This is a genomic window from Stenotrophomonas sp. SAM-B (assembly GCF_013387485.1).
Taxonomy (GTDB): domain Bacteria; phylum Pseudomonadota; class Gammaproteobacteria; order Xanthomonadales; family Xanthomonadaceae; genus Stenotrophomonas; species Stenotrophomonas maltophilia_AA.
In genome coordinates, this window is record NZ_JABBXB010000010.1 from 1 (window position 1) to 55,540 (window position 55,540).

The following is a 55,540-nucleotide window of genomic DNA, read 5'->3' on the forward strand; positions in this document are numbered from 1 at the left end:
GATGGCGGCATACGAGCTTACATGGACGTACTTGCAGCGGGTCCCGACACCCCACCCATGCCCGCCCAAACCAGCGCAAACGCAAACCCCAGCCGTTGCTCCGCTCCAGCTCTGCAGCCCTGCAGCTTTGCAGCTCTGCAGGGCAAAAAACGGGCGCCGAAGCGCCCGTTCTTTCATCTCAGCAAAGTGCGATGAACCACCTCACCACACCTTGACCCGCTTCTCCGGCGCCAGATACAGCTTCTGGCCTTCCTTCACCTCGAAGGCCGGATACCACGCATCCAGGTTCCGCACCGTCAACGCACGGAACTGGCCCGGTGCATGCACATTGGTCAACAGCGAATTGCGCAGCGCCTGCTCACGCGCCTTGCTGCGCCACGCCTGCGCGAAGCCCAGGAAGAACCGCTGATCCGGCGTGAAGCCCTCCAGCGTCTGCCCCGGCTTGCCCTGCAGCGACAACTGATACGCATCGTAGGCCGTCGACAGACCCGCCACATCGGCGATGTTCTCGCCCAGCGTCAGACGACCATTCACCGAGACCCCCGGGAACGGACTGTAGCTGCTGAACTGCGCCGCCAGCGCATCGCCTGCCGCGTTGAACTGCTTCAGATCCTCCGCCGTCCACCAGTTCTGCAGCTTGCCCGTCTCATCGAACAGCGCACCGGCATTGTCGAACCCGTGGCTGATCTCATGGCCGATCACCGCGCCGATCGCACCGTAGTTCACCGCATCATCGGCCGCACCATCGAAGAACGGCGGCTGCAGGATCGCGGCCGGGAACACCAGGCGGTTCTCCAGCGGCACGTTCATCGCATTGATGGTCTGCGGCAGCATCGCCCACTCGCTGTGGTCGACCGGCTTGCCCAGCTTGGCGATGTTGCGGCGGTACTCAAACAGTTCCGCCCGCTCGGCATTGCCCAGCGCGTCATCGCGCTTGATCTCCAGGCCGGTGTAGTCGCGCCACTTGTCCGGGTAGCCCATGCCGACGGTCAGGCCCTCGACCTTGGCCTTGGCGCGCGCCTTGGTCTGCGGCGACATCCACTCCAGCGCATCGATGCGCTTGGCGAACGCGGCGATGATGTTCTTGGCCATCTCATCGGCGCGGGCCTTGGTGGCCGGGTCGAAATGACGCTCGACGTACAGCTTGCCGATCGCTTCGCCGACCGCATGGTTGCTGTCATCGACGGCACGCTTCCAGCGCTCGCTCTGCTGCGGCGTCCCGTTGAGCGTGGTGCCGTGGAAGGCGAAGCGCGCATCGGCGAACGACTTGGGCAGGTACGGTGCGGCGCGGTCCAGTGCGTGGAAGGCCAGGTAATCCTTCCAGACCTCCAGCGGCTCGGTGGCGACCAGGCGCGAAATGCCGGCCACGGCCTTGGGCTGCCACACGATGAAGTCCTGCTGGGCATCCAGGCCGGCGGAGGCCAGGAAGGCGCTCCAGTCCATGCCCGGCGCCTTCGCGCTCAGGTCGGCCTGCTTCCAGGCGTTGGCGCCCTTGGCGACGTCGTTGGTGGCTTCCTGCGTGGCGTGCGCCTGGGCGATCTTGGTCTCCAGCGCGACGATGCGCTGGGCCTTGGCCGCCGGATCGGCGACGCCGGCCAGCTGCAGCACCTGCGCGATGTAGGCCTGGTACTGCTTGCGGATCTCGGCCATGCGGCCGCCCTGCAGGTAGAAGTCGCGGTCCGGCAGCCCCAGGCCGCCCTGCACCAGGTACGGCGCGGTGCGGTCGGGCTGCAGCAGATCCACCGACACCCACACGCCGAACAGGCGGTCGGTGTAGAAGTTGGTGGCGTTGAGCAGGTCCACGTCGGCGCGCAGGGTGCCGCCCAGGGCGGTGGCGAGCGCGGCCTTGTCACCGATCCCGGCGATGGCGTCGAGCTCGGGCTTGACCGGGGCGGCGCCGCGCGACTCGATGCCGGTCTCGTCCATGAAGGCGGCGTAGTAATCGCCGATCAGCTTGGTTTCGCCCTCGGCCTTGGTATCGGCGGCGGCGCCCTCGAGGATCGCGCGGGTGTCGGCCAGCGTCTTTTCGGAAATGACGTTGAAGCTGCCGTAGCTGGAGCGGTCGGCCGGAATCTCGGTGTTCTTGACCCAGGTGCCATTGGCGAAGCCGAAGAAGTCATCGCCGGCGGCGAGGCTGCGGTCCATGCCGGCGGCGTCGAAGCCGAAGCTGCCCAACTGCGGCGTGGGCGCGGCCGGTTGCGCCGGGGCGGACTCGGGCGCGGCAGCGGCCGGTGCAGTGGCCTCGCGGTCGCAGGCGGCCAGGCTCAGCGACAGGCTGGCGGCAATGGCGAGCATCAGGGTGGGGCGACGCAGCTTGGACATGGGGCTTCTCAGCAACGGAAACGTCCAAGTCTAATCCCGTCCGGGGCGCCCGGTTATGCCGGCTGCGGCGGCATCGGGTACCGGATGTGCCCGTCCCCCGGATTCACCGAGGTGAACCGCCGCCGGGGTGCTTCCCGCGCCGCGCGCGCTGGTGCATGCTGGAGCGGCACGGATTCCGCGCGCGCCTGCTGGGCGCCCGCGTGGCGATCAAGGCGTCAAGAATCCCGGGCAGCGGCCGCTCAGGTTTGGGGAAACCAGGAAGCGTTTACAGATGAAGTCAGCCTGTCGTGCGCAAAAAGGGTTGCGATGCCCGCGTTGAACCGTGCCCTGGCGCGGCCGCTGCGGACCTTCGTGTGGCTCGGGATCTGCCTGGGCGTGCTGCTGGCCGCCGGGCTGGTGGCGACGCTGGTCAATGATGCCCAACGCCGGCAGGAAGCCGCGCAGCGCCAGAGCTCGGCGCTGGCGACCGGTGCCCAGCGCCTGCTGCGGCTGGAGCTGCGCAATCTGGAGCGCGCCATGCAGGGCATTTCCCGGGACGGGGCGCTGCTGTTCCAGCGCGTGCCCGCGCAGGCCCCGGACCTGCTCGATGCGGGCATCGCAGGCACCCTGCAGCGGCATGCCGAACTGCACAGCATCGTCGTGGTCGATCAGTACGGGCGCGCCCTGACCAGCGGCAGCGGCGACCTGCAGTTGCCGCTCTGGGCGGTGGATGACAACCGCGGCAGGGGCAGCCAGCTGTTCCTCGGTCCGCCGCAGGCGCTGGACAGCACGCACTGGATCCTGCCGCTGGCGTTGCCGATGGGCGGAGACCGCTGGCTGCTCGCACGGCTGCGCACCTCGGAACTGCAGTCGGTCATCGGCGGCATGGATACCGGCGAGGCCGGGGTGATTTCGATCACCGACCCACAGGGCTATGTGCTGGCGCGCAGCCCCGATCCGGTGGGCGTGGTGGGGCGCCGCTTCGGCCTGGCCAAGCGCGAGCTGCTGCGCCGCGATGCCCTGACCCCATTGGGGACGGAGACCAGCGCGGTCGATGGCGTCGAGCGCATCTCGAGCCTCAGCACGCTGGCCCAGTACCCGCTCGCGGTGTACGCCGGGTTGGGTCGGCGCGACGTGCTGGCGGCCTGGTGGCCGTATGTGCAGGCCTCGGTCGGGGTCTACCTGCTGTACTGGGCGCTGTTTGGCGCGGTCTATGTCAGCCTGCGCCGCGCCACGCGCGACCAGGACAGCCTGAGCGAGGAGCTGCGTACCGGCCATGCGGAACTGCATATGGCCCATCAGGTCGGCAAGGTCTGCACCTGGTACGTGGACGAGGATGCCTGCCTGCTGCGCTGGTCACCGCTGGCCCGCGAGATCTTCGGCATCGATATCGAGAGCCTGCCGCTCGCCGATTTCTTCGCGCGGGTGCACCACGATGATACGGCGCGCATGCAGCAGGCCTTCGACGCCGCGTTCGCCGGCAGCGGCGTGCTCGATGAAATGTTCCGCCTGGTATTGCCGGGCGGGGCGATCCGATGGGTCTCCGCGCGCGGCCAGCGGGTGGCGGTGGTGGACCGCGAGCGGCGCATGATCGGTGCGCTGACCGATGTCAGCGAGCGGGTCGATGCGCTGGCCCGCGTGCAGCAGGCCGAGCGCCAGTTCCGTCTGTTGTTCGACCGCAACCCGGCGCCGTTCTGGGTGTTCGATCCGGACACGCTGCGCTTCCTCGAGGTCAACGAAGCGGCGGTGCGCCAGTACGGCTACAGCCGCGATGAATTCCTGTCGATGAGCATCCTCGACATCCGCCCGCGCGAAGGCTGGGAGGAAATCCGCGGGGCGATCGCGCAGGCCCGCATCGGCGATGTGCAGGACGCGCAGGTGCGCCTGCACCAGCGCAAGGACGGCAGCGTCTTCGAGGTGCGTGCGCATCTGGCGCGGCTGGATTTCGATGGCCGCCAGGCCTGCCTGGTGCTGGCCGAGGACGTCAGCGAGCGGCTGGCCTATGAGCGCGACCTGGCCTACCACGCCACCCACAACCCGGCGACCGGCCTGCTCAATACGCGCGCGCTGGCCGCGCAGCTGGACGAGGAGGGCGGGGCGTACACGATCGCGTACGTGCAGTTCCGCGGCCTGCAACTGGTGTCGGACACGCTGGGCCGCGAAGTCGGCGACGTGGTGCTGCAGGCGATGGCCAAGCGCCTGGGCGGGCTCGGCGTCCGCTACGGCCTGCTGGCCTTCCAGCCGGCCGAGGATTTCATCTTCGCCATCCGCGACGACCATCAGCGCCAGACCGCGCTGGATACGCTGGTGCAGACGGTGTCCGAACCGGTGCGCGGGCAGGACTGGCTGCACCAGTTCGAGCCGCGCATCGGCGTCGCCGTGAAGTTGGACGGCGATGCCAGCACGGCCGAGCAGGTCATCGGCATGGCCGCGCAGGCCGCGCATGCGGCGCGCGACGAAGGCAATGTCATCGCGTGGTACGACACCACCGTGAGTTCCCGTCTTGCCGAACGGCTGCGCCTGGCCGGGCGCATCCACAGTGCGATCGATACCGAGTTCGAGCTGTACTACCAGCCGATCTGCCACGCCGCCGACAGCAGTCCGGCCGCCCTGGAAGCCCTGCTGCGCTGGCCGCAGGCGGACGGCAGCTTCATTCCGCCGGGCGAATTCATCCAGCTGTGCGAAGACACAGGCCTGATCCTCGCGCTCGGCCGCTGGGTGATCCGCGCCGCGGCACAGGCACAGCGGCAGCTGGTCGATGCCGGCTGGGACCTGCCGATCGCGGTGAACGTCTCGGCGGTGCAGTTCTTCAACAGCGACCTGGTCGCCGAATTCACCCGCGCCAGCCAGGAATTCGGTTTGGCCCGCGGTGCGCTGCAGGTCGAGCTAACCGAGAGCAGCCTGATGCGCAAGCCGGGCCAGGCCAAGCAGACCATGCAGCGCCTGCACGAGCAGGGCATCTGCATTTCGCTGGATGATTTCGGCACCGGGTATTCCAACATGTCCTACCTGCAGCATCTGCCGCTGGACATCCTGAAGATCGACCGCAGCTTCGTGGCGGACGTGGAAACCAATCCGCGCAATGCCTCGATCTGCCGCGCGCTGCTGTCACTGGGCCACAGCATGGGCCTGACCATCATCGCCGAAGGCGTGGAGACCCCGGGCCAGCATCAATGGCTGGCCGCGCACGGCTGCGACCAGGTGCAGGGCTATCTGCTCGGCCGGCCGATGCCGCTGGCCAAGGTGATCGCGCAGCTGGACTCGGTGGAGGCGTAACGCCGGGGGCTGCCCGGCCGCCGCCACGCGTGGTCAGCCCAGCGCTTCGACCAGGTAATCGATGAAGCTGCGGACCTTGGGCGCCAGATGGCTGCGGCTGGTGTACACCGCGTGGATGCCGATGCCGGGCACCGCCCACGCGGGCAGCACGCGTTCCAGTCGGCCGTCGGCGATGGCCTCCGCGACCAGGAAGTCCGGCTGCGCGATGATGCCCATGCCGGCGATCGCGGCCTCGCGCAGCACATCGCCATTGTTGGCGCGGATGCTGCCGTGCACCGGTACGGAGACCTCGCCACGCGGGCCGTGCAGCTGCCAGGCATCGCCACCGGCCCAGTAGCTGTAGCTCAGGCAATCGTGTGCGGACAGGTCTTCAGGCTGCTGCGGGCGGCCGTGCGCATCCAGATACGACGGCGCCGCGCACAGGCTGATCTGCACGTCGGCGAGCTTGCGCGCGATCAGGGTCGGGCTGGGCTGGCGGGTGATGCGGATCGCCACGTCGTAGCCTTCCTCGACCATGTCCACCAGGCGGTCGGACAACGACAGGTCCAGTTCCACCTCCGGGTAGCGCGCGCGATAGCCAGCCAGCAGCGGACCGAGCCGCGCGATGCCATAGCTGACCGGCGCGTTGATCCGCAGCCGTCCGGAGGGCTCCAACGCCTGGGCGCTGATGCCGGCCTCCAGCGCATCGAATTCGGCCAGCAGACGCACGCACTCGGCGTAATAGGCCGCGCCCGTGCTCGTCGGGCTCACGCGACGGGTCGTACGGTTGAGCAGGCGGGTCGACAGGCGCTTTTCCAGCGCGGCGATCTGCCGGGTGACCCCCGCCGTGGACAGGTCCAGGGCCTGCGCGGCAGCACTGAAGCCGTTGCGCTCCACCACGGCGACAAACACACGCATGGCGTCCAGAGTGTCCATTGTTTCTTTTTCCGGAATAAACAGCGTCGATGCATCGTATTTATTGGCCGATCCGTACGCAATAGTCTGAGATCCAGGAACCGCCCCGGTGGGCATCCCGCTATTGGAGTCCGTGATGTCCCGCTTGCCCTCCCTCTACATCTCCCACGGCTCGCCGATGACCGCGCTGAACCCCGGCTTGGTCGGCGAGCGCCTGGCCGCACTGGCGGCGCGCCTGCCGCGGCCGCGCGCGATCGTGATGGCCTCGGCGCACTGGCTGACCCACCAGCCGGTGGTGGGCGGGCATGCCCAGCCGCCCACGATCCACGATTTCGGGGGTTTTCCGCAGGCGCTGTTCGATCTGCAGTACCCGGCGCCGGGCGACCCCACACTGGCCCAGGAGATCGCGCAGCGGCTGACCGCGGCCGGCCTGCCGACGGCGACCGATCCGCAGCGCGGCCTCGACCACGGTGCCTGGGTGCCGCTGCGCTTCCTGTACCCGCAGGCGGAGATTCCGGTCGTGCCGCTGGCGATCCAGCCATTGCTTGGGCCGGCCCATCAGTTCGCGCTGGGCCGCGCGCTGGCGCCGCTGCGCGAACAGGGCGTGCTGTTGATCGGCTCGGGCAGCATCACCCACAACCTGCACGATTGGCGCAGCTATCAGGACGGCAAGGAAGCGCCCTATGTGCGGCCCTTCATCGAGTGGGTGGAGCAGCGCCTGCAGGCCGATGACAGTGCCGCACTCCTGGACTACCGCCGTCAGGCCCCGCACGCCGCGCAGGCGCACCCCAGCGACGAGCACCTGCAGCCGCTGCACTTCGCGATGGGCGCGGCCGGTGGCGATGTGCTCGGCGCGCAGCGTATCGATGCCGGCATCGATGCCGGTTTCCTGGCGATGGACATCTATCGCTTCGACGGCGCCGACGCGCAGCTGCTGTCCGCCGACTGAGCCCGTTGCGCCCCGCGCATTCGCGTGGCGGCGCACGTGTGGTACGTTTTTTCCTGTTTCCGGCGCCGGCTGCCCGCAGCCTCCCCCGCGCTGCTTACTGGAAAATGCATGCATACCATTGAAGTCGTCCTGGCGATGCTGGTGGCGGTGGTCGCCAGCGGCTACCTGGTCCGCGTCCTGCCGTTGTCCCTGCCGCTGCCGCTGGTGCAGATCGGGCTGGGCGCGGTCATTGCCGGGGTGTTCAACCGCGGACACGCGCTGGAGCCGGAGATGTTTTTCCTGCTGTTCCTGCCACCGCTGCTGTTCCTGGATGGCTGGCGCATCCCCAAGCAGGGCCTGTTCCGCGATAAAGGCGTGATCCTGGAGCTGGCGTTCGGGCTGGTGGTGTTCACCGTGATCGGTGCCGGCTTCCTGATTCACTGGATGATCCCGGTGATGCCGCTGGCCGTGGCCTTCGCGCTGGCGGCGATCATCTCGCCGACCGATCCGGTGGCGGTCAGTTCGATCGCCTCGCGCGCGCCGATCCCCAAGCGGCTGATGCACATCCTGGAAGGCGAGTCGCTGCTCAACGATGCCTCCGGCCTGGTCTGCTTCCGCTTCGCGGTGGCAGCCGTGATGACCGGCACCTTCTCGCTGGCGACAGCCTCGCTCACCTTCCTGTGGGTGGCGGTGGCCGGGCTGGCGATCGGTGTGGCGGTGACGCTGGGCGTGTCGACCTTCCAGCGCTGGCTGTGGCGGCGCTTCGGTGAGGAGCCCGGCGCGGCGCTGCTGGTGAATCTGCTGATCCCGTTCGCCGCCTACCTGCTGGCCGAAGAGTTCAACGCCTCGGGCATCCTCTCCGCGGTCGCCGCTGGCATCACGATGAGCTACGTGGAACTGAGCGGCCGCGTCTCGGGCAGCATGCGCGTGCAGCGTACGGCCGTGTGGAACATGCTGCAGTTCAGCTTCAACGGCATCATGTTCGTGCTGCTCGGCGAGCAGCTGCCCGGCATCGTCGAGCGCGCGATCAAGACGGTCAGCGAGAGCGGGCACCACAGTGCGTGGTGGCTGCTGGTCTACGTGGTGGTGATCAACCTGGCGCTGGTGCTGCTGCGCCTGGCCTGGGTGTGGCTGTCGCTGCGCTGGAGCCTGCTGCGCGCGCGCCACCGGGGTGAAGCACGCCCGGGCACGTCGTGGCGGATCGTGGTGGCGACCTCGCTGGCCGGTGTGCGCGGGGCGATCACCCTGGCCGGCGTGCTGACCCTGCCGCTGTTCCTGCCCGATGGCAGTGCGTTCCCGGCGCGTGATCTGGTGATCTTCCTCGCCGCGGCGGTGATCCTGATCTCGCTGGTCGGGGCCAGCATCGCGCTGCCGCGCCTGCTCAAGGGGCTGGAACTGCCGGCCGATTCGGGCGAGCGCAAGGAAGAAGACCTGGCCCGCAAGCTCGCCGCCAAGGCCGCGCTGGCCGGGGTGGAGCGTACGCGCCAGCAGCTGGTGCAGAACCAGACCACCGAGAATGTGCAGCTCTACAACGACGCCGCCTCACGGGTGAGCCTGCTGTACCAGCGCAATCTGGAGAAGGACGCCGGGCCGGATGCCGACCCGGAAAAGGTGAAGCGGATGGAGCAGGGCTATCGCCAGCTGCGCACCGCCGGGCTCACCGCCGAGCGCGAAGAGCTGTTCCGGCTGACCCGACGCGGGAAGATTTCCGATGAGATCTCGCGCAGGCTGATCCGCAACCTGGACCTGCTGGAGACGCGGCAACGCGATTGAAGCCGCACCGTGCCACGGGTAGAGCCACCCCATGGGTGGCTGCGCGGACCTGCTGGAACCCACTCGCCCGGGACGAAGGGCAGCCACCCATGGGGTGGCTCTACCCCGGCACGCGTGGGATCAGGCGTCTCCGGCAGACGTGGGATCAGGCGTCCGGCTTCTGATCCAGGAAGTAGGCCACCACGGTGCCCTTGATCTTGATCGTCATCGGGTTGCCGCGGCGGTCGCGGGCCTTGCCGGCCTGTACGCGGATCCAGCCTTCGCTGACCGAATACTCCTCGACGTTGTCGCGCTCGACATCGTTGAAGCGGATGCCTACGCCGCGCTCCAGCGCAGCGGCATCGTGGAAGGGGCTGGCCGGGTTGATCGCCAGGTGATCGGGAGGGGTATCGCTCATGGTCACAGGATGCTGACGACCACCAAGGCCGTCTTCTGGCGTACAGGATAAACCGCAGCGGGCCCCGCGCCGAATTTCGCTTCCTGCCAACGCCCTTGCACGGCAGAATGCGCCCCTGTCTCCAGGAATACCGGTCATGCCCGACAACAGCGATTATTTCGACTTCGAAGAAGAGGAACGCGATTTCGACGAGGACGATTTCGAGGCGCGGATCTGGAACCTGTTCGTGCTGATCAACCCGGGCGATGAAGAACTGGCCCTGCAGCAGTTCAACCGCTGGCGCGAGGCACTGCTGGAAAGTGGTGAAGGCATCGATGAAGACGCCGACTGGCTGCCGCCGATGATGGCCGCGATCGCCTGGCAGTCCGGCTTCGAGGTCGAGCGCAGCGATGCCGATGCGCTGATGTCGGCCGTCAACGAGCTGTCCGCGCGCTGGAACCTGCAGATCGACTGGGGTGGCGACCTGGACGATGAGGATTTCGCCGCCGAGGTGGACGCGCCGGCGCTGATGGCTACCGCCCATGACCGCCTGCGCGAGCACAACTATGCGCTGTGGAGCGTGGATACCGGCAATGACACTCTGGCCGGCTGGATGGCGCTCAACCGCGATGACGACGCGATGCTGGCGCTGTGCTCGTTGCTGGGCGTGGAAGTGCGGCCGGGCAGCGATCCGTTCTGACGGCGTGACCGCGGTCTGCGTGTGCCGACCAACGGTCGGCACCTACCGGTATTGGCTTCTCGCATTGGCGATGACCGCTTTGACCAGCGCGCGGTCCGTATGCCGTGAGATCGCCTGTGCGCCCAGGGCGATCGCCTGCAGGCGCAGCGGGGCGGGCACGTCGTAGTGCGCGCCGCTGCGGCGGTTCTGGAACGCCCGCAGCGGAATCCCGAGCTGCGCCGCCATGGCGTGCAGCTCGGGCAGGGTGTCGGCCATCAGATGCGCCCAGCGCTCGCCGCGCCAGGGGTGTACCGCATCGTCGATATAGACCGTCACCGGATCGCCGTGGCTCAGGCCTGCGGCTTGTCGTCGCTGGCGGCCGGGGCCGGCTCGGCATCTGCCGGGGCAGCGGCGGCGTCGTCGGCCACGATCTCGGCATCGTCGGCGTCGGCGTTGGCTTCGTCGTCACCTTCCACGCCTTCGAACTCGGAAACCAGCTGCGACAGGTACTCGTCGGCGGTCTTGCCTTCATCGGCGGCCAGGTCGTCGATCAGCTGCTGCAGCTGGGCCGAGTACTCCAGGTTGACCTTGCGGCCTTCCTTCTCCTGGACGTTGGAAAGGTGCTTGAGCATGGCCAGCATCGGCACCGGGTTGTCGGCGTTGCCCATGGTCTGGCCGCCGATGGCCAGCAGCCACTCGGTGCCCTGCAGGCCGATCGCGGCGACGACCTGGCCTTCTTCGTTGGTCAGCACGGCATGGTTCTGCACCGGCTGCTGGGCGTTGAGGCGGTTGATCGGACGCTTGGGCTGCTGCTTCTTGCGCTTGTCGCGCTTGGCCTTGGACTGCTTGGACATGAGAACGGTCTATCTACAAAAGGAAAGACCCATTGTAGTGCCGGCCGCTGGCCGGCTCCACGGATTCCTTGAAGGGTCCGCAGCTCCGGCCGCTGGCCGGCTCCACGGATTCCCTGAATTCCCCCCTGCAGCCCCCGCCGCCGCGCCCTTACGGCGCGACAGCCGGCGCCAGCGCCGCCTGGATATCCGCATCGGCAGCCGTAGGCGACAGCGCCACTTCCTGGCCGGCACCGGCCAGGGCGGCGGCCTCGGCGGCCTTGGTCATCACCACGATGCTGATCCGGCGGTTGATCGGGTTGTCCGGCTGGGTCCGGTCGAACAGCACCGAGGAGGACAGGCCGACCACGCGGGTCACCTTCTCTTCGGTCATCCCGCCATCCAGCAGCGCACGGCGGGCAGCGTTGGCGCGGTCGGCGCTGAGCTCCCAGTTGCTGTAGCCATGCACGGCGTTGTACGCGGTGGTGTCGGTATGCCCGGTGATGCTGATCCGGTTCGGCACGTGGTTGATGAACTGCGACAGCTCCCGCAGGATCTCGCGCGTATACGGCTTGAGCGAAGCACTGCCCATGTCGAACATTGGGCGGTTCTGCTTGTCCACGATCTGGATGCGCAGCCCTTCCGGGGTGAGGTCGAGCAGCAGCTGGTCCTTGAACGGCTCCAGCGCCTGGCTCTTGCTGATCGCTTCTTCCAGCTCCTGCTTGAGCGCTTCGAGCTGCTGCTTTTCCCGCTCGCGATCGGTCTGCGGCACCGGCTTGGTGGCCTGCTGGCTCTGGAAGGGATCGTTGCTGTTGCCGCGCGAGATGTCGGTGGCGCCCCCCAGTTTGATCATCGAGGTGCTGGCGCCGCCCGGACCGGCCATGCCGGGGGCCGGGGTGGAACTGCTGCCGGCCAGCGGGCTGGGGTTGCGGAAGTATTCGGAGATCGCCGCGCGCTCGGGCTTGGTGGTGGCGGCCATCAGCCACAGCACCAGGAAGAAGGCCATCATCGCGGTCACGAAGTCGGCATAGGCCACCTTCCAGGCACCGCCATGGTGCGCGGCGTGGCCGGCTTTCTTGACCCGGCGGACGATGACGGTGGGTTTGGTGTCGGCCATGGCGCTGCCTTACTTGACCGTCTTGAGGTGCTGTTCGAACGCGCTGAAGCCCGGACGCACGTTGGACGGCAGGGTCTTGCGGGCGAATTCGAGGGCGATCTTCGGGTTGTAGCCGCGCAGGCAGGCCAGCAGGGCGGTTTTCACCGATTCGTAGATGCGCGCGTCCTGTTCGGCGCGGGCTTCCACGGCCGAGGCCAGCGGGCCGACGAAGCCGTAGGCCAGCAGGATGCCCAGGAAGGTGCCGACCAGTGCGCCGGCGACGTGCGCGCCGACTTCGGTGATCTCGCCGCCGATCGAGCCCATGGTGATCACGATGCCGAGCACCGCAGCCACGATGCCGAAGCCCGGCAGGCCGTCGGCGACCTTGTTGAGCACCGCCGCGGGCTGCATCGCCTCGCCGTGATGCTTCTCCAGCTCCATCTCCAGCAGCGGCTCCAGCTCATGCGGCTCGATGTTGCTGCCGATCATCAGGCGCAGGCAGTCGGTGATGAAGTCGACCAGGTGATGGTCGGCCTGCACCTTGGGGTAATTGGCGAAGATGCTGCTCTCGGCCGGGCGTTCGACATGGTCTTCCAGCGCCATGAAGCCTTCGCGACGGGCCTTGTTGAGCAGTTCGTAGAGCAGGCTGAGGACGTCGATGTAGTCCTGCTGCTTGTAGCGCGGGCCCTTGAACACGCCGACGGTGGCCTGCAGGGTCTGCTTCACGGTTTTGACCGGGGTGCCGACCAGGAACGCGCCCAGCGCGGCGCCGCCGATGATCACCAGTTCATAGGGCTGCCACAGCGCGCCGAGTTTGCCGTGCGCGCCCACATAACCGCCGAGCACGCTGAGGATGACGACGAGAAGTCCAACGATGATGAGCATGGGGCCGACGCGGGAAGGGGATACCTCCATGTCGGCCCCTTCACACCTTTTCTGAAGGGGGTGTTCGACCAATGTCACACTTTTGCGCCATCGCGTGCGGGCCCAGCCTCAGGCAAGCCGCAAGCGTGCGGACCGACGAGCCGTGCTTACGCCGCCGCGCCGGCTTCAGCACCGCCGCGCTGCAGGGGATCCGGATAGGCCTGCCCGTTGGGCGTGAACGACAGCGAGACCGAGTTCAGGCAGTGGCGCTCGTGGGTCGGCGGCGGGCCATCGGGGAACACATGGCCGAGATGGCTGTCACATCGCGCGCAGACGATTTCGGTGCGGACCATGCCATGGCTGGCATCGCGGATCTCGCGGACATGGGCCGGGTCGAAGGGGGCGAAGAAGCTCGGCCAGCCGGTGCCGGAGTCGAACTTGGTGCTGGAGCGGAACAGCGGCAGGCCACACAAGCGGCAGCCGTAGACCCCGTCCTGCTTGTTGTCCAGGAAGACGCCGCAGAACGGCGCCTCCGTGCCATGGTGCAGCAGCACGCGCTGTTCATCGGCACTGAGCCCGGCGACCAAGGCCTGGCGCTGGGCGTCGGTGGGCGGGGAAAGGTCGAAAGCTGTCATAAACATTCCCTATTGATGTGGTACATAGATTGAGCTGTTGCCTCTGGAGGTACAAGCAAGGGCGTTCATGGTGCTGATACCCGTGCAGGTGCATGGTGAAGGCCTGAACCGCCGCCGGGAGACCGCCATGTACCGCCCACGTCGCCTCGTCGCTGCCCTGCTGGTGCTGCTGCCGTTGACCGCGGCCGCGCAGATCGGCCCGCCGCCCAAGCCCACCGCCACGCGACCGGTGGTCGCGCCGCAGCCGACGCCCACGCCGCTGCCCGTCCCCGTCCAACCGGCGCCGGTCGACAGCCTGTCCGGGCAGATGGCGCCGGTGAGGTCTTCGGCGCAGACCCAGCAGCAGCTGCGCACGCATCCGATCCAGAGCAAAGGTCCGTCGCAGCCTGCGCCGATGCAGGGGCCCGCCGTACAGGGCAAGGTCTACGACCGTCATGGCCGGATCATTCCCGGGGCCCGGCAGGTGAGCCCCAACCGTGTGCTCGATACCCGCACCGGCCGTTACTACGACTCCATTCCCAGCGGCGACGGCCAGCAGATCAAGCCGTAATCGGGGGCCATGGCCTGCGAGCAAGATGAATGGTTTACATCGCTGTTCCCGCAGTCATCGCCGTCAACGGAATGCCTCACCGATTTTTCGCCTGTGATTAACCGGCTCGGCGAGACCCTGTCCACGCGCCGCAACACAGCGCATCCCCGAGGTTTTTCGAGAAGAGTGCAATCATGGCTAACCAGCAGAACCGCAGTCCCGGCAAGGCGCCGCAGGAGCAGCAGGGCAGTCAGCAACAGAACCAGAAGCCCGGCCAGCAGAACCAGCAGCAGTGGGACCAGCAGAATCAGAAGGGCGGCAAGCAGCAGGACCAGAAGCATCAGGACCAGAAACAGCAGCGCTGATGCGCTTGACGCAATGAACGAAGGCGGTGCGCACATGCGCGCCGCCTTTCTGCTTTGAAGGAGCCCGCGCTCAATCCGGGATCGGCAGGGTCAGGGTTTCCTTGACCTCTTCCATCACGATGTAGCTTTTGGATTCACGTACGTGCGGCAGGGTCAGCAGCGTGCTGCCAAGCAGCTTGCGGTACGAGGCCATCTCGCTGATGCGCGCCTTGAGCAGGTAATCGAAATCGCCCGAGACCAGATGGCATTCCAGCACGTTGGGGAGCTTCAACGCCGCACGCCGGAACTCTTCGAAGATGTCACCGGACTTGTAGGCCAGGCTGATCTCCACGAACACCAGCAGGCTGGCCTTGAGGTAATGCGGATCGAGCTTGGCGTAGTAGCCGGTGATGGCGCCGTCGCGCTCGAGCCGGCGGACGCGCTCGGTGCAGGGCGTGGTCGACAGGCCGACGCGCTCGCCCAGCTCGGTGAAGGAAATCCGGCCCTCGTCCTGCAGGATGCGCAGGATCTTGCGGTCGATCTTGTCCAGTTCGCGGGCACGCGCGGCCATCGGCGTCAGCCTCTCAAGGGTGTTGGCAGGACAATACCCTGCCTAAGGCTCTAAAAACAGGCGAATTGCTTGGTTGCGGCTGACTATACTTCCTCAATTATGGTCCCGGCGTGCTCCTGCGCAGGGAATGATCGGGTTGGAGAGGTGTCATGCGCGTTCTAGTCCTTGGCAGCGGTGTGATCGGCACGACCAGTGCCTGGTACCTGCGGCAGGCCGGGTTTGAAGTCACGGTCGTCGACCGCCAGCCCGGTCCGGCGCTGGAAACCAGTTTCGCCAATGCAGGCCAGCTGTCGTTCGGCTACACCTCGCCGTGGGCGGCCCCGGGCGTGCCGCTCAAGGCGGTCAAGTGGCTGTTCTCCGAACACGCGCCGCTGGCGATCCGCCCGGGCCTGGATTGGCACCAGTACCGCTGGCTGGCGCAGATGCTGCGCAACTGCACGCACGAGCGCTACGCGATCAACAAGGCGCGCATGGTGCGCATGTCCGAGTACAGCCGCGATTGCCTCAACGAACTCCGCCGCGAGACCGGTATCGAGTTCGAAGGCCGCGACCTGGGCACCACCCAGCTGTTCCGTACCCAGCAGCAGCTGGATGCCTCCGCGCAGGACATCGAGGTGCTGGCGCAGTACGGCGTGCCCTATCAGGTGCTCGACCGCGACGGCATCATCGCCCACGAACCGGCCCTGGCCGGCGTGGCCGACAAGCTCGTCGGCGCGCTGCGCCTGCCGCGCGACCAGACCGGCGACTGCCAGCTATTCACCCGCCGCCTGGCGCAGATGTGTGTCGATGCCGGGGTCGAATTCCGCTTCGACCAGGACATCGCCGGCCTGCAGAGCGACGGCGACCGCATTACCGGTGTGCGCATCGACGGCAAGCTGGAAACCGCCGATCACTACGTGGTCGCGCTGGGCAGCTATTCGCCGTCGCTGGTCGCGCCGCTGGGCATGCAGCTGCCCGTGTACCCGCTCAAGGGTTACTCGCTGACGCTGCCGATCACCGACCCGGCGATGGCCCCGACCTCGACCATCCTGGACGAAAGCTACAAGGTGGCCGTGACCCGCTTCGACGACCGCATCCGCGTGGGTGGCATGGCCGAAGTGGGCGGGTTCGACCTGTCCCTCTCGCCGCGCCGCCGCGCCACGCTCGAGAAGGTCGTGCGCGATCTGTACCCGCACGGCGGCGATCTGTCGCGCGCCGAGTTCTGGACCGGCCTGCGCCCGGCCACGCCGGATGGCACGCCGGTGGTCGGCGCCACGCCGTATCGCAACCTGTTCCTCAATACCGGCCACGGCACCCTGGGCTGGACCATGGCGTGCGGCTCCGGCCGCTACCTTGCCGACCTGATGGATGCCCGCCAGCCGCAGATCAGCACCGAAGGCCTGGATATCTTCCGTTACACCCACCACGCCGCGTCCGTCCGTCACCGTGAGTCGAGTTCATGCGCCCAGCCCGTGCGTTGATTGATCTGGACGCGCTGCGCGGCAACTACCGGCTGGCACGCGAACTGGGGGGCGGCAAGGCCGTTGCAGTGATCAAGGCCGATGCCTACGGGCACGGTGCGGTGCGCTGCGCCCGTGCGCTGCAGGCCGAGGCCGATGCGTTCGGCGTGGCCTGCATCGAGGAAGCGCTGGAACTGCGGGCGGCCGGCATCACCGGTCCGATCCTCTTGCTGGAAGGCTTCTTCGACGCTGACGAGCTGCCGTTGATCGTCGAACACGATCTGTGGTTCGCGGTCGGCGCGCCGTGGCAGGTCGAGGCGGTCGCCGCGTTCCAGACCACCGCCACGCTTACCGTGTGGTTGAAGCTGGACAGCGGCATGCATCGCCTGGGCCTGTGGCCGGACGAGTTCCGCGCCGCGCATGCCACGCTGAGCACGCTGGCGCATGTCGGGCCGATGGTGCTGATGACCCACATGGCGCGTGCCGACGAACTGGACAGCCCGCGCACCCGCGAGCAGGCCGACGTGTTTGCCGCCGCCATCGAGGGTCTGGCCGGGCAGACCAGCCTGTGCAATTCGCCCGCGCTGCTGGGCTGGCCGGACGTGCGCAGCGACTGGGTCCGTCCGGGCCTGATGTTGTACGGGATCAACCCGATGCCCGCGCATACCGCGCTGACCCAGCGCCTGCGCCCGGTCATGACCATGCGCTCGAAAATCTTCGCGGTGCGCGATATCGCGGTGGGCGAGCCGGTCGGCTACGGCGCGCGGTTCGTCGCGCAGCGGCCGACCCGGGTCGGCGTGGTCGCCCTCGGCTATGCCGATGGTTACCCGCAGTTCGCGCCGAACGGCACGCCCGTGCGCATCGATGAGCAGCCCGGCATCGTGATCGGTCGGGTCTCGATGGACATGCTCACCGTCGACCTCACCCACCTGCCGCAGGCCGGTATCGGCAGCACGGTGACGCTGTGGGGCGATGCCCCGCGCATCGAGGCGCTGGCACCGCTGTGCGGCGTCAGTGCCTACCAGCTGCCGTGCGGCGTGAAGCGGGTCGTGCGCGAGTACCTGGGCGGCTGAGGGAGGGCTCAGGTGCTGGCGGTGGCCTGGTTGCGCAGCTCGCGCCGGATCCAGTCATCCAGCAGGCGCTTCTCGTAGCGCAGCGGATCGGTGTCGCTCTGCCGGCCGATGTTGTGCAGGTAGCCGGTGTCCTGCAGCTTGCGCTCCCCTTCGCCGATCACCTGGCCCTGCGCATCCTTGAGGGTGTAGGTCAGCGACACGCGCGGCGGATAGATGTCGCGCATCACCCGGATGTCGTTGGAGCGCGGGCCGTGCCACGGCTCGTAATCGCCGGCGCGTTTGATGTCGGTAAACGTCACGTCCAGCGTCTGGCCAGGCTGCAGCTCCTTGCCGGCGGTGGTCTGGACGTACTTGGCCAGCTGCTGCACCCAGTCGCCGCGTTCGGCTTCGAAGCGGTTGTTGCTCTGGCGGATCTCGGTGAACTGCGCCGGGTCGGTCCAGGTCACCTGGACCGGGCCATCGGCCTGGAGCGCGCGCGGGGCCTGCGGGTCGGTCACGGTACGCGGGGCGGCGGAGGCACTGCCGACGAGCAGCAGGCCAGCCAGCGCGCCGGCGATCAGGGATGTGCGGTTCATGACAACTCCTGGGTCGCGATCACAAGTGGGATCAGGTGCCCAGTGTGATCCCGATCCGGGTGGCCCACAATGCAGGCGTGTATGCTCCGCCTCTGCGGTTGGCGCCAATTCACCCAGGCCCGCCCCCGACCCTCGGCGCTTGACGCTGCGAATACGCGCGTTGGCCGATCCTGTCCTCCTCTGTTTCGCCAGTTGCCTCATTGAAGCCCTTGCCCAGCCTGCCCACTTCGACGTTGGAACGCGCCTCTTTCCTGGCTTCATCGCCGGATCCGGCCCTGTATCGCACGGTACTTGAACGCCTGAATGCGGGGTTCTGCATCATCGAAGTGATCTTCGATGACGCGGGTGTCGGCGTGGATTACCGGTTCGTCGAGGTAAACGAGGCGTTTGCCCGTAACACCGGGCTCGACAACGCCTGTGGCCAGCGGATGAGCAGCCTGCAGCCCGGGCATGAGCAGGATTGGTACCGTGTCTATGGCGAGGTGGCACTGAGCGGCCAGGCCAGGCAGTTCGAGATGGAAGCACGCGCCTTGAACCGGTGGTACTCGGTCGAGGCGGTCAGGGTGGGCGAGCCCGGCGAGCATCTGGTGGCCGTGGTGTTCTTCGACATCACCAACCGCAAGCACATCGAAGTGGAGCTGGCCGAAAGCGAGGCGCGCTTCAGTGCGCTGGCCGATGGCCTGCCGATGCCGGTCTGGGTGCTGGATGAGCGTGGCCATTCGCGCTTCGTCAACAGCGCCTTCAGTGAGTTCTTCGGCGGAGATGAGCAGCGCGTGCCGGATGATGTCTGGCGTGGGCTGGTGCATCCCGATGATGCCTCGGTGTTCGATTACGAACTGCAGGAAGCGCTGAAGTCGCAGCGCTCCATGCACGCGCTGGTCCGCGGCCGCCGCGCCGATGGCCAGTGGCGCTGGCTGGAAATGAATGCGCGTCCGCGCTTCTCGCGGATGGGCCGTTTCATCGGCCTTGCCGGCAGCAGTCCGGACGTGACCGAGCGCCGCGAGATCGAAATGGCGCGCGAGGAACTGCTGCAGTCCGAGCGTGCCGCACGCAGCGCTGCCGAAAACATGGCGCGCTTGAAGGATGAGTTCCTGGCCACGCTGTCGCACGAGCTGCGCACCCCGCTGACCACCATCCTGGGCTGGAGCGAACTGCTGCTGCAGCGCATCGACAACACCAGCCCGATGTACAAGGGACTGGGTGTGATCGCCAACAGTGCGATGGCGCAGAAACGCCTGATCTCGGACATGCTGGACCTGAGCAGCATGCTGCTGGGCAAGGTCCAGCTGGAAGTGGAGATGCTGGATCTGCGTGCGCAGCTGGAAGAAGCGATGCGCGCGCAGGAGCTGGTCGCCGAAGGCAAAGCGCTGTCGATGGAACTGGTGATGCCCGACGAGCCCTGCCTGGTGCTCGGCGATGCCACGCGCCTGCAGCAGGTGCTGTGGAACCTGCTCTCCAACGCGATCAAGTTCACCCCCGCCGAAGGGCGCGTGATTCTGACACTGGCCGCCGACGGCGGGCAGTGGTCGATCACCGTGACCGATTCCGGCGACGGTATCGCACCGGAATTCCTGCGCCATCTGTTCAGCCGCTTCCGCCAGGCCGACGGCACCACCACGCGCCGCCACGGCGGCTTGGGGCTGGGGCTGGCGATCGTGCAGCAGCTGGTCGAACTGCATGGCGGCGTGGTCGCGGCCAGCAGCGAGGGCCACGGGCAGGGGGCGAGCTTCAACGTGCGCCTGCCGCGCTATCAGCCACAGGCTGACGGTCGTCCGCTTCGCGAAGTGTTCAGTGGCCCGATCACCGAGCAGATCATCGAACCGTATCCGCTCAAGGGCCTGCACCTGCTGGCCGTGGAAGACCAGCCCGAAGTGCTGGAGTACCTGCGGCGGCTGCTGGAGGAACAGGGTGCCTCGGTCACCACGGCCTCCTCGGCCGGGGAAGCGCTGGCCCTGCTCAACGAGAACGGGCATGAGGGCATCGACGCGCTGCTGACCGACATCGGCATGCCGGGCATGGATGGCTACGGGTTGGTCCGCACGCTGCGCGACAACATGGGGGTGGAACCCGACGCGCTGCCGGCCGTGGCGGTGACCGCGCTGGCGCGTGCCGACGATCGCAAGCGCGCGCTCGCCTCGGGCTTCCAGGAACATGTGGCCAAGCCGTATTCGGTGGCCCAGCTGGTCGCCGCTGTGCGCGGCGTGCTTGGCGGGCGCTGAGCGTCCGCCGTTGGCGGTGTGTTGACGCCGCCACGGGCACACTGAGGCGTACGCCACAGGAGTTGCCATGTCCCGTTACGCCCCCCGCATCCACACCGATCCGGCCGCCATCGCGGCTCTGGAAGCGCTGCTGCCGCAGCTGCATGGCCAGACCCAGGTCGAACTCACGCTTGACGATGGCAGCCGCCTGCTCGGCACCGTTGCCGTGCAGCCGACGCTGCAGCAGTACCGCGACGCCGAGGAGAACGAAGGCAGCAATGGCCAGCTGCGGCTGGACGATCTGGACACCCCGGTGCAGCAGCACGTGGTGTGGCTGGACCAGATCAAGGCCATCCGGCAGCTGCCCTACCGCGAGTGATCGCGGTGGGCAGGCGCGCCGCCAGAGACGGGATCAGTGGATGAATTCGCTGGGTTCGGCCTCGAAACGGCGCGCGTAGGCCCGCTCATCGGCAATCCGGGCCACTTCTTCATCGGCCAGGTCCGGGGCGCCATAGACCGCATAGGCCACGCTGCCGTCGGCCGTTTTGCCGACCTGGTGGAGCCGGTAGCGCGAATGGCCGCCGCCAGTGTCTTCGGGGTAATGCACCGGTGGTTGGCTGCCCTCCATGTCCATCTCGCTGTTGTCGACTACGCCACCGACGAACAATGCACGCATGAGCCATCTCCACGGGAAGTGAGGCTCCACCCTGCCGGTTTGGATGTTGTCAGGGCATCAACAGGACGTTGAATAAACGCAAATCCGGGTGGGGCGGGGCGAACCGGTAGAATGGCGGCCTCTTTCAAGATGTGCCCCCCGCATGGCTGCCCAGCACGACGCTCCCCTGGAAACCCTGTTCCTGCCGTTCGCCAGTGGCGTGCTGTCCTGGCCCGCCGGCCCCGTGCTGTTCCTGCGCGCCCGCGATGGCGCCCCGCTGCGCGAGCACGCCCAGCCGGCCCAGCTGGTCTGCGAGCAGAGCTTCCGCCCGTTCGCCGATGCGCTGGAAGCCAGTGGCTGGACGGTGCGCGACGAACAGCAGCTGGCCACCGATGCCACCCGCTACGCGGTGGTGCTGGTGCTGCCGCCGCGCCAGCGTGAGGAAGCCAAGGCCCTGTTCGCCCGCGCGCTGGCCCTGGCCGCCCCGGGCGGCATCGTGGTGGCCTGCCAGCACAACAACGAAGGGGCGCGCTCCGGCGAAGGCGACCTGCAGCAGCTGGCCGGCCTGGGTGGCAAGCTGACCAAGAACCACTGCCGCGCCTACTGGACCGCCCCGCTCAACGGCCAGCACGACGCCGCGCTGGCGCAGCGCTGGGCGTCGCTGGACGCGCCGCGCGCGATCCTGGGCGGCCGCTTCCAGAGCCGCCCGGGCATCTTCGCCTGGGACCGCATCGACCCGGCCTCGGCCCTGCTGGTCGAGCAGCTGCCGGCCGATCTGGCCGGCCGTGGCGCCGACCTGGGCGCCGGCTTCGGCTATCTGTCCGCCGAAGTGCTGGCGCGCTGCCCGAACGTGACTGCGCTGGACCTGTACGAGGCCGAAGGCCGCGCGCTGGCGCTGGCCCGCGAGAACCTCGGCGCGCTCGGCAAGCCGGCGGCGCTGGCCTACCACTGGCAGGACGTCACCGCCGGGATCGACGGCGAGTACGACTTCATCGTGACCAACCCGCCGTTCCACACCCCGTCCCGCGCCGACCGTCCCGACATCGGCCAGCGCTTCATCGCCGTGGCCGCGCAGGCGCTGCGCCCGGGCGGCCGGATGTGGCTGGTGGCCAACCGCCACCTGCCGTACGAGCAGATCCTCAACGAGAGCTTCGGCCAGGTCCGCGTGGCCGCCGAGCGCGATGGCTTCAAGCTGATCGAAGCGACCAAGGCCAGCAAGAACGCCACGCCGGTCCGGACGCCGCGCAGCACCGAGCCGAAGTGGGGCCGCGGAGGCCGCGCATGAAGCTGGTCAAGCTGTTGGCCAACCTCGGCTATGGCAGCCGCAAGCAGGTGCAGGGGATGTTCCGCGCCGGCCTGATCACCGATGCCGAGGGCGAGGTGCTGTACGCCGACGACGCGGTCGCGCATGAGGCGATCCGGGTCGAGGGCGAGCCGCTGGACCCGCCGCAGGGCCTGACCCTGCTGCTGCACAAACCGCGCGGCTATACCTGCTCGACCAAGGACAAGGGCCGGCTGATCTACGACCTGCTGCCGCCGCGCTATCGCGACCGTGCGCCGGTGCTGTCCTCGGTGGGGCGGCTGGACCGCGATACCAGCGGGATGCTGCTGATGACCGACGACGGCGCGCTGCTGCACCGGATCGTGTCGCCGAAGTCGCGCCTGGACAAGGCCTACGAGGTCACCCTGGCCGAAGACCTGCGCGGCGATGAAACCGCGCGCTTCGCCAGCGGCACGCTGCTGCTGGAATCGGATGACAAGCCGCTGCTGCCGGCCGAGCTGCACGTCAACGGGCCGCGCCAGGCGCAGCTGGTGCTGCATGAAGGCCGCTACCACCAGGCCCGCCGCATGTTCGCGGCGGTCGGCAACCACGTCGAGGCACTGCATCGCAGCCGCATCGGCGGGCTGTCGCTCGGCGGGCTGCCGGAAGGCGAGTGGCGCATGCTGGATGCGGCCGATCTCGAGACGCTGTTCAACGTCCCATGACCGCCTTCGCCGCGCTGCCATTCCTGCCTGACGCCGTCATCTTCGACATGGACGGCCTGATGATCGACAGCGAGCGGGTCTCGGTCGCGTGCTGGTCGCAGGCGGCGCAGGAACTGGCGCTGCCGTTCCCGGAGGGGTTCTGGCTGCGCATGGTGGGCCTGGGCGATCGCGATTGCGAACGCCTGCTGCTGCAGACGGTGAATGCCGCGCAGGTCGCTGCGCTGTTCGCGCGCTGTCATGACCTGTACGAGGCGCGTACGCAGCAGGGGCTGCCGCTGCGTCCGGGCATCGTGGAGATCCTGCAGCTGCTGCACGAACACGGCATTCCGCGTGCGGTGGCGACCTCGACGCGGCAGCCGCGTGCCTCGCGCAAGCTGGCGGCGGCCGGGCTGCTGCCGTTCTTCGAGGTGGTGGTGACCAGCAGCGACGTGTCGCATCCCAAGCCGGCCCCGGATATCTACCTGCTGGCGGCGCAGAAGCTGGGCAAGGACCCGGCGCGCTGCCTGGCGCTGGAGGATTCCCCCGCCGGCATCCGCGCGGCGGTGGGGGCGGGCATGACCGCGATCCAGGTGCCGGACCTGGTGCATCCGGACGAGGAACTGCGCGCGCTGGGGCATCGCATCGTCGATTCGTTGCTGGATGCGCGGCAGTTGCTGGTGCCGTTGTTGCCGGTGACCGGCGCGCGGTAACGTCCCGCAGGGTTCGGCTCGCCGGCACACCGGCATTGATCGGGTTCACCACGAAAAAGCCCGGCACATGGCCGGGCTTTTTCGTGTACGTCGCAGCTGCGATCAGATCCGACTGAACACCAGCGCCGCATTCGTGCCGCCAAAGCCGAAGCTGTTGGACATCACCGTGTTCAGCTGTGCCGGCTGGGTCTGCTGCACGATCGGGAAGCCTTCCACCAGCGGGTCCAGCTCGCCGATGTTGGCCGAGCCGGCGATGAAGCCGTCGCGCATCATCAGCAGGCAGTAGATCGCTTCGTGCACGCTTGCCGCGCCCAGCGAGTGGCCGGACAGCGCCTTGGTCGAGGACAGCGGCGGAATGCTCTCGCCGAACACTTCACGGACGGCCTTCAGCTCGGTGACGTCGCCCAGCGGGGTCGAGGTGCCGTGCGTGTTGAGGTAGTCGATCGGGGCGGTGATGTGCTCCATCGCCATGTTCATGCAGCGCACCGCGCCTTCACCGGACGGGGCGACCATGTCGGCACCATCGGAGGTGACACCGTAGCCGACCAGCTCGGCATAGATGCGCGCACCACGGGCCACGGCGTGGTCGTAGTCTTCCAGCACCAGCATGCCGCCGCCACCGGCGATGACGAAGCCGTCGCGGTCCTTGTCGTACGGGCGCGAGGCCGAGGCGGGGGTCTCGTTGAAACGGGTCGACAGCGCGCCCATCGCATCGAACATCACGCTCATCGACCAGTGCAGGTCTTCACCGCCACCGGCGAACATCACGTCCTGCGCGCCATGACGGATCAGGTCCGCGGCGGCGCCGATGCAATGCGCCGAGGTGGCGCAGGCGGCCGACAGCGAGTAGCTCAGGCCCTTGATCTGGAACGCGGTGGCCAGGCAGGCCGATACCGTGGAGCACATCGTGCGCGGCACCATGTACGGGCCGACCTTGCGCACGCCACGCGCACGCAGAATGTCGGCCGATTCCACCTGCCACTGGCTGGAGCCACCGCCGGAGCCGGCGATCAGGCCGGTACGCGGATTGGCGACCTGTGCTTCATCCAGGCCGGCGTCGGCGATGGCGTCGCGCATGGCGATGTAGGCGTAGGCCGAGGCATCGCTCATGAAGCGCTTCACCTTGCGGTCGATCTGCGCGTCCAGGTCCAGCTCGATGTTGCCGCCCACGTGGCTGCGCAGGCCGGCTTCGGCGTGATCGGGCAGGTGGCGGATGCCGGCGCGGCCTTCACGCAGTGCCGAGGACACGGTGTCCAGATCGTTGCCCAGGCACGAAGTGATGCCCATTCCGGTAATGACGACGCGACGCATCAGAAGTTCTCAGTGGAAGTGAACAGACCTACACGCAGGTCCTTGGCAGAATAGATTTCGCGACCGTCCACCAGCATGCGGGCATCGGACTGTGCCATCACCAGCTTGCGGTTGATGACGCGCGAGATGTCGATTTCGTAGGTGACGCGCTTGGCGCTCGGCAGCACCTGGCCGGTGAATTTGACTTCGCCGCAGCCCAGGGCGCGGCCACGGCCGGGCGCACCGATCCAGGTCAGGAAGAAGCCGGTCAGCTGCCACATGGCATCCAGGCCGAGGCAGCCGGGCATGACCGGGTCGCCGAGGAAGTGACAGTCGAAGAACCACAGGTCAGGGCGGATATCCAGTTCCGCGCGTACCATGCCTTTGCCATGGGGACCGCCGTCCTCGCGGATGTCGGTGATGCGATCGAACATCAGCATCGGATCGTTGGGCAGGCGGCCGCTGCCCGGGCCGAACAGTTCACCGCGGGCGCTGGCCAGCAGCTGGTCGCGCGAGAACGCGTTGAGACGAGTCATGGAAAACGCAATCCTGAAGAAGTTGTCATCGGGGTGAGCCGACCACAGGTCGACTGCTCTTGCATGAAGCAAGTGCTCAAGAGTGCATGAGAAAAAGTGATTCAATCAAACGTTTTAACCGTACGCCGCCGTAGTGTTTTCAGGTTCAAAAACGCATGTCGTTGTTATCCAACAACCATACTGCGGCGTGTGGCTGTAATCTTGTTCATCTGAATCCGAGTGCCGACGCCCGTGTCCCGCCCCCGCAAGATCATTCACGTCGACATGGACGCGTTCTACGCGTCCGTGGAGCAGCGTGACGACCCTTCCTTGCGGGGCAAGCCGGTGGTGGTGGCGTGGCGGGGAATGCGCTCGGTCGTCTGCGCGGCGTCTTACGAGGCACGGGTGTTCGGGGTGCGTTCGGCGATGCCGGCGGTGCGTGCGGAGCGGCTGTGCCCGGATGCGGTATTCGTGCCGCCGGATTTCGTGCGCTACAAGGCGGTCTCACGCCAGGTGCGCGAGATTTTCCTGCGGCATACGGACCTGGTGGAGCCGCTGTCGCTGGATGAGGCGTATCTGGATGTGACCGAGCACAAGGGCGGGATGACGGTGGCGACGGAGATCGCGCAGATCATCCGTGCGCAGATCCGCGAGGAGACGCAGTTGACGGCCTCGGCGGGGATCGCGCCGAACAAGTTCCTGGCGAAGATCGCGTCGGATTGGCGCAAGCCGGATGGTCAGTTCGTGGTGCCGCCGCATCGCATCGAGCAGTTCCTGACGCCATTGCCGGTGAACCGTGTGCCGGGCGTGGGCAAGGTGATGGCGGCGAAGCTGGCGGAGCTGGGCGTGGCGACGGTGGGCGATCTGCGTACGGTGCCGCTGGAGGAACTGGAGGCGCGGTTCGGGACGTTCGGGGCACGGTTGTTCAATCGTGCGCGGGGCGTGGATGAGCGGCCGGTGGAGCCGGATCAGCCGGTGCAGTCGATTTCGTCGGAGGATACGTTCGCGGAGGATCTGCTGCTGGAGGATCTGGCGCCGGCGATCGTGCAGTTGGCGGAGAAGACCTGGCAGGCGACGCGGAAGACGGACCGGGTGGGGCACACGGTGGTGTTGAAGTTGAAGACGTCGCAGTTCCGGATCATTACGCGCAGTTTTACGCCGGAGTCGCCGCCGGATTCGTTGGAGGAGTTGCGGGAGATTGCGTTGGGGTTGCGGGCGCGGGTGGAGTTGCCGTTGGAGACGCGGTATCGGTTGGGGGGGGGGGGGTTGGGGGGCTTCCGGGAGCGGGAGATGGTGCGCCAGCCGGGGTTGTTTGATCACCTTGGTGATGTGTAGCTGGGCGGTATTCGTCCGTGTTTTTTGCCGTGTTTCTTGAGCTGTCTAAGTGTTGACGGCAACGGCGACAGCAACATCAAGATCAAGATCAACTGCTAAGGCGCTGGTATCTGCGTGGTGAGGGCTTGGGACGACGCGGGTGGGGTATCGGGACCCGCCGCAAGTACGTCCATGTAGGCTCGTGTGTTGCCATCCATGGCAACACACGGTCCCGATACCCCACCCGCGCCGTCCCTCCGACACTGGGTCGGTGCGCATGGAAAATCGACATCGCTTTGCCTTACGTCCGCATCGTTACGGCCACTGCATTTCGCCCTTGGCTACTTTCGCGCTCAGTTCCAATGAACTCTCGCCAGCCAGGTTTGGATAGCGCTTTTTCATTGCGGCGATCAGTGCGTTGGCGTCGTTGCTGCGTGCGGTTTCTTCGTCGAAGGCGCGGATGTAGTCGGCGGTGAAATCCACTGCGCTGATGTCGAGGGGGGCACCTGCTGCGTAATGGCCGGGGATGACGCGGGTGGGGTTCAGGGCCTTGATGGTGGCGAGGGTCTGCAGCCAGTGCGCGTGTGATTGCGCGCTCTGGGTGTCGGCCATCCAGACGTGTTCGCCGGCGACGACCGGGATGCCGCCTAGGACGGTGTGGAGGGTGGGGATCCACAGGACGGTGCGGTCCGGGGTGGGGCCGGTGAGGCCGATGATCTTGATCGGTTGGCCTTCGAGGGTGAGGGTGTCGCCGTCGAGGGGCCGGGGGATGACGATGCGGGTCGGTTTGCCTGCGCCCATCTGCGGGCCCCAGTACGCGAGTTTGGCGGCCTGGGTGGCGTTGATATGGGCGACTGTCGCGGGGGTGGCGAGGATGCGGGCGCCGGGGAAGGCGTCCTGCAGGGTGGCCAGGCCGAAGTAGTAGTCGGGGTCGCCGTGGCTGATGTAGATCGTGGTCAGCCGTTTGCCGGAATCACGGATGCGCTGGACGAGTTGCGCGGCATCGGTGGCGGCGAACTGTGCGTCGACGAGGATGGCGTCGTGGCGGCCGGTGATCAGGGTCGACGAGACGGCGAACAGGGCGTCGTCGCCGGGGTGGTAGGGCTGCACCGCGAGGGGAGCGGCCTGCGCCGGGGCGATCGCGGCCGGGCGGGCGTGGCTGCTGGCGGGCGCGAGGGCGGTGAGGCCGGTGATCAGGGCCAGGCTGAGGGCGAGAGGGGCGCGGGAGAGCATGGACATGCGGTGGGTTCCATCCAGGGCCCCGGCGGGGATCGCCGGGGCGGGCAGGGCTCAGTACGCGACGGTGGCGATCTGGCGGAGGTACTGCGGGGTCTCGATCTCGCTGACGAAGGCGTCGGCGTAGTCGGCGTAGCTGATCCGGCTGTGGCCGTCATCGCCGACCAGGAAGTTCCTGGCCTGGGTGCGGAAGCCGCCGCGCTGCGGGCCCGGGCCGATTTCGGCGGCGGGGGAGTAGAAGGTCCAGTCGAGGTCGTCGACGGCGCGCAGCTGCGTCAGCGTCTCGCGGGCGGCCAGGGCGACCGGCTTGTAGGCGTCCGGGAAGCCCTCGGTGTCCACCAGCTGCACGCCGGGGGCAACTTCCAGGCTGCCGGCGCCACCGACCATGATGAAGCGGGGCACGCCGGCCTGGCGCGCAGCGGCGACCAGCGCGGCACTGGTGGTGGTCACCGTGGCGGGGGCATCGCCCGGGCGCGGGCCGAAGGCGCTGGCCAGGACGTCATGGCCGGCGATCACGGCGGCCAGCGCGTCGGTGTCATCCAGCGCGGCCACGGCCAGCTGGGCGCCGTCCAGTTCAGCCGGGAGGTCGGTCTCGCGGCGCACGATGGCGGTGACCTGATGGCCGCGGGCGAGGGCCTGGCGGGCGATTTCACGGCCGATGTTGCCGGTCGCACCAACGAGAGCGATTTTCATGGGGGAGGTCCGTTTGAGGAAGGAAGGCCAGCGTATGCCTCTGGAATCGAACGAAAAACCGCGTATAACGGCCTAATTTGTTGCACGGATCGATCAAATGGACCGGATGACCGCCATGAATGTGTTCATCGAGGTCGCCGAGCGCGGCAGTCTGACGGCGGCGGCCGAGGCGCTGGAGATGTCGCGGGCGATGGTGACGCGCTATCTGGCCGAGGTGGAGCGCTGGCTGGGCGCGCGGTTGCTCCACCGGACCACGCGCCGGATCAGCCTGACCGGGCCGGGCGAGGCGGCGCTGCTGCGCTTCCGCCAGATGCTGGCGATCGGCGATGAGCTGCGCGGTGAGCTGGCCACCGACAACCCCGAGCCGCACGGGCTGCTGCGGGTCACCGCGAGTGTCTCGTTCGGGCAGATCCACCTGGCTGCGGCGGTGGCGGAGTTCGTCAAACGGCATCCGCTGACGCGGGTGGAACTGCTCCTCGTCGATCGGGTGGTGAACCTGGTCGAAGAGCGCGTGGATATCGCCGTGCGCATCTCGCGCGCGATCGATCCGAGCCTGATCGCGCGGCCGTTGGCGCCGTGCCGTTCGGTGCTGTGCGCGGCGCCGGCGTACCTGGCCGAGCGCGGCACGCCGACCACGGCCGACGCACTGGCCGCGCACAATTGCCTGACCCATCACTACGTCGGCAAGAGCGTGTGGCATCTGCAGCGCGAGGGACGGAAGATCGCGGTGGCGGTGGGGGGCAACATCAGCGCCAATGAAGCGTCGCTGCTGCTCGAAGCGGTGCGCGCCGGTGCGGGTATCGCGATGCTGCCCACGTACCAGATCGCCCCGTTGCTGCGCAGTGGCGAACTGATCGAAGTGCTGCCCGATTACGAGGTTGAAGGGCTGGGCATCCACGCGGTGTATGCGTCTCGCCGGCAGTTGCCGACGATCATGCGCAGCTTCCTGGATTTCCTGGTGGAGCGGTTCAGCAGTCCACGGTTCCTGGCGTCGCTCTGAGCGCCGGACGTCAACGGCGCATGAGCTGGAACGTGCAGGGGCGACCTTACAATGGCCTCCCCACGTCGTTGAAGTGAGTGTCGTCTTGTCCTATCCGTATCCGTTGGTGGTGTTCGATCTGGATGGCACGCTGGTGGACAGCGCTGCCGATATCGCCGAAGCGCTCAACCGCACGCTGCAGGACTGGCAGTTGCCGCGCGTGCCGGAGGCGACGGTGTTGACGTGGATCGGGGATGGCGTGCGACGGCTGGTCGAGCAGGCGTTTACCGCAGCCGGCAGTGATATCGATCTGGATAAGGTGATGCCGGGTTTCATGCGGCACTACGAAGCGTGCCTGTTGCGCAGCCCGCGTCTGTTCGATGGTGTGAGCGAAACGTTGGGCGCTTTGCGCGCACGTTCGGTGACGCTGGCGATCTGCACCAACAAGCCGTCCGCGCTGGTGGCGCCGTTGCTGCAGCACTTCGGTCTGCAGGACGCATTCGCGCTGGTGCTGGGCGGGGATTCCTTGCCGGAGCGCAAGCCTAGTGGTTCGCCATTGCGGCACATCGCCGCGCAGTTCGGCGTGGCCGTCGAGGCAGCGTTGATGGTGGGCGATTCGATCACGGATTACCGGGCGGCCGTGGATGCCGGCATGCCGGTGGCGCTGGTGCGTTATGGGTATCCGCGCGGGCTGGATCTGGACACCGTCGAGGCGATTGCCGTGGTGGATGATCTGCGGGAACTGCTGGTGCTGTGACGCATCAAGGCGTGTGCCGACCAACGGTCGGCACCTACCTGGGGACGGCGGCGGTGCCGCCGTCCGGATGCCTTATTTCGGCTGGTAACGCACGCTCAGGCGGTATTCGCGGCCGGGCTGGTTGTACCAGGCAACCGTTTCGTAGTCGCGATCGAACACGTTGCTGACCCGACCCAGCACCGACCAGTCGCGGGTCAGGGCGTATTCCAGGCGCAGGTCGAGGGTGCCGTAGCCACCCAGGCGCACGGTGTTGGCCGCGTCGTCGTAGCGCTTGCCGGCGCCGTTGGCGGTGAGGCCGGCGCGGAAGTCACCGAAGCGGCGATCCACGTCCAGACGCGCGGTGTTCTGTGCGCGGCGGGCCAGCCAGTTGTCGAACTGCGCGCTGCCGTCGGTGCGGTTGCGCGGGTCGGTGTGGCTGAGCTGTGCGTTGAGGTCGAACCCGGCGACGGTGATCGCGCCGGTCAGTTCGGCACCGCGGATGCGGGCCTTTTCGACCTGCGACATCATGAAGGTGGTCGCGTCGTAGGTGATCAGGTCATCGATGCGGGTTTCGTACACGTCCAGGCCCCAGCGCCAGCCGTCGCCCTGCTGGGCGATGCCGACGTTCGCGCTCTTGGACTTCTCCGGATCCAGGGTCGGCACGCCGCTCCACGGGTCGTAGAGGTCGCTGAAGGTCGGCGCCTTGAACGCGGTGCCGTAGCTGGCGTTGAGGCGGAACCCGCTGCCCAGCTCCAGGCCCCAGCCGAGGCTGCCGGTGGTGTGGTTGCCGAACTGCTCGTTGTCGTCGTTGCGCACGCTGGCCTGCAGGTGGTGTGCGCCGAAGCGACCCTGGTACTGCACGAACACGCCGGTGTTGTCGCGGCTGTCGACCAGGTAACCGGCACTGCTGCCGTCCAGGTTGTCCTGGCTCCAGTCCACGCCGGCGCTCAGCAGCTGGCCCTCGGCGATGCCGATATCGGCCTGCACCGAGGCGCTGTCGCGATGGGTCTGCGCGTTGCCCAGCCAGGCGTCGCCGTTGAAGTTGTCCGATTCGTTGTCGGCGCGGCCGACATTCACGGTCAGGTTGAAGCGCTCGCTGGGCGTGTAGCGCAGCTTGCCGCCGAGCACCTGCTGCAGGGTCTCGGAGTAATTGTAGTAACCGTCGTAATGGTTCTCGCCTTCGGCGCGCAGCGCGGTGCCTTCCAGGCTCAGCGTGTCGGTCAGCGCATAGCCACCGCGCAGGCTCATCGACAGGTTGCGGTAGCCGTCGCGGTCGGGCTCATCGGCGCCGCACCCGGCGAACGGCGACACCGAGCCGCGGCAGGCGTTGATGCCATCGGTGTGCTGGTAGGCGATGTCGGTGCCGAGCCAGCCACGCGCGCCACTGCCGCCGAAACCGCCGCTGGCTTCACGCAGGCCATTGCTGCCCCCACCGAGCTGCAGGTGCGGCGCGAACTGGCCGGCGTTGCGACGGGTGAAGATCTGGATCACGCCACCAATCGCATCGGCGCCGTACAGACTGGACTGCGGACCCCGCACGATTTCGATGCGCTCGATCTGCGCCAGCGGGAGGTCCTGGATCATAGCCAGGCCGAGGTCGCCGGTGTTGATGCGCACGCCATCGACCAGCACCAGGGTGTGGGCCGAATTGGTGCCGCGCAGGAACAGCGAGCTCTGCTTGCCCAGGCCACCGCTGTTGTTGAGGTTGATGCCGGCACGGCCGCGCAGCAGATCCTGCAGCGACGGCGCCTGGCTGCGCTCGATCTCGGCGCGGTCGATCACCTGTGCCGGCGAGATGCTGTCCTGCAGGGCGATCGGGGTGCGGGTGGCGGTGACCAGCACCTGGTCCAGTGCGGTGGCTTCGTCCTGTGCGGACGCCAGCAGGGGCAGGGCCGACAGCACGGCCAGGGAAAGAACGCGGGTTTGCAGCTTCATCGATGACTCCATGCACCGCGCACGCCCGCGCGGCAAGGGGTGGGGATGATCGCGCTGCAGGGGATATCGACGGTGGGCGGGCGCGCAGGCGCCGGCTTGCCGCCGCCATGCCCGCCGCATCGCAACCAGTCGTCTTCCAGGCCGGTCTCCGGGCTCGCGGGTCGATGGCGGTGCCATCGTGCCAAGCGCCTTCCCATGCCGGAGCACAGTGGCGTAGTGCCTGGTGTTTCCACGCTTACCGTTGCGGGGGCAGCGCCGGAGTGGCGGCGTGGCACAGGGCCTGACGCGTCACCGGCTTCCCGTTTCAACCTGGCGGCCTTGCAGCCCCGGGTCACCTGAAAGTGGGCGCAGTCTAAGCCATCGGCCGGGCCGGTGGAGCGCACCGGTTAGAATGCGCCTCGCTTTTTCGATGTGATCTCCATGACCCCAACGTGGTTGCAGCACCCCGGCACCGACGCCCGTGACCCGCACTGGCCGACCGCAGCGGGTAGCAGACGGGGCCTGGCATGATCCTTGACCTGATCCGCCACGCCAGCACCGGCCGCGACGATCACCTGGATGGCCGCACCGATCCGCCGCTGCACGACGGCGCGACCGAGGCTTTGTGCGCGCGCTATGCCGGGCTGTCCTGGCAGCGTGTGCTGTCCTCGCCACGGCAGCGTGCACGCTCGAGCGCCGAGGCGCTGGCCGCTCTCCACGCGGTGGACGTGGAGGTCGACGAAGAATGGGAGGAACTCGACTTCGGCGACTGGGATGGCCTTGCACTGGAGGCGCTGCCGATGGACGCGCTGTCGGCCTTCCATCTGGACCCGCACGCCAATCCGCCGCCGCACGGGGAAAGCTGGGGCCATTTCGAGCGTCGCATCGTGCGCGGCCTGCATCGGTTGCTGGATGACCCGGACCCGGTGCCGACCCTGATCGTCAGTCATGGCGGGCCGCTGCGGATGGTGCTGTCGCAGGTGTGCGGTCTGCCGATGGCCATGTGCTGGGCGCTGCGCATCGATCACGGCACACGCGTACGTCTGCGCGTGGAGCGCGAGGATGATCAGCTGTGGGGCGAACTGCTGGAGCTGCAGCAGGTGTGAAGCACGCGGGTACCGACGGTGTATCGGTGCCCGCGGATCAGCGGTTGTCGTCGTCGACCTCGAACGGCGGTGCTTCGTCGCCGTCATCGTCGCGATGCTCCACCGTGCGGTCATAGACCGGACCGGAGGCCGGGGGGGCCTTCTTCAGCGGCTGGTCGGCGATGATCGCTTCGTACTCGGCCACCAGCACAGTGCGGCGTGCTTCCGGCAGTTCCTGCCAGTGGCAGTCCTGCAGCGCGCCTTCCAGCGAGTAGAGCAGGTTCAAGCTGGGCTTGAAGCCGGCGCGGCGCACCTTGACGAAGGCACCGACCGCACCGACCGCCACCAGGTCTTCCGGCGTACGCAGACCGACCTGACGCAGCCAGGCTGCGCTCTTCGGGCCGATGTTGCGCAGCTTGACGCCACTCATCCCAGGGCCTCGACGAACACGGCGGCGATCGCTTCCAGACCGGCCTGGTCCTCGGCATCGAAGCGTGCCAGCGAGGGACTGTCCAGATCGAACACGCCGACCAGGTCACCGTTGTGGACCAGCGGCACGACCAGTTCCGAGCGCGAGGCCGAGTCGCAGGCAATGTGGCCCGGGAACGCGTCGACGTCTTCGATGCGCTGGGTCACGCGCTGCGAGGCCGCGGCGCCACACACGCCCTTGTCGAGCGGAATGCGGACGCAGGCCGGCAGGCCCTGGAACGGGCCGACGACCAGTTCCTTGCCGTCGAAGAAGTAGAAGCCCACCCAGTTCAGGTGCGGCAGGGCGTGGTAGACCAGCGCCGACAGGTTGGCCGCATTGGCGATGCGGTCGCGCTCGCCGTGCACCAGGGCGCGGGCCTGGGCCAGCAGCTGGCCGTACTGTTCCGGCTTGCTGCCGGTGAGCGTGGAAGTATCGAACATGGCCGCAGTCTACCAAGCTGCACGCCCGTCTGCGCCGGGCCCGACGGAACGCAGCGGACCGCGTGGCGGCGCTGCCGGGACGGCGGATAATGGCGCGTTTCCGCTTCCGGTCGCCCCCCATGTCCCTGCCTGCGCCGCGCCCTGCCGCCCTGTTCGTCACCGGTACCGATACCGGCATCGGCAAGACCTTCAGCAGCTGCGTACTGCTGCATGCCCTGCGCCGTCACGGCGGCACCGCCGTGGGCATGAAGCCGGTCGCCAGCGGCTGCGAGCGCACGCCCGAGGGCCTGCGCAACGAGGATGCCACCGCCCTGCTGGCGGCCAGCGTGCCGGCGCCGGCATACGACGACCTCAATCCGTTCGCGCTGGAGCAGCCGTTGGCCCCGGAGATCGCCGCCGCGGAGGCGGGCGTGCAGCTGTCGCTGGCCCCGATCGAAGCGGCGTTCGCACGCCTGCGCGCCAGCGCCGATACGGTGGTGGTCGAGGGTGTGGGTGGCTGGCTGGCGCCGCTGTCGGCCACGCTGGACCAAGGCGACCTGGTGCATGCACTGGAGTTGCCGGTGGTGATGGTGGTCGGCCTGCGCCTGGGCTGCCTCAACCACGCGCGGCTCACCGCCGACGCGATCGCGGCCCAGGGCGCGCGCTGCATCGGCTGGATCGCCAACGAGGTGGATCCGACCATGGCACGACGGGATGAGAACGTCGCGCTGCTCACCGCGCGGCTGTCGATGCCGTGCTGGGGGCGGCTGCCGTATGCGCCGGGCGCGGACCCGGCCAGCCTGGCCGACCGTCTGGTGTTCTGAGCGTCAGCCGTCCGCGCGGGTCAGCAGCGCCGTGGCCAACCGACCGACCGTGGCGATGGCGCCGGTGAACCGCTCGTCCAGCTCCTGGCAGCAGGACAGACGCAGGCAATGCCGGTAGCGCGCACCGCGCGAGTACACCTGGCCCGGCATGAACACCACGCCCTCGGCCAGCGCCTGCTCGAACAGCTCCCCGGCATCGATCGCCGCGGGCAGCTCTACCCACAGCAGGAAGCCGCCGGTCGGCTGGGTGGCCGACGTGCCCGGCGGGAAATGCTGCGCGATCAGGCCGCGCACGTGGCTGACCTGATCGCTGTAGAGCCGGCGCAACCCACGCAGGTGATGCTCGTAGTTGCCGGCCTCCAGGAACGCGGCCACCGCATCCCCGAGCAGGCGCGATTCCGCGCCCGAGGAGTGGAACTTGAGCAGTTGGATATCGGCGGCGAAGCGTCCGCCGTCGAGCCAGCCGATGCGGTAGTCCGGCGCGAGCGTTTTCGAGAATCCGCTGCAGACCATGATCCAGCCCTCGCGGTCGAAACACTTGGCAAGCGGCTCCAGCGGCTCCTTGAACTGCAGTTCGGCGTACACCGCGTCTTCGATCAACGGCACCTGGTAGTGGTTCACCAGCGCGGCCAGGCGCTGCTTGTTCGGCACCGGCATGCTGCCGCCGAGCGGATTGTGCACGGTCGGCATGGCCATGATCGCGGCGATGCCGCCGGCGTCCAGCAGCGCTTCCAGCGCGTCCAGGTCGAGCCCGTCGCGCGGGTGGGTCGGCAGTTCGATCGCGCGCAGGCCGAGGCTGCGCAGCAGCGGGTAGATGTTGAAGTACGAGGGCGCTTCGATCGCGACCGCATCGCCGGGCTTCGTTACCACACGCAGCGCGAGCTGCAGCGCTTCCATGGCGCCATGGGTGAGCACCAGCCGGTCGGTGGTGGTGTGCAGCCCCAGCCGCGGCCCACGCTGCACGATCTGCGCCAGCAGGCGTGCCGCGCCATTCGGGCGGGCATAGGTTTCCACGGTGGTGGCCGCGCGGCGCAGCACCTGCGCGGTGCTGCGGGCCAGCTGCGCACCGGGATAGAAGCGCTTGCCGCGCGGCCCGGCGAAGGCCAGGTCGACGATGCCCGGCTGCTGCTGCGCGGCCAGCACGCGCGCCATCATCGCCTGCTGTGCGGGGGCGGTCGGCGGCGAGGGCGCCTGCCGCAGTGACTGCGTCGGTTCCGGCAGGCGCGGGCTGACAACGAAGCCGGCCTTGGGCCGTGGCAACACCAGCCCGGCATCCTCGAGCTGCCGATACGCGGCGATCACCGTGTTGAGGCTGAGGCTGCGCTGCGTCGCCAGGCCGCGCAGCGATGGCAGGCGGGTGCCGACCGGCAGCCGTCCGCTGCGGATCGCATCGGCCATTTCATCGGCCAGGGACTGGTAGAGGTTGGTCGCCATCGGCAGCTGCATCCATGGAAATCTGTAACCGTGCGGATGCCAGTCATCTGCATCTGTATCCGCGTCCGGCGCCAGCCTACCATGCGCTTCCAGACTTCCCCCACGCACGGCAGGATCTTGTGTGCCGTGCGTCTTTTCTTGTGTTTCCCGCGCGGTCAGCGCGCTGAAATGGTGGTGCTCACCAGGCGCGGCTGCTCACGGTACAGCGCCGGGAACTGCTGTTTCAGCGCGACGACCTTGGGCAGGTCGTTGATCCGGATGTACAGCGATTCCGGATGCAGCGTGAGGTAGTTCTGGTGGTAGCCCTCGGCGGCGAAGAACGGTTTGCCGCCTTCGACCTGGGTCACCACCGGCGCGGCGTAGGCCTTGGCCTGCTGCAGCTGGGCAATGTAGGCGCGGGTCGCACCCCGCTGGGCCGCGTCGTCGGCATACACCGCCGAGCGGTACTGGGTGCCGCGGTCCGGGCCCTGCCGGTTGAGCTGGGTCGGGTCGTGGGCAACGGAGAAGAACACCTGCATCAACTGGCCGTAGCTCACCTGTGCGGGATCGTAGGTAACCTGCACCGCCTCGGCATGACCGGTGCCGCCGCTGCCGACGCGCGGATAGGTCGCGTTCGCCGCGCTGCCGCCGATGTAGCCGGAGAGCGCGTTGTCCACGCCCTTGATGTGCTGGAACACGCCCTGCACGCCCCAGAAGCAGCCGCCGGCGAACACCACCTGGGCGCGCTTCACCCCGGGCTGGCGCAGGTCCGCGGTGCCGGTGGGCGCCGGGACGGCCACCGTCGTGGTGGCCGCGGCAGCATGTGCCGGCCGATCAAGACCCACCACCACGCTGACGGTGAGTGCGGCGATGGCGACAGCGATGCCGCCGGCCACGAGTTTGTCGACTGCGATTTTCATGCGATGGCTCCTCACCCAAACGTAAAGGCGTAGGCGTGCACGCCCGGATCGAGGAACTCGATCTCGAAGGTGCGCTCCTGCACGGCGCCGGACTGGCGGATCAGCTGATACAGACGGTTCTCATCGACCCGGCCCTCACCGTCGGCCGAGACGTCCCCGCCGGCCGCGGCGCCCGGCGGCTGGCCGTCGATGCGCACGCGGAAGCGCACCGGTCTGCCGTCTTCGCTCGGGGCCAGCACCAGGTGCAGGTCGCGGGCATGGAAGCGGAAGGCGATGCGGCCACCGGGCGCTTCCATCCGGGCATCTTCGTTGCCCACGGTCCAGCGTCCGGCCAGCGCCCACTGGTTGTGCTGCAGCGTGGTGGGCACGGTGTAGTCGGCGGGTTGATCGTGGCGCTGCCCACCGGGCGAAGCGAAGTTCTCGGCGCGCGCATGGCCGAGGTAGGTCTCGGGCGATTTGAGGTTGTCCATGTCGGCTTGGCGCGCCACGCCATCCAGCGCCATCGCCACCGGTGCATCGTCACCGGGCAGTGTGTTGCCGGCCTCGCGCAGCAGCTGGCGGAGGATCTGCTCGGACTGCGCGTAGTTGCCCTCGCCGAAGTGATGCGCGCGGATCCGGCCCTGCGCATCGATGAAGTAGTGCGCCGGCCAGTACTTGTTGTTGAAGCCGCGCCAGATCGCGAAGTCGTTGTCGATCGCCACCGGGTAGGTGACCTTCAGATCCTTCACCGCGCGCTGCACGTTGGCCAGGTTGCGCTCGAAGGCGAACTCCGGCGCATGCACGCCGATCACCACCAGCCCGTGGTCGCGATAGCGCTCGGCCCACTCGCGCACGTAGGGCATGGCACGCAGGCAGTTGATGCAGGAGTACGTCCAGAAATCGACCAGCACCACCTTGCCGCGCAGCGCCTGCGCATCCAGCGGCGGGCTGTTGAGCCAGCCGGTGGCACCGGCCAGCGAGGGCAGGGTGCCTTCCACCGGCAGCGGTGCTCCGGGCGTGATGGCAGCGGCGCGCATCATCGCTCCGCCGGCCGGCGGCTCCTGCGCCGGCAGCACGTCGAGCAGGCCCTGTTCCAGCTTGGCGGTGCTGACCGTGGACAGCCGGGTCAGCACGCCGGTATCCCAGCCCATCGCAATGGCGACCACCGCCAGCAACGCCGCGATGCCCAACCCACGACGCACCCACTCGCCCACGCCAAGGCGGCGTTTGAGCGCGGCGAACACGCGCCCGCCGATCCAGATCGCCAGCGCCAGCGAGGTCGCCGCACCCAGCGCGTAGGCCAGCAGCAATCCGCTGGTGCCGACACTGGCGCCCTGCAGCGCCGCACCGGTCAGGATCAGGCCGAGGATCGGACCCGCGCACGGCGCCCACAGCAGGCCGGTAGCGATGCCGATCAACAGCGAGGTGCCGACGCCCCCGCGACCCGCGTCACTGGCCGCATCGGCCGAGGCGCTCAGCCGCGCGCCCAGCCGCTGGAACGGCGACAGCAGCCGATCGGCCAACGCCGGCCACAGCAGCGCCAGCGCGAACACCGCCATCACCACCAGCGCGATCCAGCGCCCGATCTGGTTGGCCTGCGCCACCCACTGGCTGCTCACCGCTGCCAGGCTGGCGACTACGGCGAACATCAAGGCCATGCCGATCAGCAGCGGCAGGCCGCTGCGCAGGAAGGGGCGGTCCGAGCGGGCGAACACGAACGGCAGCACCGGCAGGATGCAGGGGCTGAGGACGGTGAGCACGCCACCGAGGTAGGCCAGCACGAGCAGAAGCATGGAGAGGTCCTTCTATGACGCGGGAAAGTGCGGCGCTCAGGCCGCGACGAAATTCATGGCCACGCCGTTCATGCAGTAGCGCAGGCCGGTCGGGCGCGGGCCGTCATCGAAGACGTGGCCGAGGTGGCCACCGCAACGCCGGCAGTGCGCCTCGACACGCACCATGCCCAGCGTGGTGTCGCGGTCTTCGCCGACGGCATCGTGCAGCGGCGCCCAGAAGCTGGGCCAGCCGGTACCGCTGTCGAACTTGGTGGAGGAGGAGAACAGCGGCAACGCGCACCCGGCACAGGTGAAGGTGCCGCGCCGATGTTCCTTGTTGAGGGGGCTGCTGAACGGCCGTTCGGTGCTCTGCCGGCGCAGCACGCTGTACTGGGCAGGCGTGAGCTGTTCGCGCCACTGCGCATCGCTGCGCATGACCTCGAACTGGCGCGCAGGCGCGGCAGGGGCAGCCGGGGCGGGCCCGCTGCAGGCGGTCAGTCCGAACAGGCCTGCCGCGGCGGCCATGCCGCCCATTCCAAGCACATTGCGACGTGTGTAGCGCATGGCCGATCTCCGGGCACGGGAACGATGCGGCCATGCTGCGCCCGGGCCGGTCAACGAATCCTCACGCAGGGTTAAATTTTCCGTGACACATTCAGGTCGCGATCCGTCGACAATGGCGCCATGCCCTCCTGCCGCCCCCCGAGCCGATGAGCAGTGCCAAGCGCGTCCTGATCGTCGAAGACGATGTCCACATCGCCAACCTGCTGCGCATGCACCTGCGCGATGAAGGCTATGAGGTCACCCATGCCGCTACCGGCGACGAAGGCCTGGCCCTGCTCGAAGCGCAGCCCTGGAGCGCCCTCGTGCTCGACCTGATGCTGCCCGGCGTGGACGGGCTGGAGATCTGCAAGCGCGCCCGTGCGATGACGCGCTACACGCCGATCATCATCACCAGTGCGCGTGCCAGCGAAGTGCACCGCATTCTCGGCCTGGAGCTGGGCGCGGACGATTACCTGGCCAAGCCGTTCTCGATGCTGGAACTGGTGGCACGCGTGAAAGCGCTGCTGCGCCGGGTCGAGGCGATGGCGCAGAACGCGCGCATCGATGCCGGTGAGATCGACGTCGCCGGGCTGCGTATCGATCCGGTCGCGCGCACGGCACTGGTCGACGGCCGCGCGCTGGAACTGACCCCGCGCGAATTCGACCTGCTGTACTTCTTCGCCCGCCATCCCGGCCAGGTGTACTCGCGCATGGACCTGCTCAACCAGGTCTGGGGCTACCAGCACGACGGCTACGAGCACACCGTCAACACCCACATCAACCGGCTGCGCAACAAGATCGAGCGCGACGCGGCGAACCCGCAACGCATCCAGACGGTGTGGGGGCGCGGTTACAAACTGGTCGATGCCAACGAGGGCGCAGGCGCATGATCCGGCTCACGTTGTCGCAACGCCTGTCCGCCGTGTTCTTCGCGCTGCTGTTGCTCTGCGGGGGCGCGCTGCTGTGGATCCAGATGCGCAGCACCGCCGTGCATGAGCAGGAAACCGTGCAGCGTCTGTCGCGCGGGCTGGCCGAGCACATCGCGCGCAGTGGCGAGCTGATGGATGGCCGCGGCATGCGCAATGGCGAAGTGCGCGCACTGTTCGGCAAGCTGATGGCGGTCAACCCGAGCGTGGAGGTGTACCTGCTCGACGACCAGGGGCGCATCCTGGGCCACGACGCGCCGGAGGGGCATCTGAAACGGGCCCGGGTCGATCTGGGTCCGGTGCAGGCGCTGCTGCGCGATGAGCCGCTGCCGATCCTCGGCGACGACCCACGCAGTGCGACCGGCCGCAAGGTATTCAATGCGGCGCCGCTGTGGGTGCAGGGACGGCAGGCGGGGTACATCTACGTGGTATTGGTCGGTGAGCAGCGCGAAGCACTCGCTGCCAACATCGCTGCCAACAGCACGCTGCGCACCACGTTGTGGTCGCTGGCGATCGTCGCGGTCGTTGGCCTGCTCGCCGGCCTGGTCGCGTTCCGCTGGGTGACCCGCCCACTGCGCCAGCTGACCCGGCGCATCCAGTCCTTCGATGTCGATACCGCCACGCCGGATGCCGCGCCGCCGCCGGCCCCGTTGCGTGCCGGCGAGCGTGACGAGCTGGCGATCCTGCAGCACAGCTTCGGCCACATGGCCCAGCGACTGGGCGAGCAGTGGCAGCAGCTGCGCCAGCAGGACCTGCAGCGGCGCGAGCTGGTCGCCAACATTTCCCATGACCTGCGCACGCCGCTGTCGTCGCTGCACGGCTACCTGGAAACACTGGCACTCAAGGACGCCACGCTCAGCGCCGACGAGCGCCAGCGGTATCTCTCGATCGCCCTGTCGCAGAGCCACAAGGTCGGGCGCCTGGCCCAGGCCCTGTTCGAGCTGGCCCGGCTGGAGCACGGCGGGGTGGTGCTCGACCGCCAGGCCTTCTCGCTGCCGGATCTGATCCAGGATGTGTTCCAGAAGTTCGAGCTGGCGGCCGAGTCACGCCGGCAGACGCTGAGCGCCGACATCCCGCCCGGCGTGCCGCCGGTGGTCGCGGATCTGGCGTTGATCGAGCGGGTGCTGACCAACCTGCTGGACAACGCCATCCGGCATACGCCGGAGGGTGGCCGTATCACCGTGACCCTGCGCGCGGCCGAGGGCGAGGTGCAGATCAGCGTGGCCGACACGGGCCCCGGCATCGCCCCCGAACGGCGCGACACCCTGTTCACCGCGATGCCGGCACTGGGCAGCCAGCGCCCGGACAGCGGCGGGCTGGGCCTGTTGATCGTGCATCGCATCCTGCAGCTGCACGGGCGCGACATCCGCCTGCTGGACCACCGTGACGGGGCGCTGTTCGTGTTCTCGCTGCCAACGACGCGGCAGTAGCGCCGGACAAAAAAAGACCCGACAGAGGGAGGGTTCTGTCGGGTCTGGGATTGCGTGGGGGGAGGGACCCACGCAAATTCGATGTTGTCCGGCTCAGCCGCGCGTCTTGCCTGCGCTGGGCGTGGCGGCCGCGAACGGCTGCCGGGCGAGTTCGCCGAAGGCTTCGGAGGCCTTCAGCCCCAGGCCGGCCACTTCCTGGCTGGCGCTGGTCCAACGGGCGAGGTTGTCACGTGCCAGTTGCGCGCCCTTGGGCAGCAGCGACTGCAGCGTGCCGGCATCCTGTGACTGCACGATTTCACCGAAGAACCCGCTGGTGGCGGTGATGTTCTTCTCCAGCGTCTTCAACTGCACCCCGAACATGCTCTCGGCATTTTCCAGTGCGAGCCTATTGGCACGCGTGGCCGTGGCGGCCAGCTGGCGGGTGTAGTCGCTGAAGGAATCGGTGAACGCGGACGCCATGGTCAGGACGGCTCGAGAACGTTGATGCAATGCAGCATACGCCGAAAATATTGCATTGCAACATTTCGTTGCCCGTTGTGGTCCGGTTTCAGGCGGATGGTTTACAGATCAAAGGGTTGCGCCGCCGGATCAACCGCGATAGCGGCAGCCCGAGGTGCAGGTTTCGTGCACCGTGACTTCGCTCAGCTCGGGCAGGGCCGGCTTGAGCTCGTTCCAGATCCAGATCGCCAGCCGTTCGCTGGTCGGGTTCTCCAGGCCGGGGATGTCGTTGAGGTAGTGGTGGTCCAGGCGGTCGTAGATCGGTTGGAAGGCGGCTTTGACGTCGCCGAAATCCATGATCCAGCCGGTCTGCTCGCCAGGCTCCCCCTCCACCTTGAGTTCCACCCGGAACGAGTGGCCGTGCAGGCGCGCGCACTTGTGGCCTGGCGGCACGTTGGGGAGGTGGTGAGCGGCCTCGAGGGTAAAGACTTTGAAGATTTCCATGACCGCATTGTAGCGGTGGGCCGGGGGTCCAGCAGGCCCGGCGCGTTAATTGTTGCTCACGAAAACATTTCCATCCGGATGAAGAGATGTTAGTTTCTCTTATATCCGTATGAAGAGATGTTATTGGCCGTGGTTCAGCCAGGCATGGACTACTGCGGAACTTGTCGTCCACCACCCCACTGAAGTTCATGCCCAAGCACACTCTTCTCGTAGCGGCGTTGTCCGTCGCTCTGGCAACGCCTTTGACCGCGGTCGCCGACGCCGCCCCCGATGCCGCCGCCACCGGCGACAGCAAGACCCTCGCCGCCGTGCGGGTTACCGGGTCCAACATCAAGCGCACCGATACCGAGTCGGCCAACCCGGTACAGGTGATCGAGCGCCAGCAGCTGGAGGAGACCGGCAAGGCCACCGTCGCCGACCTGCTGCGCTCGATCTCGGCCAACACCGGCAACGCCGCCAACGAAACCACTAACAATGGGTGGGCCTCCGGTTCGGCCGGCATCGGCCTGCGCGGCCTGTCGCAGAAGAACACCCTGGTGCTGCTCAATGGCCGCCGCCTGGCCAACTACGGCTTCCCGGCCGGCGGCCTTTCCGACACCTTCGTCAACCTCAACGCGCTGCCGCTGGTCGCCGTGGAGCGCATCGAAGTGCTCAAGGACGGTGCCTCCGCCGTGTACGGCTCCGATGCCGTGGCCGGTGTGGTCAACATCATCACCCGGCAGAATTTCGAAGGTGCCGAACTCGGTGGCAGCCTGGGCACCGCCGACCAGGGCGGGCTGGACGAGCAGAACCTGAAGTTCATCGGCGGCATCGGTGACCTGGACACGGACGGCTACAACATCCTGGTCAGCCTGGAAGGCTACAACCGCGAGCGCCTGGACCAGGACCAGCGTGACCTGACCAAGTCCGGCATCTACACCGACAAGCCCGGCGGCCGCTGGAACGGATGGTCGGCCAAGGGCGCACGCTATCTGGTCAACGGCACCTCGGTGCCGATGCTGGATGCCAGCGGCAACTGCCCCGAAGGCACCACTCTGGTCGCCAGCGCGCCGATCGACGGCCTGGCCGGCAACACCTGCGGCTTCAACCAGGCCCCGTACACCACGCTGATCCCCTCGACCAAGCGCTACCAGGCCTACGTCAACGGCACCTTCCGCGTGAACGACAACGTCGAAGCGTTCGGCGAAGTGCTCTACAGCGACATCAAGGGCGTCTCCTGGTTCGGCAGCAGCCCGTTCTTCACCCTCGAGAGCGGCCGCTTCGCGCTCAACGCCGACACCGGGCTGGCCGAGCCGGTCTCCTCCAATCTGCCGGCGAGCAGCCCGTACAACCCGTACGGCCGCGCCGTGCCGATCGAATACACCTTCTTCAACCTCGGCGCGACCATCAAGACCAACCGCTCGCAGGCCTACCGCGGCCTGGTCGGGCTGCGCGGCAGCCTGCAGAACTGGGATTGGGAAGTCGGTGCGTTCGGCGCCCGCAGCAGCGAGCGCGAAACCGTCTCCGGCGGCTTCGCCAACCGCTACGCGCTGGCCGATGCGCTGGCCAGCGGCAGCTACAACCTGCTCAATCCGGCGGCGACCCCGCAGGACGTGCTCAACGCGATCAACATCAGCACGCTGCGCCCGGCCGAGTCGGTGCTGCAGGGCGTGGACGCCAAGATCTCCGGTGCGATCGGCCATACCTGGGCCGGTGAAATCGGCTTCGCCGCCGGGGCCGAGTGGCGCCGCGAGAAGCTCGATTCCAACAACCCGTGGCAGATCGATGCCGGCCTGCAGATCCGTCCGGCGATCGCCGAAGTGCATGGCGAGCGCAAGGTCACCGCCGCCTATGCCGAAGTGAACGTGCCGCTGGCCGACCGCCTCGAACTGCAGGCCGCGGCGCGTGCCGATCACTACAGCGATTTCGGTGATGCGTTCTCGCCCAAGCTGAGCCTGCGCTGGCAGCCGTGGGACATCCTGCTGGTGCGTGCGGCCGCCTCCAAGGGCTTCCGCGCGCCGTCGCTCTCGGAGAACTCCAACAGCACCAGCATCGCCTACGGCAGCGTGATCGATCCGCGCGACCCGGATGTGCCGGGATCGCGGCAGAACCCGACCTTCTTCACCGTCGGCAACAACGACCTCAAGCCGGAGCGCACCAAGAGCTTCAACGCCGGCATCGTGCTCTCGCCGTGGTCCAACACCAGCCTGAGCGTGGACTACTACCGGATCGAGCTGGAGAACCTGGTCGGCACCAACAACACCCAGACCCTGGTCACCGATGACGTGCCCGGTGCGGTCCAGCGCGATGAGCGTGGCAAGCTGCTGGCGGTCTACAACCGCTACCAGAACCTGAGCGAGCTGAAGACCTCCGGCTTCGACGTCGAGCTGCGCCAGCGCTTCCCGACCGCGCGTGCCGGCGACTTCGGCCTGAGCACCGCCTTCACCCATGTGCGCGACTACAGCCGCCCCACCGTGGTCGGCGGCCCGCTGGTGGATTACGCCGGCAGCAACCTCGGCGCCACCCTGCCGAAGAACAAGGCCACCACCACCTTCGACTGGAGCTACGGCGATTTCCGCACCGCGCTGACCTGGTACTACACCAGCGGCTACGACCAGAAGGCCAGCGCCGCGGCCACCGCCGTGCAGGATCGCGTCGATGCGTACAACCAGTTCGATCTGTACCTGGGTTACACCGGCATCGACAAGCTGACCCTGTACGCGAAGATCCAGAACCTGGCCGACGAAGAGCCGCCGTACGACGCCTCGTTCCCGGGTATCCGCGCGCCGTACGACTTCAGTCAGTACGACCTGCGCGGTCGCTACTTCACGGTCGGCTTCGACTATCGCTTCTGACCTCATCCACTGCACCGGAGCGTGCGTATCCACAGGGCCGGAAGGAACCGGCCCGTCTTTCGGGGAATCGCTGTGTCTTTGCAACGTCGTCTGCTGTCTCCCATCGCCTGGTTGGCGCTGGTGCTGTGCCTGTTCGCTGCGCCTGCCTCCGCGCAGAGTGCGTACTTCTTCCCGGCCGGCGGTGATTTCGATCCGGCCGTGCCCACGCCCCAGCAGTTCCTCGGCCATGAGATCGGCAGCCGCTACACGCGGCACGATCAGCTGGTGGCCTATTTCAACGAACTGGCCAGGCACTCGGACAAGATCAGGGTCGAGGAGATCGGCCGCAGCTACGAGGGTCGCCCGCTGCTGATCGCCACGGTGACCTCGGCGCAGAACCTGCAGAACCTGGAGACGCTGCGCCGCCAGCACGTCACCCTGGCCGATCCGGCGCAGCCGCTCTCGGCCGCCGGCAACAGCCCGGTCGTGGTGTGGCTGGGCTACAGCGTGCACGGCAACGAGACCTCCAGCGGTGAAGCGGCGATGCTGACGGCCTACTACCTGGTCGCCAACCGCAGCGCGGAAACCGCGCAGTGGCTGCAGCAGGCGGTGGTGCTGTTCGATCCGGCGCAGAACCCGGACGGGCGCGACCGCGCGGCGAGCTGGCACAACGCCTACGCATCGTCGCCGGCCTCGGCCGACCCGGCCGACAAGGAACACGTCGAGCCGTTCCCGCAGGGCCGCACCAACCACTACTTCACCGACCTCAACCGCGACTGGCTGGCGCTGACCCAGCAGGACACGCGACCGAAGATCGCCTATTTCCATCAGTGGTATCCCAATGTCCAGATCGATTTCCACGAGATGGGCAAGGACAGCACCTACTACTTCGAACCGTCGCCGGCGAGCATGCACAGCCCGCTCATTCCGGCATCGTCGTATGAGTTCAACAAGACCCTGGCCAAGTACCACGCGCAGTCGCTGGATGCCCTGGGCTCGCTGTACTACACCGGGGAGAACTTCGACAACTTCTCGCCGGTGTACGGCTCGACCTACCCGGACTTCCACGGCGCGGTCGGCGTGACCGTCGAGCAGGCGAGTTCGCGTGGCCGGGTGCAGGAATCGGTCAACGGCCTGCTGACCTTCGGCTTCACCATCCGCAACCAGGTGGCGACCGGCCTGGGCACGGTCCGTGGTGCGGTGACCGAACGCGACGGGTTGCTGAAGCTGCAGAAGGACTTCTTCCAGTCCGCGTTGAAGCAGGCCAACCAGCAGCCGGTGAAGTCGTTCGTGTTCGGCGACGCGGCCGATCCGGGCCTGACCCAGCGGCTGCTGGACCTGCTGCTGCAGCACCAGATCACCGTGCAGGCACTGAGCGCGCCGGTGACGGTGGACGGCCAGCGTTTCGAGCCGGGCAGCGCCTACGTGGTCCAGGCCGCGCAACCGCAGTTCCGGCTGGTGCATTCGATCTTTGCCGATACACCGCCGATCAAGGGTGATGTGTTCTACGGCAGCACCTCCTACGCGATCGCGCCGGCCTACGGCATCGCTTTCGCCGCCAGCCGCAGCCGGATCGCCGGTGGCGAGCGCGTGGCCAGCGTGCCGGCCGCGAACGGTGGCGTGGCGGGTGGCCAGGCGGGCTACGCCTATGTGTTCGATTGGCGCGACTACAACGCCAGCCGCGCGCTGTACGCACTGCAGGCCAAGGGTCTGCTGACCCGCGCCGCGTTCCAGCCGTTCACGGCGGCCACCGCACAGGGGGAGCAGTCGTTCGGTTACGGCAGCATCGTGGTGCCGGTTGCAGGCCAGCCGCTGGCAGGCGCCGAGCTGCTCGCCGCGGTCGACGCGGCCGCGCGCAGCAGTGGCGTGCACATCCAGGCAGTGTCGAGTGGGCAGAGCCGGGGTGGCATCGATCTGGGCAGTGACAGCGTCAAGGCGCTGCGCAAGCCGGCGGTCGCGCTGGTGATGGGCGAGGGCGTCAGCGCCACCGAAATCGGCTCGGCGTGGTTCCTGCTCGACCAGCACGTGCAGCTGCCGGCGAGCAAGATCGATCCGGCCCAGCTGGGCAAGACCACGCTGGACCGCTACACCACGATCGTCCTGGCCGGCGGCACCTACACCGGCGTGGATACCACCGCAGTTGCGGCGCTCAAGCGCTGGATCAACGCCGGTGGCTCGTTGATCACCTACGGCACCGCCGCGCGCTGGGCGATCGAGCAGAAGCTCAGCGATGAAGTGCTGGGGCCGGAGGAGAAAGAGCCGGAAGCAGCGCGGCGTGCGTTCGGTGACCAGCGTGACATCGCGGCGATCGAGCGCGTCAGCGGCAACATCCTCAGCGCGGACGTGGACAACACCCATCCGCTGGGCTTCGGCGTGCCGCGCCGGCAGCTGGCGGTGAACAAGGAGAACGGCCTGAGCTTCCAGCCCAGCCGCAACCCGTTCTCCACCGTGGTGCGCATCGATGAGGCGCCCAAGGTCAACGGCTATCTGTCCGAGCGCAACCGCAGCCGCGTCGCCGGTGCCGCGTGGCTGGTGGTGTCGCCGCAGGGGCAGGGCAACGTGGTCCTGTTCGCCGATGACCCGGCCCACCGCAAGTACTGGCACGGCACCGAGCGTCTGCTGTTGAACGCGATCTTCTTCGGCAACCAGCTCAACCCGGCCAAGCCGCGCGGCTGACGCGTCTGCTTCAGGTAGTGCCGGCCGCTGGCCGGCTCCCCAAACACCGCCACCCACGCAGCCGACGCACCGTCGGCTGCATTCGTTTTGTCCCATCACATCCCCCGTGAAAATTCCGTATTGCGAATCATTCGCAATAAGAATAGGATGGCGCCCGCTCACGCTGGACGCGAGCGTCACCGGTACGTCGCGCCGATCCACGCCAAGCCCGCCCGGTTGCGCGTCCGCGTCCTCGAACCGTCATCGTCCTTTTCTCCAGGGGAACCACCATGAAGATCGACCCGCTCACCGCTGCCGTGCTGGCACTGGTGCTGGCCCCGGCCGCCCTCGCGCAGCCGGCCACCACGACCGCCACGGTGTCGCCGACCGCGGCGGCCTTCCTGGCGCAGTTCGCCACCGAGGGCGCCGACAGCGTCAGCTGGGCCCAGTTCGAGGCCTTCCGCAAACAGCGCTACGCCGAGACCGACCGCAACCACGACGGCCATGTCGAGGAACAGGAATACGTCGACGAATACCTGCAACGCTTCGATGTCCGCCTGGCCGACGGACGCGCCGGCCACCTGCGCCAGACCGACACCCGCTTCAAGGCGTTGGACCGCGACAAGAACGGGGCGATCAGCCGCGCCGAATACGATGCCGCCGGGGAACGCACCTGGTCGGGTTACGAGGCATCGCAGGACGCCACGCAGGAAACCGCTGCCGCGTCCTCGCGCGATCCGTTGAAGATGCCGACCTCGCATACCGCCAACGGCATGCTGGAGTTGTACGACCGCAACAAGGACGGCGTGGTCGATCGCGCGGAGTTCGACGCGGCGCGTGCGGCGGGCTTCGCCGCCACCGATACCGACGGCAACGACGCGTTGTCGCTGACCGAGTACACCACCGAGTTCGAGGGCCGCCTGGAGCAGCAGCGCCAGCGTGTCCGCGCCGATGCCGGGCGCCAGGCCCGCGTGCGCTTCTCCTCGCTGGACAAGGACAAAGATGGTCGCATGACCTTCGCCGAGTATCAGCTGTCGGGCAAGCGCATGTTCGACCGTGCCGACAGCAACGGTGATGGCGTCGTCGATGCGCGCGATCCCGAGCCGGTCGCCGGCGCGCACTCGGCCAACGGCAACCGCTAGCGGCCCGTAGGCGGCCCTGCCGCCCCCTGCACACGTACCTGCGCCTCCCAGCCCCGCTCGATCAGCCGATCGCCGCAGCCAGGAACGGCCCGCCGCCACCGCGGCGTTTCCGCCATTCCCCATCCCTTCTGCGGAGTCCGATCATGAAGTCGTCCCTCACCCTGCTGGCCCTGGCGGTTGCCGCCAGCCTGTCCGCCACCGTGCACGCCGAAACCCTCAACGACGCCAGCACGCTCGATACCGTGCGCGTGCAGGCCGAGCGTGCCAAGAAGACGCGCTCGACCAACCAGAACGTCACTGTGCTCACCGCGGCCGATCTCGACAACGAGATGGCCAATACGATGGAAGAAGCGATCCGCTACATCCCCGGTGTGAGCATCGTGGACATGGGCCGCTTCGGCGACAACGGCTTCAACATCCGCGGCCTGGAAAGCGACCGCGTGGCGATCACTGTCGATGGCCTGAGCCTGGGCGAATCGGTGGAAACCGCGCGTTCCTATGAGTTCTTCCGGGGTGGCCGCGGCGACGTGGACATCGATACGCTCAAGAGCCTGGCCGTGATCAAGGGCGCCGATGCGATCAGCGCCGGCAGCGGCGCGCTGGGCGGCGCGGTGGTGTTCACCACCAAGGATCCAGCGGACTATCTCACGCCCACCGGCAACGACACCCACCTGGGCTTCAAAGCGGGCTACTCGGGCGCCAATGACGAAACCATGGGCACGCTGACCTTTGCCAACCGCACCGGCATAGTCGAATCGATGCTGGTCTATACCCGGCGCGAAGGCCACGAATCCGAATCGTGGTACGACACCACGAATGATCGCATCGGTGTCGGTCGCCGCACGCCCGATCCGGTCGACAGCACCCGCGACAACCTGCTTGGCAAGCTTGACCTGCAGCTCGACGACGCCAATACGCTGGGCTTTCTGTACGAGCGTGGCCGCGCCACCAACGACGTGGACAACTTGTCGCGTGTCTATGCACCGGGCTACCTGTCGCGCAAAGGCCATGACACCAACGACCGCGACCGCTACGGGGTGAACTACCAGTGGCGGGCCGACAACGCGCTGTTCGATACCCTGGATGCGCAGGTGGATCGCCAGGTCACCGACAGCCGTGGCATCACCACCATCGTGGCCGGCAGCGGCTGCCCGGGCGGCGCCACGCCGTGCCTGCGCAGCGAGAACCGCTCCACCAAGCAGACCCTGGACCGTGCCGCGGCCGACTTCAGCAAGGTCTTCGCCACCGCGGGCGCGCGCCATGACGTGGTGTACGGTCTGGCCTGGCAGCAGCGCGACATCGATTTCACTGCGGTCGACACGCGCTGGAACGCGGCTGGAGCCGTGGCCTCGGTGGAGATCGATCCGCGCCAGGTGCCCAAGACCGACGTCACCGCCTGGAACCTGTACCTGCGCGACAGCGTGCAGCTGCTCGACGAACGCCTGACCCTCAGCGCGGGTGCGCGCTACGACCGTTACGACTACTCGCCGCAGGTGGACGCCACCTTCGTGGACCGCACCGGCACCGTGCGTGACGTGAGCTTCGCTTCGCCGACCTGGCAGCTGGGCGCCGAATACCGCTTCCTGCCCGATCACGCGCTGTGGGCCCAGGTGGGTCGTGGCTTCCGTGCGCCCACCGTGGCGGACATGTACTCGCCGACCAGCGCCACCCAGGTGATCAACGCGCAGAACGGCCAGCCGCTGCTGCTCAACGACACCGTGTCCAATCCGGATCTGGAGGCGGAGAAGAGCCTGAATCTCGAGTTCGGCTACCGCTGGAGCACGGACCGCGCGCAGCTGGGCCTGTCGGTGTTCCGCGACCGCTACGAGAACTTCATCGAGTACACCAACCTGGTCCAGTCGGTACCGGGTGGCTTCCGCACCACCGCGACCGGCCCGGTGCTGTATTCGCGCAACTACACGATGCCGACCAACGCGGGCGAAGTGACGGTCAAGGGCGTGGAGCTGGAGGGCCGCTGGCAGATCAGCGATGCATGGTCCTCGCGCCTGGCCGCCTCCTACAGCGAAGGCGAGAAGCGCAATGGCGATCCGCTCGACAGCACCGTGCCGGCCAGGGCCGTACTCGGCGTGCGCTATGCCCCCTCGCCGGTGTGGAATCTCACCGCCAGCGTGACCCACGCCGTGGCCAAGAAGGCCAAGGACGCCTACACCACCGACGCCACCGGCAAGGTCACCACGCCTGCCTTCGTCGACAAGGCCGATGGCTACACCGTGCTGGATCTGTACGGCACCTGGAACGTCACCCCGCAGTGGAAGCTCAGCGCTGGCATCTACAACCTGACCAACGAGGAGTACTACCTCTGGCAGCGCGTGCGCAACATCAACAAGGGCACCAACACGCTGTACGGCTACGTCAACGATGAGGGCATCGGCCGTTACAGCGAGCCAGGCCGCAATGCGCGGATCACGGTGGCCTACAGCTTCTGAAGCAGGCGCACCGACCGGGGGCCGGGCAGGTAGTGCCGGCCGCTGGCCGGCTCCCGACAAACAAAAAAAGGGCGACGCAGATGCGTCGCCCTTTCTGCGTCTCAGCGATGCCCGAAGGAATCAGCTGGCGCGACCGCCACCGCCACCCTGGCTGCGGCCGCCACCGGCGTTGCCGCCGCCACGTCGCTGGCCCTGCGGCTGACCGCCGCGCGGCGCACCGCGGCCGGCGCCATCACGCTGGCCGCCACCGGCCTTCTTCGGGCCGGCATGGGCGTGGCGGGGAGCCTCGGCGTGCGGACGACGCGCGTGCTTGCGCGGGGTACGATCGCCACCCGGCAGCTCGGCCTTGCCCGGTGCGCTGTTGCCCCAGCGGATCGGGGTCTGCGGCTCGAAGCCCGGCACGTCGCGGATGTCCATGTCCTTGTCGAGCAGGCGCACGATCTGGCGCAGCAGCTTGGCTTCGTCCTGCGCGACCAGCGAGATCGCCTGGCCGGTCGAACCGTTACGGCCGGTACGGCCGATGCGGTGCACGTAGTCCTCGGCCACCATCGGCAGGTCATAGTTGATGACCTTCGGCAGCTCGTTGATATCGATGCCGCGCGCGGCGATGTCGGTGGCGACCAGCACGGTCACGCGGCCGGCCTTGAAGTCGCCCAGCGCACGCAGGCGCTGGCCCTGGCTCTTGTTGCCGTGGATCGCCGCGGTCTTGATGCCGGACTTGTCCAGGAACATGGCCAGCTTGTCGCAGCCGTGCTTGGTACGGCCGAACACCAGGGTCTGCTCACGGCTGTCCTGGGCCAGGAGGTGCAGCAGCAGCTCGCGCTTGCGCGGGCCATCGACCGGGTGCACGCGGTGGCTGATGTTCTCGGCAACGGTGTTCTTCGGCGTGACCTGGATCTGCTCCGGGTTGCGCATGAACTCCAGCGCCAGCTGCTTGATGCTCTCTTCGAAGGTCGCCGAGAACAGCAGGGTCTGGCGGTTCTGGCGCGGCAGCTTGGCGAGGATCTTCTTGATCGACGGCAGGAAGCCCATGTCGAGCATGCGGTCGGCTTCGTCCAGCACCAGGATTTCGATGCCGGAGAGGTCGACGCTGCGGCGCTCGATGTGATCGATCAGGCGGCCCGGGCAGGCGACCAGCAGGTCCACGCCACGGCGCAGCACGTCGAACTGGTTGCCCATGCCGACGCCGCCGTAGATGCAGGCGCTCGGAATGCGCAGGTACTTGCTGTAGCCACGCAGGCTGTCATGCACCTGGGTGGCCAGCTCGCGGGTCGGGGTCAGCACCAGTGCACGCGGACGGCGCGGGCCATCGACGGCCTGCGGGTTGGTGCCCAGGTGCTGCAGCAGCGGCAGGCCGAACGCGGCGGTCTTGCCGGTACCGGTCTGTGCGCCGGCCAGCAGGTCGCGGCCTTCCAGGGCGAGCGGGATCGCCTGCTCCTGGATCGGGGTGGGGGTTTCGTAGCCCTGCTCGGCCAACGCGCGCAGCAGGAACGGGGCAAGGCCCAAGGATTCAAAAGACATCGGGTGGAAGCTCCAAAGACAAAGTAACGCCAGGCCGAATGGCCGGACGCGAGGCAGATCAATGTGATCGGCTGACTCGGAGCGTTCCCGTAAACCGCGCTGCGAGAATTGGGTGCAGTCGACGCGGTGCGCAGACTGGAATGCATGACGAATGGCGTCGGAGTGGGGGCGGGCGACGGATCGTTTGATCCATATCGCCGGCGATCCCGAAGGGAAACGGACGGCCGCTGCAGACCCGGATAGTCTAACGGATGTTTGAGACCCATACCAAATGCCCCTGTTCAGTTTGGGAGCAGGGGGACGGAACGGTAGAGCCACGCCATGCGTGGCTGCTCCTGCGCGTCGGCAATGCATTACGGTAAAGCGATGCGGCGGTGCAGCTGGTCGGCCCGCCAACCATTTGATTACACTTGAAACCTATTTTCGCGATCCCGGATACCCACCCATGAAGCTTGGTTCTTTGAAGGAAGGCGGCCGCGACGGCACCCTGATCGTGGTCTCGCGCGATCTGCGCCAGGGCGTGCGCGCCACCGGCATCGCGGCGACCCTGCAGCAGGCCCTGGAAGACTGGAGCCACCTTGCGCCGCGCCTGAACGCTCTGTACGAGTCGCTGAACGACGGCGATGCCGACGGGGTGTTCGACATCGACCTGCAGGCGCTGGCCGCACCGCTGCCGCGCGCCTATGAGTTCGTCGACGGCAGCGCCTACCTGCCGCACGTGGCCCGCGTGCGCCGCGCCCGTGGCGCCGAGGTGCCGGAGAGCTTCTACACCGATCCGCTGATGTACCAGGCCACCAGCGCCGGCTTCTACGGCCCGCGCGATGCGGTCAAGGTGGTCAGCGAGGAGTACGGCATCGACCTGGAAGCCGAGCTGGTGGTGATCACCGACGACGTGCCGATGGCGGTGACGCCCGAGCAGGCCGCCGGCCATATCCAGTTGATCGGCCTGGTCAACGACGTCTCGCTGCGCAACCTGATCCCGGGCGAACTGGCCAAGGGCTTCGGCTTCCTGCAGTCCAAGCCGCGCTCGGCGCTGTCGCCGGTGTTCGTTACCCCGGATGAGCTGGGCGAGGCCTGGCAGGACAGCAAGGTCCACCTGCCGCTGGTCACGCATGTCAACGGCACCTGGTTCGGCGCACCGGAAGCGGGCGTGGACATGCAGTTCAATTTCGCCCAGCTGGTCGCGCATGCGGCCAAGACCCGCCCGCTGGGCGCCGGTGCGATCGTCGGCTCGGGCACCATCGCCAACGAAGACACCAGCAAGGGCGCCTCCTGCTTCGCCGAACAGCGCACGGTGGAAACCCTGCGCGACGGCAAGCCGAGCACGCCCTTCATGTCCTTCGGCGACGTGGTGCGGATCGAAATGTTCGATGCAGCCGGCGAGAGCATCTTCGGTGCGATCGAGCAGCGCATCGAGCAGGCGTCCAAGCCCTGAGCGCGGAGGCGGCGATGCAGATCCCGGTCGACGACGGCATCGTGCTGTACACCTACTGGCGCTCCAGCGCCGCCTACCGCGTGCGCATCGGCCTGGAACTGAAAGGCCTGGGCTGGGAGGCACGGCCGGTGCATCTGGTCCGTGAGGGCGGTGAGCAGCACCAGGCGGACTATCGTGCACGCAATCCGCAGCAGCTGGTGCCCACGCTGCTGCATGACGGGCACACGTTGACCCAGTCACTGGCGATCCTGGAGTACCTGGACGAACGGTTCCCGCAGAATCCGCTGCTGCCGGATGACGCAGCGGGCCGTGCGCGGGTGCGCGCGCTTGCCCAGCTGGTGGCCTGCGACATCCATCCGATCAACAACCTGCGGGTCATGCAGTACCTGGAGCGCACGCTGCACGCGGGCGCGGAGG

51 protein-coding genes and 1 riboswitch (1 of these 52 cut by a window edge) are annotated in these 55,540 nt (G+C 67.7%); of the genes, 26 read left to right on the plus strand and 25 right to left on the minus strand.

The features are described 5' to 3' along the window. Positions 1-201 precede the first annotated feature (201 nt). Complete coding sequence (locus HH110_RS16205; RefSeq protein ID WP_176990628.1) at positions 202-2,322, minus strand: M13 family metallopeptidase; 2,121 nt, start codon at positions 2,320-2,322, stop codon at positions 202-204. Between the two features lie 306 nt (positions 2,323-2,628). Between HH110_RS16205 and HH110_RS16210 the strand changes: the two genes are divergently transcribed. After that, positions 2,629-5,577, plus strand: a complete 2,949-nt coding sequence (locus HH110_RS16210) for an EAL domain-containing protein (protein ID WP_176990629.1) — start codon at positions 2,629-2,631, stop codon at positions 5,575-5,577. A 33-nt stretch (positions 5,578-5,610) separates the two neighbouring features. Here HH110_RS16210 and HH110_RS16215 read toward each other — a convergent pair whose 3' ends face one another. After that, on the minus strand, positions 5,611-6,492 hold the full coding sequence (locus HH110_RS16215) for a LysR family transcriptional regulator (RefSeq protein ID WP_176990630.1): 882 nt from the start codon (positions 6,490-6,492) through the stop codon (positions 5,611-5,613). Positions 6,493-6,607: 115 nt separating this feature from the next. On the opposite strand from HH110_RS16215, the gene HH110_RS16220 reads away from it, so the two are divergent. Continuing rightward, complete coding sequence (locus HH110_RS16220) at positions 6,608-7,420, plus strand: dioxygenase (RefSeq protein ID WP_176990631.1); 813 nt, start codon at positions 6,608-6,610, stop codon at positions 7,418-7,420. 108 nt (positions 7,421-7,528) lie between these two features. Further along, a complete protein-coding gene (locus HH110_RS16225; RefSeq protein WP_176990632.1) occupies positions 7,529-9,172 on the plus strand; it encodes a Na+/H+ antiporter in 1,644 nt (547 codons plus the stop codon). Between the two features lie 145 nt (positions 9,173-9,317). Here HH110_RS16225 and HH110_RS16230 read toward each other — a convergent pair whose 3' ends face one another. Then, a complete protein-coding gene (locus tag HH110_RS16230; RefSeq protein ID WP_088432755.1) occupies positions 9,318-9,569 on the minus strand; it encodes a DUF3297 family protein in 252 nt (83 codons plus the stop codon). Between the two features lie 136 nt (positions 9,570-9,705). Here HH110_RS16230 and HH110_RS16235 point away from each other — a divergent pair, with 136 nt between their 5' ends. Continuing rightward, on the plus strand, positions 9,706-10,248 hold the full coding sequence (locus HH110_RS16235; protein ID WP_176990633.1) for a hypothetical protein: 543 nt from the start codon (positions 9,706-9,708) through the stop codon (positions 10,246-10,248). Positions 10,249-10,290: 42 nt separating this feature from the next. Here HH110_RS16235 and HH110_RS16240 read toward each other — a convergent pair whose 3' ends face one another. The 5 genes from HH110_RS16240 to msrB (HH110_RS16260) form a co-directional block, all read right to left on the minus strand. Further along, positions 10,291-10,563 (minus strand): DUF4031 domain-containing protein, encoded by a 273-nt coding sequence (locus HH110_RS16240; RefSeq protein ID WP_176990634.1) that lies wholly within the window; start codon positions 10,561-10,563, stop codon positions 10,291-10,293. A 14-nt stretch (positions 10,564-10,577) separates the two neighbouring features. Beyond that, positions 10,578-11,081, minus strand: coding sequence for a hypothetical protein (locus HH110_RS16245; RefSeq protein WP_176990635.1), 504 nt, complete (start codon positions 11,079-11,081; stop codon positions 10,578-10,580). 148 nt (positions 11,082-11,229) lie between these two features. Beyond that, positions 11,230-12,174 carry a flagellar motor protein MotB gene (motB, locus tag HH110_RS16250; RefSeq protein WP_176990636.1) on the minus strand — a complete coding sequence of 315 codons (945 nt, stop codon included), beginning with the start codon at positions 12,172-12,174 and terminating at the stop codon, positions 11,230-11,232. A 9-nt stretch (positions 12,175-12,183) separates the two neighbouring features. Continuing rightward, positions 12,184-13,038: a flagellar motor stator protein MotA gene (gene motA, locus HH110_RS16255; protein WP_176990637.1), complete on the minus strand. Its 855-nt coding sequence runs from the start codon at positions 13,036-13,038 to the stop codon at positions 12,184-12,186. A 146-nt stretch (positions 13,039-13,184) separates the two neighbouring features. Then, positions 13,185-13,652, minus strand: coding sequence for a peptide-methionine (R)-S-oxide reductase MsrB (gene msrB, locus HH110_RS16260; protein ID WP_176990638.1), 468 nt, complete (start codon positions 13,650-13,652; stop codon positions 13,185-13,187). A gap of 67 nt (positions 13,653-13,719) precedes the next feature. On the opposite strand from msrB (HH110_RS16260), the gene HH110_RS16265 reads away from it, so the two are divergent. Together HH110_RS16265 and HH110_RS16270 are read left to right on the plus strand one after the other, a co-directional pair. Beyond that, on the plus strand, positions 13,720-14,202 hold the full coding sequence (locus tag HH110_RS16265) for a classical arabinogalactan protein 4 (RefSeq protein ID WP_241696607.1): 483 nt from the start codon (positions 13,720-13,722) through the stop codon (positions 14,200-14,202). A 173-nt stretch (positions 14,203-14,375) separates the two neighbouring features. After that, positions 14,376-14,546: a lana protein gene (locus tag HH110_RS16270; protein WP_176990639.1), complete on the plus strand. Its 171-nt coding sequence runs from the start codon at positions 14,376-14,378 to the stop codon at positions 14,544-14,546. Positions 14,547-14,616: 70 nt separating this feature from the next. Here HH110_RS16270 and HH110_RS16275 read toward each other — a convergent pair whose 3' ends face one another. After that, positions 14,617-15,096 carry an Lrp/AsnC ligand binding domain-containing protein gene (locus HH110_RS16275; RefSeq protein ID WP_019185754.1) on the minus strand — a complete coding sequence of 160 codons (480 nt, stop codon included), beginning with the start codon at positions 15,094-15,096 and terminating at the stop codon, positions 14,617-14,619. A 149-nt stretch (positions 15,097-15,245) separates the two neighbouring features. Here HH110_RS16275 and HH110_RS16280 point away from each other — a divergent pair, with 149 nt between their 5' ends. Beyond that, a complete protein-coding gene (locus HH110_RS16280) occupies positions 15,246-16,556 on the plus strand; it encodes a D-amino acid dehydrogenase (protein ID WP_176990640.1) in 1,311 nt (436 codons plus the stop codon). After that, entirely contained in the window at positions 16,535-17,608 is a 1,074-nt protein-coding gene (alr, locus tag HH110_RS16285; RefSeq protein ID WP_176990641.1) for an alanine racemase, read from the plus strand. Before HH110_RS16280 ends, alr begins: the two co-directional genes overlap by 22 nt. A gap of 8 nt (positions 17,609-17,616) precedes the next feature. Here the strand turns inward: alr and HH110_RS16290 are convergent, their stop codons facing one another. Next, positions 17,617-18,183 carry a DUF3016 domain-containing protein gene (locus tag HH110_RS16290; RefSeq protein WP_176990642.1) on the minus strand — a complete coding sequence of 189 codons (567 nt, stop codon included), beginning with the start codon at positions 18,181-18,183 and terminating at the stop codon, positions 17,617-17,619. Between the two features lie 218 nt (positions 18,184-18,401). Here HH110_RS16290 and HH110_RS16295 point away from each other — a divergent pair, with 218 nt between their 5' ends. Both HH110_RS16295 and HH110_RS16300 read left to right on the plus strand, forming a co-directional pair. Continuing rightward, the gene (locus tag HH110_RS16295; protein WP_241696610.1) at positions 18,402-20,402 is read left to right on the plus strand and encodes an ATP-binding protein; all 2,001 of its coding nucleotides are present in this window, start codon (positions 18,402-18,404) and stop codon (positions 20,400-20,402) included. Positions 20,403-20,469: 67 nt separating this feature from the next. Further along, positions 20,470-20,760 (plus strand): DUF3247 family protein, encoded by a 291-nt coding sequence (locus HH110_RS16300; RefSeq protein ID WP_176990643.1) that lies wholly within the window; start codon positions 20,470-20,472, stop codon positions 20,758-20,760. Between the two features lie 33 nt (positions 20,761-20,793). Here HH110_RS16300 and HH110_RS16305 read toward each other — a convergent pair whose 3' ends face one another. Beyond that, positions 20,794-21,057, minus strand: a complete 264-nt coding sequence (locus tag HH110_RS16305) for a hypothetical protein (RefSeq protein ID WP_123731285.1) — start codon at positions 21,055-21,057, stop codon at positions 20,794-20,796. A 142-nt stretch (positions 21,058-21,199) separates the two neighbouring features. On the opposite strand from HH110_RS16305, the gene HH110_RS16310 reads away from it, so the two are divergent. From HH110_RS16310 to HH110_RS16320, 3 genes are read left to right on the plus strand one after another with little or no spacing between them, the layout of a single operon-like run. Then, positions 21,200-22,321 carry a class I SAM-dependent methyltransferase gene (locus tag HH110_RS16310; protein ID WP_176990644.1) on the plus strand — a complete coding sequence of 374 codons (1,122 nt, stop codon included), beginning with the start codon at positions 21,200-21,202 and terminating at the stop codon, positions 22,319-22,321. Next, positions 22,318-23,022: a pseudouridine synthase gene (locus HH110_RS16315; RefSeq protein WP_176990645.1), complete on the plus strand. Its 705-nt coding sequence runs from the start codon at positions 22,318-22,320 to the stop codon at positions 23,020-23,022. The genes HH110_RS16310 and HH110_RS16315 overlap by 4 nt, the downstream gene beginning before the upstream one ends. Beyond that, positions 23,019-23,711 (plus strand): HAD family phosphatase, encoded by a 693-nt coding sequence (locus HH110_RS16320; protein WP_176990646.1) that lies wholly within the window; start codon positions 23,019-23,021, stop codon positions 23,709-23,711. The genes HH110_RS16315 and HH110_RS16320 overlap by 4 nt, the downstream gene beginning before the upstream one ends. Positions 23,712-23,813: 102 nt before the next feature. Here HH110_RS16320 and fabB read toward each other — a convergent pair whose 3' ends face one another. Further along, on the minus strand, positions 23,814-25,022 hold the full coding sequence (gene fabB, locus HH110_RS16325; protein WP_176990647.1) for a beta-ketoacyl-ACP synthase I: 1,209 nt from the start codon (positions 25,020-25,022) through the stop codon (positions 23,814-23,816). Further along, complete coding sequence (gene fabA / locus HH110_RS16330) at positions 25,022-25,537, minus strand: 3-hydroxyacyl-[acyl-carrier-protein] dehydratase FabA (protein ID WP_070471641.1); 516 nt, start codon at positions 25,535-25,537, stop codon at positions 25,022-25,024. Before fabA ends, fabB begins: the two co-directional genes overlap by 1 nt. Positions 25,538-25,768: 231 nt before the next feature. Between fabA and dinB the strand changes: the two genes are divergently transcribed. Beyond that, complete coding sequence (gene dinB, locus HH110_RS16335) at positions 25,769-26,851, plus strand: DNA polymerase IV (protein ID WP_176990648.1); 1,083 nt, start codon at positions 25,769-25,771, stop codon at positions 26,849-26,851. 294 nt (positions 26,852-27,145) lie between these two features. Here dinB and HH110_RS16340 read toward each other — a convergent pair whose 3' ends face one another. Both HH110_RS16340 and HH110_RS16345 read right to left on the minus strand, forming a co-directional pair. Next, a complete protein-coding gene (locus HH110_RS16340) occupies positions 27,146-28,069 on the minus strand; it encodes an MBL fold metallo-hydrolase (RefSeq protein WP_176990649.1) in 924 nt (307 codons plus the stop codon). A 51-nt stretch (positions 28,070-28,120) separates the two neighbouring features. Next, positions 28,121-28,759: an NAD(P)-dependent oxidoreductase gene (locus tag HH110_RS16345; RefSeq protein ID WP_176990650.1), complete on the minus strand. Its 639-nt coding sequence runs from the start codon at positions 28,757-28,759 to the stop codon at positions 28,121-28,123. 97 nt (positions 28,760-28,856) lie between these two features. On the opposite strand from HH110_RS16345, the gene HH110_RS16350 reads away from it, so the two are divergent. Together HH110_RS16350 and gph are read left to right on the plus strand one after the other, a co-directional pair. Continuing rightward, positions 28,857-29,759: a LysR family transcriptional regulator gene (locus tag HH110_RS16350; RefSeq protein WP_176990651.1), complete on the plus strand. Its 903-nt coding sequence runs from the start codon at positions 28,857-28,859 to the stop codon at positions 29,757-29,759. 85 nt (positions 29,760-29,844) lie between these two features. After that, positions 29,845-30,495, plus strand: a complete 651-nt coding sequence (gph, locus tag HH110_RS16355) for a phosphoglycolate phosphatase (RefSeq protein WP_176990652.1) — start codon at positions 29,845-29,847, stop codon at positions 30,493-30,495. A gap of 72 nt (positions 30,496-30,567) precedes the next feature. Here gph and btuB read toward each other — a convergent pair whose 3' ends face one another. Next, positions 30,568-32,409, minus strand: a complete 1,842-nt coding sequence (gene btuB / locus HH110_RS16360) for a TonB-dependent vitamin B12 receptor (protein WP_176990653.1) — start codon at positions 32,407-32,409, stop codon at positions 30,568-30,570. A gap of 121 nt (positions 32,410-32,530) precedes the next feature. Beyond that, positions 32,531-32,763: riboswitch (cobalamin riboswitch) on the minus strand. Between the two features lie 152 nt (positions 32,764-32,915). Here btuB and HH110_RS16365 point away from each other — a divergent pair. Further along, positions 32,916-33,494 carry a histidine phosphatase family protein gene (locus tag HH110_RS16365; protein ID WP_176990654.1) on the plus strand — a complete coding sequence of 193 codons (579 nt, stop codon included), beginning with the start codon at positions 32,916-32,918 and terminating at the stop codon, positions 33,492-33,494. A 37-nt stretch (positions 33,495-33,531) separates the two neighbouring features. Here the strand turns inward: HH110_RS16365 and HH110_RS16370 are convergent, their stop codons facing one another. Next, the gene (locus tag HH110_RS16370) at positions 33,532-33,903 is read right to left on the minus strand and encodes a TfoX/Sxy family protein (protein ID WP_176990655.1); all 372 of its coding nucleotides are present in this window, start codon (positions 33,901-33,903) and stop codon (positions 33,532-33,534) included. Further along, the gene (locus HH110_RS16375) at positions 33,900-34,382 is read right to left on the minus strand and encodes a GAF domain-containing protein (RefSeq protein ID WP_088432024.1); all 483 of its coding nucleotides are present in this window, start codon (positions 34,380-34,382) and stop codon (positions 33,900-33,902) included. The genes HH110_RS16370 and HH110_RS16375 overlap by 4 nt, the downstream gene beginning before the upstream one ends. Before the next feature lie 119 nt (positions 34,383-34,501). Between HH110_RS16375 and bioD the strand changes: the two genes are divergently transcribed. Beyond that, positions 34,502-35,185, plus strand: coding sequence for a dethiobiotin synthase (gene bioD / locus HH110_RS16380; RefSeq protein ID WP_176990656.1), 684 nt, complete (start codon positions 34,502-34,504; stop codon positions 35,183-35,185). A gap of 3 nt (positions 35,186-35,188) precedes the next feature. On the opposite strand, the gene HH110_RS16385 is transcribed toward bioD, so the two are convergent. The 4 genes from HH110_RS16385 to msrB (HH110_RS16400) all read right to left on the minus strand — a co-directional run bounded on the left by HH110_RS16385 (position 35,189) and on the right by msrB (HH110_RS16400) (position 39,833). Next, the gene (locus tag HH110_RS16385; protein ID WP_241696608.1) at positions 35,189-36,619 is read right to left on the minus strand and encodes a PLP-dependent aminotransferase family protein; all 1,431 of its coding nucleotides are present in this window, start codon (positions 36,617-36,619) and stop codon (positions 35,189-35,191) included. 155 nt (positions 36,620-36,774) lie between these two features. Next, the gene (gene msrA, locus HH110_RS16390; RefSeq protein ID WP_176990658.1) at positions 36,775-37,518 is read right to left on the minus strand and encodes a peptide-methionine (S)-S-oxide reductase MsrA; all 744 of its coding nucleotides are present in this window, start codon (positions 37,516-37,518) and stop codon (positions 36,775-36,777) included. A gap of 11 nt (positions 37,519-37,529) precedes the next feature. Continuing rightward, positions 37,530-39,290, minus strand: a complete 1,761-nt coding sequence (locus tag HH110_RS16395) for a cytochrome c biogenesis protein DipZ (RefSeq protein ID WP_176990659.1) — start codon at positions 39,288-39,290, stop codon at positions 37,530-37,532. Between the two features lie 36 nt (positions 39,291-39,326). Continuing rightward, positions 39,327-39,833, minus strand: a complete 507-nt coding sequence (msrB, locus tag HH110_RS16400) for a peptide-methionine (R)-S-oxide reductase MsrB (RefSeq protein WP_176990660.1) — start codon at positions 39,831-39,833, stop codon at positions 39,327-39,329. 146 nt (positions 39,834-39,979) lie between these two features. Between msrB (HH110_RS16400) and HH110_RS16405 the strand changes: the two genes are divergently transcribed. Both HH110_RS16405 and HH110_RS16410 read left to right on the plus strand, forming a co-directional pair. Beyond that, positions 39,980-40,702, plus strand: a complete 723-nt coding sequence (locus HH110_RS16405) for a response regulator transcription factor (RefSeq protein WP_176990661.1) — start codon at positions 39,980-39,982, stop codon at positions 40,700-40,702. Next, complete coding sequence (locus HH110_RS16410) at positions 40,699-42,168, plus strand: HAMP domain-containing sensor histidine kinase (protein ID WP_176990662.1); 1,470 nt, start codon at positions 40,699-40,701, stop codon at positions 42,166-42,168. Before HH110_RS16405 ends, HH110_RS16410 begins: the two co-directional genes overlap by 4 nt. Before the next feature lie 93 nt (positions 42,169-42,261). Here the strand turns inward: HH110_RS16410 and HH110_RS16415 are convergent, their stop codons facing one another. Continuing rightward, a complete protein-coding gene (locus HH110_RS16415; RefSeq protein ID WP_088432036.1) occupies positions 42,262-42,627 on the minus strand; it encodes a phasin family protein in 366 nt (121 codons plus the stop codon). Between the two features lie 129 nt (positions 42,628-42,756). Beyond that, positions 42,757-43,110 (minus strand): 6-carboxytetrahydropterin synthase QueD, encoded by a 354-nt coding sequence (queD, locus tag HH110_RS16420; RefSeq protein WP_176990663.1) that lies wholly within the window; start codon positions 43,108-43,110, stop codon positions 42,757-42,759. A gap of 188 nt (positions 43,111-43,298) precedes the next feature. On the opposite strand from queD, the gene HH110_RS16425 reads away from it, so the two are divergent. The 4 genes from HH110_RS16425 to HH110_RS16440 all read left to right on the plus strand — a co-directional run bounded on the left by HH110_RS16425 (position 43,299) and on the right by HH110_RS16440 (position 52,167). After that, complete coding sequence (locus tag HH110_RS16425) at positions 43,299-45,944, plus strand: TonB-dependent receptor (protein WP_176990690.1); 2,646 nt, start codon at positions 43,299-43,301, stop codon at positions 45,942-45,944. 90 nt (positions 45,945-46,034) lie between these two features. Beyond that, positions 46,035-48,599, plus strand: a complete 2,565-nt coding sequence (locus HH110_RS16430) for a M14 family zinc carboxypeptidase (protein ID WP_176990691.1) — start codon at positions 46,035-46,037, stop codon at positions 48,597-48,599. A gap of 269 nt (positions 48,600-48,868) precedes the next feature. Next, positions 48,869-49,720 (plus strand): EF-hand domain-containing protein, encoded by an 852-nt coding sequence (locus HH110_RS16435; RefSeq protein WP_176990664.1) that lies wholly within the window; start codon positions 48,869-48,871, stop codon positions 49,718-49,720. A 143-nt stretch (positions 49,721-49,863) separates the two neighbouring features. Beyond that, positions 49,864-52,167, plus strand: coding sequence for a TonB-dependent hemoglobin/transferrin/lactoferrin family receptor (locus HH110_RS16440; protein WP_176990665.1), 2,304 nt, complete (start codon positions 49,864-49,866; stop codon positions 52,165-52,167). 120 nt (positions 52,168-52,287) lie between these two features. Here HH110_RS16440 and HH110_RS16445 read toward each other — a convergent pair whose 3' ends face one another. Beyond that, a complete protein-coding gene (locus HH110_RS16445) occupies positions 52,288-53,688 on the minus strand; it encodes a DEAD/DEAH box helicase (RefSeq protein WP_176990666.1) in 1,401 nt (466 codons plus the stop codon). A 445-nt stretch (positions 53,689-54,133) separates the two neighbouring features. On the opposite strand from HH110_RS16445, the gene HH110_RS16450 reads away from it, so the two are divergent. Both HH110_RS16450 and maiA read left to right on the plus strand, forming a co-directional pair. After that, on the plus strand, positions 54,134-55,123 hold the full coding sequence (locus HH110_RS16450) for a fumarylacetoacetate hydrolase family protein (RefSeq protein ID WP_176990667.1): 990 nt from the start codon (positions 54,134-54,136) through the stop codon (positions 55,121-55,123). Between the two features lie 14 nt (positions 55,124-55,137). Then, positions 55,138-55,540, plus strand: partial view of a maleylacetoacetate isomerase gene (gene maiA, locus HH110_RS16455; RefSeq protein WP_176990668.1) — the 5' portion only. 266 nt of this gene lie beyond the right edge of the window; only the first 403 of its 669 coding nucleotides appear in the window; it begins with the start codon at positions 55,138-55,140; its stop codon lies beyond the right edge, outside the window.

Bases quoted from the DNA above. Each gene is read 5' to 3' on its own strand.
- HH110_RS16205 (WP_176990628.1), bottom strand. From the start codon at position 2,322: ATGTCCAAGCTGCGTCGCCCCACCCTGATGCTCGCCATTGCCGCCAGC.
- HH110_RS16210 (WP_176990629.1), top strand. From the start codon at position 2,629: ATGCCCGCGTTGAACCGTGCCCTGGCGCGGCCGCTGCGGACCTTCGTG.
- HH110_RS16215 (WP_176990630.1), bottom strand. From the start codon at position 6,492: ATGGACACTCTGGACGCCATGCGTGTGTTTGTCGCCGTGGTGGAGCGC.
- HH110_RS16220 (WP_176990631.1), top strand. From the start codon at position 6,608: ATGTCCCGCTTGCCCTCCCTCTACATCTCCCACGGCTCGCCGATGACC.
- HH110_RS16225 (WP_176990632.1), top strand. From the start codon at position 7,529: ATGCATACCATTGAAGTCGTCCTGGCGATGCTGGTGGCGGTGGTCGCC.
- HH110_RS16230 (WP_088432755.1), bottom strand. From the start codon at position 9,569: ATGAGCGATACCCCTCCCGATCACCTGGCGATCAACCCGGCCAGCCCC.
- HH110_RS16235 (WP_176990633.1), top strand. From the start codon at position 9,706: ATGCCCGACAACAGCGATTATTTCGACTTCGAAGAAGAGGAACGCGAT.
- HH110_RS16245 (WP_176990635.1), bottom strand. From the start codon at position 11,081: ATGTCCAAGCAGTCCAAGGCCAAGCGCGACAAGCGCAAGAAGCAGCAG.
- motB (WP_176990636.1), bottom strand. From the start codon at position 12,174: ATGGCCGACACCAAACCCACCGTCATCGTCCGCCGGGTCAAGAAAGCC.
- motA (WP_176990637.1), bottom strand. From the start codon at position 13,038: ATGCTCATCATCGTTGGACTTCTCGTCGTCATCCTCAGCGTGCTCGGC.
- msrB (WP_176990638.1), bottom strand. From the start codon at position 13,652: ATGACAGCTTTCGACCTTTCCCCGCCCACCGACGCCCAGCGCCAGGCC.
- HH110_RS16265 (WP_241696607.1), top strand. From the start codon at position 13,720: ATGGTGCTGATACCCGTGCAGGTGCATGGTGAAGGCCTGAACCGCCGC.
- HH110_RS16270 (WP_176990639.1), top strand. From the start codon at position 14,376: ATGGCTAACCAGCAGAACCGCAGTCCCGGCAAGGCGCCGCAGGAGCAG.
- HH110_RS16275 (WP_019185754.1), bottom strand. From the start codon at position 15,096: ATGGCCGCGCGTGCCCGCGAACTGGACAAGATCGACCGCAAGATCCTG.
- HH110_RS16280 (WP_176990640.1), top strand. From the start codon at position 15,246: ATGCGCGTTCTAGTCCTTGGCAGCGGTGTGATCGGCACGACCAGTGCC.
- alr (WP_176990641.1), top strand. From the start codon at position 16,535: ATGCGCCCAGCCCGTGCGTTGATTGATCTGGACGCGCTGCGCGGCAAC.
- HH110_RS16290 (WP_176990642.1), bottom strand. From the start codon at position 18,183: ATGAACCGCACATCCCTGATCGCCGGCGCGCTGGCTGGCCTGCTGCTC.
- HH110_RS16300 (WP_176990643.1), top strand. From the start codon at position 20,470: ATGTCCCGTTACGCCCCCCGCATCCACACCGATCCGGCCGCCATCGCG.
- HH110_RS16305 (WP_123731285.1), bottom strand. From the start codon at position 21,057: ATGCGTGCATTGTTCGTCGGTGGCGTAGTCGACAACAGCGAGATGGAC.
- HH110_RS16310 (WP_176990644.1), top strand. From the start codon at position 21,200: ATGGCTGCCCAGCACGACGCTCCCCTGGAAACCCTGTTCCTGCCGTTC.
- HH110_RS16315 (WP_176990645.1), top strand. From the start codon at position 22,318: ATGAAGCTGGTCAAGCTGTTGGCCAACCTCGGCTATGGCAGCCGCAAG.
- HH110_RS16320 (WP_176990646.1), top strand. From the start codon at position 23,019: ATGACCGCCTTCGCCGCGCTGCCATTCCTGCCTGACGCCGTCATCTTC.
- fabB (WP_176990647.1), bottom strand. From the start codon at position 25,022: ATGCGTCGCGTCGTCATTACCGGAATGGGCATCACTTCGTGCCTGGGC.
- fabA (WP_070471641.1), bottom strand. From the start codon at position 25,537: ATGACTCGTCTCAACGCGTTCTCGCGCGACCAGCTGCTGGCCAGCGCC.
- HH110_RS16340 (WP_176990649.1), bottom strand. From the start codon at position 28,069: ATGTCCATGCTCTCCCGCGCCCCTCTCGCCCTCAGCCTGGCCCTGATC.
- HH110_RS16345 (WP_176990650.1), bottom strand. From the start codon at position 28,759: ATGAAAATCGCTCTCGTTGGTGCGACCGGCAACATCGGCCGTGAAATC.
- HH110_RS16350 (WP_176990651.1), top strand. From the start codon at position 28,857: ATGGACCGGATGACCGCCATGAATGTGTTCATCGAGGTCGCCGAGCGC.
- btuB (WP_176990653.1), bottom strand. From the start codon at position 32,409: ATGAAGCTGCAAACCCGCGTTCTTTCCCTGGCCGTGCTGTCGGCCCTG.
- HH110_RS16365 (WP_176990654.1), top strand. From the start codon at position 32,916: ATGATCCTTGACCTGATCCGCCACGCCAGCACCGGCCGCGACGATCAC.
- HH110_RS16370 (WP_176990655.1), bottom strand. From the start codon at position 33,903: ATGAGTGGCGTCAAGCTGCGCAACATCGGCCCGAAGAGCGCAGCCTGG.
- HH110_RS16375 (WP_088432024.1), bottom strand. From the start codon at position 34,382: ATGTTCGATACTTCCACGCTCACCGGCAGCAAGCCGGAACAGTACGGC.
- bioD (WP_176990656.1), top strand. From the start codon at position 34,502: ATGTCCCTGCCTGCGCCGCGCCCTGCCGCCCTGTTCGTCACCGGTACC.
- HH110_RS16385 (WP_241696608.1), bottom strand. From the start codon at position 36,619: ATGGCGACCAACCTCTACCAGTCCCTGGCCGATGAAATGGCCGATGCG.
- msrA (WP_176990658.1), bottom strand. From the start codon at position 37,518: ATGAAAATCGCAGTCGACAAACTCGTGGCCGGCGGCATCGCTGTCGCC.
- HH110_RS16395 (WP_176990659.1), bottom strand. From the start codon at position 39,290: ATGCTTCTGCTCGTGCTGGCCTACCTCGGTGGCGTGCTCACCGTCCTC.
- msrB (WP_176990660.1), bottom strand. From the start codon at position 39,833: ATGCGCTACACACGTCGCAATGTGCTTGGAATGGGCGGCATGGCCGCC.
- HH110_RS16405 (WP_176990661.1), top strand. From the start codon at position 39,980: ATGAGCAGTGCCAAGCGCGTCCTGATCGTCGAAGACGATGTCCACATC.
- HH110_RS16410 (WP_176990662.1), top strand. From the start codon at position 40,699: ATGATCCGGCTCACGTTGTCGCAACGCCTGTCCGCCGTGTTCTTCGCG.
- HH110_RS16415 (WP_088432036.1), bottom strand. From the start codon at position 42,627: ATGGCGTCCGCGTTCACCGATTCCTTCAGCGACTACACCCGCCAGCTG.
- queD (WP_176990663.1), bottom strand. From the start codon at position 43,110: ATGGAAATCTTCAAAGTCTTTACCCTCGAGGCCGCTCACCACCTCCCC.
- HH110_RS16425 (WP_176990690.1), top strand. From the start codon at position 43,299: ATGCCCAAGCACACTCTTCTCGTAGCGGCGTTGTCCGTCGCTCTGGCA.
- HH110_RS16435 (WP_176990664.1), top strand. From the start codon at position 48,869: ATGAAGATCGACCCGCTCACCGCTGCCGTGCTGGCACTGGTGCTGGCC.
- HH110_RS16440 (WP_176990665.1), top strand. From the start codon at position 49,864: ATGAAGTCGTCCCTCACCCTGCTGGCCCTGGCGGTTGCCGCCAGCCTG.
- HH110_RS16445 (WP_176990666.1), bottom strand. From the start codon at position 53,688: ATGTCTTTTGAATCCTTGGGCCTTGCCCCGTTCCTGCTGCGCGCGTTG.
- HH110_RS16450 (WP_176990667.1), top strand. From the start codon at position 54,134: ATGAAGCTTGGTTCTTTGAAGGAAGGCGGCCGCGACGGCACCCTGATC.